The sequence below is a fragment of the Escherichia sp. MOD1-EC6819 genome (assembly GCF_002965765.1).
GTDB classification, from domain to species: Bacteria; Pseudomonadota; Gammaproteobacteria; order Enterobacterales; family Enterobacteriaceae; genus Escherichia; species Escherichia ruysiae.
Genome location: NZ_PTRG01000014.1, coordinates 57,672 through 99,555, shown reverse-complemented (window position 1 = coordinate 99,555; position 41,884 = coordinate 57,672). Strand labels below are relative to the sequence as shown.

Sequence of the window (41,884 nt, the reverse complement as noted above, 5' to 3'; positions counted from 1 at the left end):
AAGCCACCGACATTGTGGTGATGCGTATTATGTGCCGTCGTGGTTTCGAAATGGACTTCGCTGAACTGTTGCTGGAAGACTACAAAGCCTCCCTGAAATATCTCAGCGATCACCCGAAACTGCAGGGTATTGCCCAGCAGAACAGCTTTAAACATACCTGATAACGTTTAAGTGGTAACGGTGTCCCGGAACGCTCTCGTTTCGGGACAAATTCCAAAGTCTGTTCACTGGCATTAGCAATGGAAAATATTGCTCTGAATACGCTTCAGAACAAGACAGGCGCGGTTCCGACAGGAATACCGTTTTAGGGGGAAAATATGGCTACATCAGTACAGACAGGTAAAGCTAAGCAGCTAACATTACTTGGGTTCTTCGCTATTACGGCATCGATGGTAATGGCTGTTTATGAATACCCTACCTTTGCAACATCCGGTTTTTCATTAGTTTTCTTCCTGCTATTAGGCGGGATTTTATGGTTTATCCCCGTTGGACTCTGTGCTGCGGAAATGGCTACCGTGGACGGTTGGGAGGAAGGCGGCGTTTTCGCCTGGGTATCGAATACCCTGGGGTTAAAATGGGGATTTGCAGCGATCTCATTTGGCTATCTGCAAATCGCTATCGGCTTTATTCCGATGCTCTATTTCGTGTTAGGGGCACTCTCCTACATTCTTAAATGGCCAGCACTGAATGAAGACCCGGTAACAAAAACCATTGCGGCACTCATCATTCTTTGGGTTCTGGCATTAACTCAGTTTGGCGGTACTAAATATACAGCGCGAATTGCTAAAGTCGGCTTCTTTGCCGGTATCCTGTTACCCGCATTTATTTTGATTGCATTAGCGGCGATTTATCTGCACTCCGGTGCGCCAGTTGCTATCGAAATGGATGCAAAAACCTTCTTCCCGGATTTCTCTAAAGTTGGCACCCTGGTTGTGTTTGTTGCCTTTATATTGAGTTATATGGGTGTAGAAGCCTCCGCAACCCACGTCAATGAAATGAGCAATCCGGGGCGAGATTATCCGCTGGCAATGTTATTGCTGATGGTGGCGGCAATCTGTTTAAGCTCGGTTGGTGGTTTGTCCATTGCGATGGTCATTCCGGGTAATGAAATCAATCTGTCCGCTGGGGTAATGCAAACCTTTACCGTTCTGATGTCCCATGTGGCACCGGAAATTGAGTGGACGGTTCGCGTGATCTCCGCACTGCTGCTGCTGGGTGTTCTGGCAGAAATCGCCTCCTGGATTGTCGGTCCTTCTCGCGGGATGTATGTCACAGCGCAGAAAAACCTGCTACCTCCAGCGTTCGCCAAAATGAACAAAAATGGCGTGCCGGTCACTCTGGTTATTTCTCAGCTAGTGATTACCTCTATCGCCTTGATTATCCTCACCAATACCGGTGGTGGTAACAACATGTCCTTCCTGATCGCACTGGCGCTGACGGTGGTGATTTATCTGTGTGCTTATTTCATGCTGTTTATTGGCTACATTGTGTTAGTCCTTAAACATCCTGACTTAAAACGCACATTTAATATCCCTGGTGGTAAAGGCGTGAAACTGGTTGTAGCTATTGTCGGCCTGCTGACCTCAATCATGGCGTTTATTGTTTCCTTCCTGCCGCCGGATAATATCCAGGGTGACTCTACCGATATGTATGTCGAATTACTGGTCGTTAGCTTCCTGGTGGTACTTGCCCTGCCCTTTATTCTCTATGCCATCCACGATCGTAAAGGCAAAGCGAATACCGGTGTGACACTGGAGCCAATTAACAGCCAGAACGCACCGAAAGGTCACTTCTTCCTGCATCCACGTGCTCGTTCACCGCACTATATTGTGATGAACGATAAGAAACATTAACCATCTCTGAAGGGGATAAGACAAGGGAGCGATAGTTAATCGCTCCCTTTTTCGTACCTGTTATCGTATTGACTTGCCCCAGATAAGTACGAGAATGAGCAACACATCTGTTTACCGGAAACCAGCATATATGGATATCTGCTCCCGAAACGTGAAATTAACGATCAAAAAGCCAGCCACACTCGTTGCTCTGGCTCTTTTACTGTGTAGTTGTAAGACCACACCGCCAACGCCAATAACTACACCACCAGCAGGTTCAAAACCACCAGCGACAACACATCAACCAGCGCAGCCGATGCGAGGTATCTGGCTGGCTACTGTCTCTCGCCTCGACTGGCCCCCCGTTTCCTCGGTTAATATCAGTAACCCCACCAGCCGAGCCCGCGCACAACAACAGGCGATGATTGACAAGTTAGATCATCTACAACGTCTCGGCATAAATACGGTCTTTTTCCAGGTAAAGCCCGATGGTACAGCCCTTTGGCCATCGAAAATTTTACCGTGGTCCGATCTTCTGACCGGCAAGATTGGTGAAGATCCAGGTTACGATCCGCTGCAATTTATGCTCGACGAAGCCCACAAGCGTGGGATGAAAGTGCACGCATGGTTTAATCCCTACCGCGTGTCGGTTAATACAAAACCCGGAACTATCAGGGAATTGAATAGCACCCTGTCACAGCAACCAGCCAGTGTCTACGTGCAGCATCGCGACTGGATCAGAACGTCGGGCGACCGTTTTGTTCTCGACCCTGGTATCCCTGAGGTTCAGGATTGGATCACATCAATAGTTGCGGAAGTGGTTTCCCGTTATCCGATAGATGGCGTGCAGTTCGACGATTATTTCTATACTGAATCACCGGGTTCGCTGCTGAACGATAACGAGACGTACCGCAAATATGGGAGAGCTTTTGCATCAAAAGCAGACTGGCGGCGCAACAATACTCAGCAATTAATTGCAAAGGTATCGCACACCATCAAAAGCATTAAGCCAGAGGTTGAATTTGGCGTTAGCCCGGCTGGCGTCTGGCGCAACCGATCACACGATCCGCTCGGTTCCGATACACGAGGCGCAGCAGCCTATGACGAATCCTATGCAGATACCCGCCGTTGGGTAGAACATGGTTTACTGGATTATATTGCCCCACAAATTTACTGGCCTTTCTCACGTAGCGCAGCACGCTATGACGTACTGGCAAAATGGTGGGCAGATGTCGTCAAACCGACCAAAACCCGTCTATATATCGGTATTGCCTTCTATAAAGTGGGTGAACCCTCAAAGATAGAACCTGACTGGATGGTTAACGGCGGCGTGCCAGAACTAAAAAAGCAGCTTGATCTTAACGATGCTGTACCCGAAATTAGCGGCACGATTCTGTTCCGCGAAGATTACCTTAATAAGCCACAGACCCAACAAGCCGTTAGTTATCTGCAAAGTCGTTGGGGTAGTTAAACGCCCTCTTTTACTGTGTCATGCCGGTGATGTAAGCACCGGCTTGTCACCCTGCAAAATGCCGTAACCTCTTAAATAAAATTATTTCCATATAAGCAAATTGCTACAATCCTCTGATTAATTAGTATCAACATGAAAAACAATACGATATTCGTCACCACCGAAAAATAATCACGATGGGCTATACTCTTCAGAAGAACAGTAGCGTAGATTAAAACTGTCTAATTCGTTTATTTCTTTTCATTATATCCTCATATTTCAGGAGAATATGGTGCGATAAGTCTGTCCAGTATGTTGCGTTTCGTTTTTCGATCCCATCTGCCTTTCCAGTCGTATAAGGGGCTGAATTATGGAGATGTACTTTAAAAGAATGAAAGATGAGTGGACTGGATTAGTTACCCAGGCTTCCCCTCTCATTCGCGCTAAAGCCGCAGAAATTGCTGTTGCACATGCCCATTACCTGAGCAATGAGTTTTATCGTATTGTACGCACAGACCCACATGCCGAAGAGTTTTTGAGTAACGAACAGGTTGAAAGGCAACTTAAAAGTGCTCTGGAAACATGGATTATCGATGTGCTCTCTGCGCAAGCGGACGATGTTGATAGGCTTATACAAATCCAACATACCGTGGCCGAAGTACATGCCCGTATTGGCATTCCCGTAGAAATCGTTGAGATGGGTTTTCGTGTATTGAAGAAAATCCTCTATCCAGCGATATTTTCCTCTGATTATTCGCCAGCGGATAAACTTCAGGTTTATCATTTTTCGATTAACAGTATTGATATAGCCATGGAAGTTATGACCCGGGCGTTTACCTTTAGCGACAGTAGTGCGGCTAAAGAAGACGAGAATTATCGTATCTTCTCACTACTTGAAAATGCCGAAGAAGAAAAAGAACGGCAAATAGCCTCATTACTTTCATGGGAATTAGATGTTATTTATAAAGTCCTGTTGGATTCTGATTTAGGCAGCAGCTTACCGTTAAGCCAGGCTGATTTTGGCTTATGGTTTAACCATAAAGGTCGGCATTATTTTAGCGGTATTGCCGAAGTCGGTCATATCTCCCGCCTTATTCAGGATTTCGACGGGGTTTTTAATCAGACAATACTCCATGCCAAGAATCTGAGTAACAAAAGTCTGCGAGTGAAGTTTTTATTGCAGATACGAAATACCGTATCGCAAATTACAACCTTATTGCGAGAACTGTTTGAAGAAGTTTCTCGCCATGAAGTGGGAATGGATGTGTTGACTAAGCTACTTAACCGCCGTTTCCTGCCGACTATCTTCAAACGTGAAATTGCCCATGCCAATCGGGCTGGCACGCCGTTATCTGTTCTCATCATCGATGTTGATAAATTCAAAGAGATCAATGATACATGGGGACATAACACCGGCGACGAAATTCTGCGTAAAGTCTCGCAGGCGTTTTACGACAACGTCCGTAGTAGTGATTATGTTTTCCGCTACGGTGGTGATGAATTTATCATTGTACTGACGGAAGCCTCAGAAACTGACACTTTACGTACCGCAGAACGTATTCGCAGTCGGGTAGAAAAAACCAAACTGAAAGCTGCAAACGGCGAAGATATTTACCTCTCTCTGTCCATTGGTGCCGCCATGTTTAATGGACATCCGGATTATGAACGTTTAATTCAAATAGCCGACGAAGCTCTGTATATCGCCAAAAGACGAGGTAGAAACCGTGTTGAACTCTGGAAAGCCAGTCTTTAGATTCACCCGGATGCAGAGGTAATCATGAAGCTAACCGATGCAGAAAATGCCGCTGACGGCATTTTTTTCCCCGCGCTTGAGCAAAATATGATGGGCGCGGTGTTAATCAACGAAAATGATGAAGTCATGTTTTTCAACCCCGCTGCAGAGAAGCTTTGGGGATATAAACGCGAAGAGGTCATTGGCAATAACATCGATATGCTGATTCCCCATAATTTGCGCCCAGCACACCCTGAATACATCCGGCATAACCGCGAAGGAGGTAAAGCGCGTGTCGAAGGAATGAGCCGGGAATTGCAGCTGGAGAAAAAAGATGGCAGTAAAATATGGACACGATTTGCCCTGTCAAAAGTGACTGCCGAGGGGAAAATTTATTACCTGGCGCTGGTGCGAGATGCCAGCGTTGAAATGGCGCAGAAAGAACAGACCCGGCAGTTGCTCATTGCCGTGGATCATCTCGACCGACCTGTGATTGTGCTTGATCCTGAGCGTCATATCGTTCAGTGCAATCGCGCGTTTACAGAAATGTTCGGCTATTGCATCAGCGAAGCCAGCGGTATGCAGCCCGATGCGCTGCTTAACATTCCTGAATACCCGACAGATAACCGCATCCGCTTACAGCAGCTTTTGTGGAAAACCTCCCGCGATCAAGATGAATTTTTGCTATTAACGCGCACGGGTGAAAATATCTGGATTAAAGCGTCTATCAGTCCGGTCTATGACGTGCTTGCTCATCTACAAAATCTGGTAATGACCTTCTCAGATATCACCGAAGAACGGCAAATCCGCCAGCTGGAAGGCAACATCCTCGCCGCCATGTGCAGCAGCCCACCGTTTCACGAAATGGGTGAAATCATTTGCCGTAATATTGAAGCCATTCTTCATGAATCGCATGTGTCACTGTATGCATTGCGTAATGGGATGCCAGTGCATTGGGCGTCGTCCTCTCATGGGACAGAAGTAAAGAATGCACAAAGCTGGGCTGTTACCATTCGCCAGCGCGATGGCGCACCAGCGGGAGTTCTGCAAATCAAGACGGCTGCAGGGACAGAAACCAGTGCATTTGTCGAACGCGTGGCAGACATCAGCCAGCATATGGCCGCACTGGCGCTGGAACAGGAGAAAAGCCGCCAGCACATCGAACAGCTAATCCAGTTTGATCCGATGACCGGTCTGCCAAATCGCAATAATCTGCACAATTACCTCGATGACCTTGTCGATAGAGCTGTATCTCCGGTGGTTTATCTTATTGGCGTCGACCATATTCAGGATGTGATCGACAGCCTCGGCTATGCGTGGGCCGATCAGGCATTGTTAGAAGTCGTTAATCGCTTTCGCGAAAAACTCAAACCCGACCAGTATCTCTGCCGCGTTGAAGGTGCACAGTTTGTCCTCATTAGTCTGGAGGATGAAGTCAGCAACATTACCCAAATCGCTGATGAGCTACGCAACGTCGTTAGCAAACCGGTCATCATTGACAATCAGCCTTTTCCTTTAACCTTAAGTATTGGTATCAGTTACGACGTTGGCAAAAACCGTGACTACCTGCTTTCTACCGCCCACAATGCGATGGATTTCATTCGCAAAAACGGCGGTAACGGCTGGCAGTTCTTTAGCCCGACAATGAACGAGATGGTTAAAGAGCGGTTGATATTAGGCGCGGCGCTGAAAGAAGCAATCAGCAACAACCAGTTGAAGCTGGTTTACCAGCCGCAGATCTTCGCCGAAACGGGCGAACTGTATGGTATTGAAGCTCTTGCTCGCTGGTATGACCCGCAGCATGGACATGTTCCCCCTTCCCGGTTTATTCCCCTCGCAGAAGAGATTGGTGAAATTGAAAATATTGGTCGTTGGGTAATTGCTGAAGCCTGTCGCCAGTTAGCAGAATGGCGAAGCCAGAATATTCATATCCCGGCGTTATCCGTAAACTTATCTGCGCTGCATTTTCGCAGTAATCAGCTACCCAATCAGGTTTGCGATGCGATGGAAGCCTGGCAGATTGACGGCCACCAGCTGACGGTGGAAATCACTGAAAGCATGATGATGGAACACGATACGGAGATCTTTAAACGCATCCAGATCCTGCGGGATATGGGCGTAGGTTTATCTGTCGACGATTTCGGTACAGGCTTTTCCGGCCTGTCACGCTTAGTCAGCCTGCCGGTAACGGAAATTAAAATCGATAAAAGTTTTGTCGATCGTTGCCTGAGCGAAAAACGCATCCGTGCCTTATTAGAAGCCATTACCAGCATTGGGCAAAGCCTGAACTTAACCGTAGTGGCAGAAGGTGTGGAAACGAAAGAACAGTTTGAGATGTTACGCAAGATTCACTGCCCCGTGATTCAGGGCTATTTCTTCTCACGTCCTTTGCCCGCTGAGGAGATCCCTGGCTGGATGTCTACTACGCTACCGCTTCAAATCGACGCTTAGTACATCTTGCCCGCGCAGGCGGGCAAGATTTCACGTATTCATATTCCGCCATTCGCCCGATGCTATATTAAAATTTGTACTGAATGCCCGCGCCAATAATGTAATTATAGTTTTGCATCCCTGGCGAATCTTTCTCTTTTACGCTTTCACCCTTGTCTTTATAAGAAATTACTGTGTTACCAATATCATTAGAGAATCTACTCCATGATATTTCTGTGAAAATCCGCGCCTGTGAGTTAATGTTATACCCCGCATTAATAAGACCTGAATAATATTTTTGGTTGGATACTTTATCTTTAAATGTAATGTTGCGCAAATAATGCTGATCTGTTCCTTTCCCTTCTCCCCAGGCGCTATATTTAAATTGAGCAATAATATCAAAATCATGATAGACATATTTACCAGAAAGACCTAAATAAGGCGCACTGAATTTTTGTTGGTAGCCAATAACTCTTTGGTCATGAGGAATATCTCCAGTGTCGGCACCATTATCATAACTATAGTAACCTCCTTTCGCCAGCCAACTGAAACGCGTCTCCTGATAGCCTAACATAGCGCCGAGTTGGTAACTCGGATCCGTTAAAAACCAACCTGTCATATTGAGATCAAACTGATTTGCAAAATTCAACCGCGTTGCCGGGTGATGTGACCAATCGCTCCAGTGGTGCTGCCCCGGCTCCAGCCAGTCATAATCATCCATTAGCGTACCGGCAGACGCAATCGTCGTCCAGCCTTTAGCATTAAGCGTCAGCCATGAGATTGCATCCCAGGTTAGCCCCATTTTAATAATGGGGGTATTTTGAATTTTCCAGTCCAGTTGGCTAAGTTTACCGCCATCGCTATAAACAAACTCACCTGACTCACCATTCAGAAATGAAAGAGAAGCATCACCAAAAACATTGTCAGATAAGAAATTAAATTCTGAAGATGCGCTTGCATACTGACTTAGAGAAATTAAAGCAATAGCAAAAGAGACCTTTTTCATCAACATAGTTTCATCCTTATTAAACAATGTTAATTAGCTCATTAATTAAATTTAACTAATTCAAATTAATTAAATCAACTGAATCTTACAATGCCATAAATGTTTCTCACCATCAAACAGAGAACATAAATAAACAGAGTTTTACTGTTATTCTGAACGAAATAGGAGTTTACAACCTGATGCAATAATGATTGTTCGGGAACAGGCGGGAATAACGAAAAGAATGACGATGCCGTTTAAATGCGAGATTTCATTGAGATAATCAGAAAATATTGGTGTAAATGCTTGCCGGATGACAACATCATCCGGCGAGTACTTATGCTTTCAACTGGTAATCCAGCGTAATTTCCGCTTTCAGTACCTGAGAAACCGGGCATCCGGCTTTTGCTTTCTGAATAATGCCGTCAAAGGTTGAGGCATCAATACCCGGTACGGCAACTTCACTCTTCAGTGCGATTTTGGTAATCGCGAAACCAGCATCGACTTTATCCAGCGATACATCGGCAGTGGTATCAATCGATGTTGGCGTGAATCCCGCTTCCCCCAGCATTAATGAAAGCGCCATCGAGAAACAAGCGGCATGTGCAGCGCCAATCAATTCTTCAGGGTTGGTTCCTTTTTCGCCTTCAAAACGCGTGTTAAACCCATACGGCTGTTGGTTCAGCACGCCGCTCTCGGTGGATACTGTTCCCTTCCCGCGTTTGATATCGCCTTCCCAGTGTGCCTGACCTTTCTTATGGATTGTCATTGTTGCTCTCCTGTGGGCTTAAAAAGGAAATTATAGACTACGTGAGAAACAGCACGAGGATAAGCAGGATATTCCGAATAAAATCCGGCGAAAATATTACCTCCGAACTTAAATAAAATTACCACAACAGAAGGCGGGGAATATATGGTTTAAAAGATATTGCAGCAATATCAAGCAACGAATGCCAATAACAATAGTCATGAATATCATGCAGTTAAAATATAAAACACATCAACCAGGACTAATCTTAACAACGAAGCGGCAAATATTTGCCATGCTGAATGTGCTTTATAAATCTGCGATCCGTAGCAGACACCATAAATACACAGACACGGAGAATCACTATGTTTACTTATTATCAGGCAGAAAATTCAACAGCAGAACCCGCTCTGGTTAATGCCATTGAGCAAGGCCTTCGGGCAGAGCACGGTGTTGTCACTGAAGATGACATTCTCATGGAGCTGACCAAATGGGTGGAAGCTTCTGATAACGACATCCTCAGTGATATCTACCAGCAAACGATCAATTATGTGGTCAGTGGCCAGCACCCTATGCTTTAAGCTGCTATGCTTGATCGGCAACCTAATTTAGGGGTTTAGCACGTGTTTCTTCGCTACGGCGATGTTGTCCTTAAAACTAGCAACAGGATTGAGGAGTACAAATGAAATCGAACCGCCAGGCACGTCATATTCTTGGACTGGATCATAAAATTTCTAACCAGCGCAAAATAGTTACCGAAGGTGACAAATCCAGCGTGGTAAATAACCCAACCGGCAGAAAACGCCCCGCTGAAAAGTAATCCTTAACAATCAGTCCTCAATGACGATTAAACACCATTGCCTGCGCAATGGTGTTTTTGTTTTTATCTGCTTTATACTTGGGGGCGACGCCCTGGCGGTAAAGCAAAGACGATAAAAGCACCCCAGGGATGGATATTCAAAAAAGAGTGAGTGACATGGAACCAAAAACAAAAAAACAGCGTTCGCTTTATATTCCTTACGCTGGCCCTGTACTGCTGGAATTTCCGTTGTTGAATAAAGGCAGCGCCTTCAGCATGGAAGAACGCCGTAACTTCAACCTGCTGGGGTTACTGCCGGAGGTGGTCGAAACCATCGAAGAACAAGCGGAACGAGCATGGATCCAGTATCAGGGATTCAAAACCGAAATCGACAAACACATCTACCTGCGTAACATCCAGGACACTAACGAAACCCTCTTCTACCGTCTGGTAAACAATCATCTTGATGAGATGATGCCTGTTATTTATACCCCAACCGTCGGCGCAGCCTGTGAGCGTTTTTCTGAGATCTACCGCCGTTCACGCGGCGTGTTTATCTCTTACCAGAACCGGCACAATATGGACGATATTCTGCAAAACGTGCCGAACCATAATATTAAAGTGATTGTGGTGACGGATGGCGAACGTATCCTGGGTCTTGGTGACCAGGGCATCGGCGGGATGGGTATTCCGATCGGTAAACTGTCGCTCTATACCGCCTGTGGCGGCATCAGCCCGGCGTATACCCTTCCGGTGGTGCTAGACGTCGGCACCAACAACCAGCAACTGCTTAACGACCCGTTGTATATGGGCTGGCGTAATCCGCGCATCACTGACGATGAATACTATGAATTCGTTGACGAATTTATCCAGGCAGTGAAGCAACGCTGGCCGAACGTGTTGCTGCAGTTTGAAGACTTTGCACAAAAAAATGCGATGCCGTTGCTTAACCGCTATCGCCATGAAATTTGTTCTTTTAACGATGACATTCAGGGCACCGCAGCGGTAACGGTCGGCACACTGATCGCAGCCAGCCGCGCAGCAGGTGGTCAGTTAAGCGAGAAAAAGATTGTCTTCCTCGGCGCCGGTTCAGCGGGATGCGGCATTGCCGAAATGATTATCGCCCAGACCCAGCGCGAAGGATTAAGCGAAGAAGCGGCGCGACAGAAAGTGTTTATGGTCGATCGCTTTGGTCTGCTCACCGACAAGATGCCAAACCTACTGCCTTTCCAGACCAAACTGGTGCAGAAACGCGAAAATCTTAGTGACTGGGATACCGACAGCGATGTGCTGTCACTGCTGGATGTGGTGCGCAATGTAAAACCAGATATTCTGATTGGCGTCTCAGGACAGACCGGGCTGTTTACGGAAGAGATCATCCGTGAGATGCATAAACACTGTCCGCGTCCGATCGTGATGCCGCTGTCTAACCCGACGTCACGCGTGGAAGCCACACCGCAGGACATTATCGCCTGGACCGAAGGTAACGCGCTGGTCGCCACTGGCAGCCCGTTTAATCCAGTGGTATGGAAAGATAAAATCTACCCTATCGCCCAGTGTAACAACGCCTTTATTTTCCCGGGCATTGGGCTGGGTGTTATTGCTTCCGGCGCGTCACGTATCACCGATGAGATGCTGATGTCGGCAAGTGAAACGCTTGCTCAGTATTCGCCGCTGGTCCTGAACGGCGAAGGTCTGGTACTACCGGAACTAAAAGATATTCAGAAAGTCTCCCGCGCAATTGCGTTTGCGGTTGGCAAAATGGCGCAGCAGCAAGGCGTGGCGGTGAAAACGTCTGCCGAAGCTTTGCAACAAGCCATTGACGATAATTTCTGGCAAGCCGAATACCGCGACTACCGCCGTACCTCCATCTAAGCCTGCGCCCGGTAGTGAAGGCTACCGGGCAATTTTCCTCTCCCTTTTTCAGATCTCATCCATACTGGGTGGTGGCGAATAAATCTCATTTGCCTCACCTGCTATGCAGAACATCATCCGAAAAGGAGGAACTATGAAGGCTGCAGTTGTTACGAAGGATCATCATGTTGACGTTACGGATAAAACACTGCGCTCACTGAAACATGGCGAAGCCCTGCTGAAAATGGAGTGTTGTGGTGTATGTCATACCGATCTTCATGTTAAGAATGGCGATTTTGGTGACAAAACCGGCGTAATTCTGGGCCATGAAGGCATCGGTGTGGTAGCAGAAGTTGGCCCAGGTGTCACCTCATTAAAACCAGGCGATCGTGCCAGCGTAGCGTGGTTTTACGAAGGATGCGGTCATTGCGAATACTGTAACAGTGGTAACGAAACGCTCTGCCGTTCAGTTAAAAATGCCGGATACAGCGTTGATGGCGGGATGGCGGAAGAGTGCATCGTGGTCGCCGATTACGCGGTAAAAGTGCCAGATGGCCTGGATTCGGCGGCGGCCAGCAGCATTACCTGTGCGGGGGTCACCACCTACAAAGCGGTTAAACTGTCAAAAATTCGTCCCGGTCAGTGGATTGCTATCTACGGTCTTGGCGGTCTGGGTAACCTCGCCCTGCAATACGCGAAGAATGTCTTTAACGCCAAAGTGATCGCCATTGATGTCAATGATGAGCAGTTAAAACTGGCGACTGAAATGGGGGCAGATTTAGCGATTAACTCACGCACCGAAGACGCCGCCAAAATTGTGCAGGAGAAAACCGGTGGCGCTCACGCTGCGGTGGTAACAGCAGTAGCTAAAGCTGCGTTTAACTCGGCAGTTGATGCTGTCCGTGCAGGCGGTCGTGTTGTGGCTGTCGGTCTGCCGCCGGAGTCTATGAGCCTGGATATCCCACGTCTTGTGCTGGATGGTATTGAAGTGGTCGGTTCGCTGGTCGGCACGCGCCAGGATTTAACTGAAGCCTTCCAGTTTGCCGCCGAAGGCAAAGTGGTGCCGAAAGTCGCCCTGCGTCCGTTAGCGGACATCAACACCATCTTTACCGAGATGGAAGAAGGCAAAATCCGTGGCCGTATGGTGATTGATTTCCGCCGCTAAGAGACCATTGCTGCGACTGCCAGTCCTGGTGTCGCAGCCTGTTTTGCGAGACGCTTTCCGCTATTTAACTCTTCTTCTTTTCCTCCCTCATCTTTCCCCTCACAATTCGCGAAAACGTAGCGAAATTTGTTGCGCCGCACGGAACAATAGTGATAGTGTTCCTTTCGAAGGAACAAGGATGAAGAGATGATAATGAATTTCAGACACAAGGGATTGCGTGACTTGTTTCTTCTTGGCAAAACCTCCGGCGTTATACCGACGCAAGTCAAAAGATTACGCCACCGACTCGCTGTAATTGATGCAGCAAGCTGTCTTGCTGATATCGATATGCCAGGTTACCGACTACACCCGTTAAGCGGCGATCGCGATGGAATTTGGGCAATCTCTGTCTCGGGCAACTGGCGGATAACGTTTGAGTTCGTCAATGGCGATGCATACATACTGGATTACGAGGACTATCACTGATGAAAATGGCCAATCATCCCCGTCCGGGGGACATCATTCAGGAATCACTGGACGAGCTGAACGTCAGCCTGCGCGAATTTGCCAGAGCAATGGAAATTGCGCCCTCAACGGCAAGCCGATTGCTGACCGGAAAAGCGGCTTTGACGCCAGAAATGGCGATTAAACTTTCCGTGGTGATCGGCAGTTCGCCGCAAATGTGGTTGAATCTGCAAAACGCGTGGAGTCTGGCAGAGGCTGAAAAAACGGTGGATGTGTCGCGACTACGCCGTCTGGTTACGCAATAAAAAAATGGCGCCTTTTACAGCGCCATTTTCAGCTTAAAGTTCAAAAGAGATTATATCCCTTCTTCACTCTCTTTTTTTGCTTCTGCCTTCTCGATTTCACGATACCAGCGCGGATGGTGTTTCTTCGCCCAGCGACGGCTCACCTTCCCTTCGATCATCCCTTTAATCGACCCTTTCACCCAGAATGCCATATACATATGGATCAGGATGGCGTGGATCAGGATGATACCCGCTGCCGCGTGGATCAGCAGGCTATAACGGACAACCTGCATCGGGAAGTACTGCGCAAAGTACGGACGCCAGATGATCACCCCGGTCACCAGCAGCACGAAAATCATGCTCATGATTGACCAGAACATCATCTTCTGTCCGGCGTTGTACTTACCAACATCCGCCACTTTGTGCTCATTGCCTTTCAATACTTCGACAATGTTCAACAGCCACGGAATATCTTTCTTATCCGGGATGTTGTGATGCACAAAGCGGAAGAACATAAACATCAGCGCGACGAAAATCGCAATGCCGAAGAACGGGTGCAAAATGCGTCCCATCTGCGGCGTACCGAAGGTTTGCGTCAGCCATTGCAGCGTCGGGAAGAAGAACGAAATCCCGGACAGCGCCACCAGGAAGAAGCAAATCACCACGGTCCAGTGACAGGCGCGATCAATAAACTTTGTGCGCACAATCATTTTCGACTTACTCATGATGATCCTCCTCGTCATCGTCCACTTCCTTATTCGGGCCAATACCGATGTAGTGGAAAATCAACCCGGCAAAAGTGGCGATAAAGCCAGCCGCTGCCAGCGGTTTCAACGCGCCTTTCCACAAGCTCACCGAGGTATCGATCTTCGGATCTTTCGGCAGACCGTGATACAGCTCCGGCTGATCGGCGTGATGCAACACGTACATGACGTGCGTACCACCGACACCTTCCGGGTTGTAGACGCCAGCATGTTCGTAACCACGCGCTTTCAGTTTCGCCACGCGCTGTTCCGCCAGCTCCAGCATCTCCTTCTTGGTGCCGAAATGGATAGCCCCGGTCGGACAGGTTTTCACACAAGCCGGTTCCTGGCCGACGCTGACGCGATCGACGCAGAGCGTGCATTTATATACCCGGTTATCCTCTTTGTTGAGGCGCGGAATATTAAACGGACACCCGGCAATGCAGTAACCACAGCCGATGCAGTTTTCCGACTGGAAATCGACAATCCCGTTAGCGTACTGAATGATTGCACCAGCAGACGGGCACGCCTTCAGGCAGCCCGGATCTTCACAGTGCATACAGCCATCTTTACGGATCAGCCACTCCAGCTTGCCGTTCTGTTCGGTTTCGCTAAAGCGCATCACCGTCCAGGACTTGGCGCTCAGATCGGCGGGGTTATCATAAACCCCGACGCAGTGCCCCACTTCATCACGGATGTCGTTCCACTCCGAACACGCCACCTGACAGGCTTTACAGCCGATACAGGTGGAAACGTCGATAAGTTTCGCGACTTCTGCTTTGTAATCACGCACCTGAGAAGGCGGCGTGATGGAGTTAGTTGCGGACCTTTTGATAATGTCCTGCGTTTCCATAGCCATCTGTTCGCCCCCTTACGCCTTCTCGATGTTTACTAAGAACGCTTTATATTCCGGCGTTTGCGAGTTTGCATCACCGACATTTGGCGTCAGAGTGTTAGCGATATAACCTTTACGCGCGACACCCTCAAAGCCCCAGTGGATTGGAATACCCACCGTTTCAACCTGCTGACCGTTTACATTCAGCGGTTTCAGACGGCGCGTTACCACAGCCACCGCGCGGATAAAGCCACGCTTGCTGGAGACAGTGACACGGTCACCATTGGCAATGCCTTTCGCCGCCGCCAGCGTTTCGCTGATCTCCACAAACTGTTCCGGCTGGGCGATTGCGTTGAGCAATGCGTGCTTGGTCCAGGTGTGGAAGTGCTCGGTCAGACGATAGGTCGTACCCACATACGGGAACTGCTCTTTTTTACCCATCCGCAGCGCGTCTTGTTCATACAGACGAACCACCGGGTTAGACACCACGTTCGGATGCAGCGGGTTAGTTCCCAGCGGCGTTTCAATTGGCTCGTAGTGTTCCGGGAACGGACCTTCCGCCATTTTGTTAATGGCAAACAGGCGTCCCATCCCTTCCGGCTGCATGATAAACGGCCCGGTTGGCGTACCCGGCGCGGCATTGCCGAAGTCAGGAATATCGTTACCCGTCCACTTGCTGCCGTTCCACTGGATCAGCATTCGTTTCGGATCCCACGGTTTACCGTTGATATCCGCTGAAGCACGGTTGTACAGCACGCGACGGTTGAGCGGCCACGCCCAGGCCCATCCCAGCGTGTTCCCCAGACCGGACGGGTCGGAGTTATCACGGTTGGCCATCTGGTTGCCCTGCTCTGTCCAGCTACCGGTGTAGATCCAGCAAGAAGATGCGGTTGTACCGTCATCACGCAGATGCGCAAAGCTACTCAGCAACTGACCTTTCTTCGCAATCAGCACGCCATTAGCGTCATAGAGATCTTCCAGCGCATAGCCGTTGTTCTCTTTTGCCACTTCGTCAGACTGCGGCTCGTGCGGTTGCTTGTAGTTCCAGCTCATTTTCATCAGCGGTTCTACGCCTTTACCACCTTCAGCTTTGTACAGCTCGCGCAGGTGATGGTAGATACCCGCCAGAATTTCGCCGTCGTTACGCGCTTCGCCTGGTGCGTCCTGGCCTTTCCAGTGCCACTGCAACCAGCGTCCGGAGTTGGCGATAGAACCATCTTCTTCAGCAAAGCAGGTCGAAGGCAGGCGGAATACTTCAGTCTGGATAGACGCCGGATCGACATCGTTCGACTCGCCGTGGTTCTGCCAGAAAGTAGACGTTTCAGTCACCAGCGGATCGATAACCACCATGTACTTCAGCTTACTCAGGCAGCTAACCACTTTGTTTTTGTCCGGGAAGGACGCAACCGGGTTAAAGCCCTGGCAGAAATAACCGCTGACCTTGCCTTCGTCCATCATGTTGAAATACTTGATGACGTCGTAGGTCTGGTCCCACTTCGGCAGCCAGTCGTAGCCCCAGTTGTTCTCTTTCTGCGCGGCATCGCCGTAGAAAGATTTCATCAGGCTAACGAAGAACTTCGGATAGTTGCTCCAGTAGTTCACCTGATCCGCCAGCGTCGCTTTCGGCGTGTTCGCTTCCAGATAAGACTGCAAATCAACCTGTTTTTCTGACGGCAGCGTCAGATAACCCGGCAGGCTGGTAGAGAGCAGACCTAAGTCGGTCAGACCCTGAATGTTGGAGTGACCACGCAGTGCGTTCACGCCGCCGCCGGCCATACCCATGTTGCCGAGCAGCAACTGGATCATCGCCATAGTACGGATGTTCTGCGCACCGACGGTGTGCTGCGTCCAGCCCAGCGCGTACAGGAAGGTGGTTGTGCGATCCGGCGCGCTGGTGGAGGCCAGCACTTCACACACTTTCAGGAAGTCGGCTTTTGGCGTACCGCAGATGTTTTCCACGACGTCCGGCGTATAGCGGGAAACGTGCTCTTTTAGCAGGTTCCACACACAGCGCGGATGAGTCAGCGTGTCATCGCGTTTCGCATAGCCGTTTTCATCGAACTGATAGTTCCAGGACGACTTATCGTACTGGCGTTTTTCAGCGTCATAACCGCTGAACAGGCCGTCTTCGAAAGTAAAATCATCACGCACCAGCAGGCTGGCGTTGGTGTAATGCTTAACGTATTCGGCGTTGATTTTGTTGTTTTCGATCAGGTAGCGCAAAACGCCAGACAGGAACGTAATGTCCGTACCGGAACGAATAGGTGCGTAAATATCCGCCACAGAAGCGGTACGCGTAAAACGGGGATCGACAACGATCAAGGTTGCATCGTTGTTGTTTTTCGCTTCCATCGCCCAGCGGAAACCGACGGGATGCGCTTCAGCAGCGTTACCGCCCATCACCATTACGACGTTAGCGTTTTTGATATCCACCCAGTGGTTGGTCATCGCACCGCGACCAAATGTTGGAGCAAGACTTGCTACCGTTGGTCCGTGTCAGACGCGCGCCTGGTTGTCTACCGCCAGCATCCCGAGGGAGCGGGCAAATTTCTGGGTCAGCATCCCGGTTTCGTTGCTGGCACCGGAAGCACACAGCATACCGGTAGAAAGCCAACGGTTTACCGTTACGCCCTGCTCGTTCTTTTCAATAAAGTTGGCGTCACGGTCAGCTTTCATCAGCTTCGCAATACGGGAGAATGCTTCTTCCCAGCTAATGCGCTGCCATTTGTCAGAACCAGGCGCACGATATTCCGGGTAACGCAGACGGTTTTCGCTGTTGACGTAATCCAGCAAACCGGCCCCTTTCGGGCACAGCGCACCACGACTTACCGGATGATCCGGGTCACCTTCAATGTGATAAATCGCTTCTCTGGCGTTTTTCGCGCCATCACCCAGGCTATACATCAATAGCCCGCAACCTACGGAACAGTATGTGCAGGTGTTACGGATCTCTTTAGCGCGTAATAATTTGTAGTTTCGCGCCTGAGCCAGTGCTTGCTTCGGGGCAAAGCCCAATGCCGCTACTGTTGTTCCCGCCATACCGCCCGCGCAGATTTTAAAAAATTGTCTGCGACTGACGTCCATTGCTTTCCTCTTTTTTCAGGGGTATTACTGCGCGAGGAAACTAACAGTAAAATTCTGAATCTTTTTGCGCGAAATCAAAAAGAACACGTGTTTGCCACAAAATAATCCGCCTGCGCAAATTGACCTACCTCAATGGCGGTAGAAAAACACACCACTGCCTGACAGGCCGGTTAAAAAAATGCTATAAATTTCAGCTTAATTTTTAACGGCAAGAGAGACTAAACAACGCGCATGACACGACAAAAAGCAACGCTCATAGGGCTAATCGCGATCGTCCTGTGGAGCACCATGGTAGGATTGATTCGCGGTGTCAGCGAGGGGCTCGGCCCGGTCGGTGGTGCGGCGGCGATCTATTCATTAAGCGGGCTGCTGTTAATCTTCACCGTTGGATTCCCGCGTATCCGGCAGATCCCGAAAGGCTATTTACTTGCTGGCAGCGTATTGTTCGTGAGTTATGAAATCTGCCTCGCGCTTTCCTTAGGTTATGCTGCTACCCGCCATCAGGCGATAGAAGTAGGTATGGTGAACTATTTATGGCCCAGCCTGACGATACTATTCGCCATTCTTTTTAATGGTCAGAAAACAAACTGGCTGATTATTCCCGGATTGCTTTTAGCTTTGATGGGTGTCTGTTGGGTATTAGGCGGCGACAACGGGCTACAATATGATGAAATCATCAATAATATTACCACCAGTCCATTAAGTTATTTTTTGGCGTTTATTGGTGCGTTTATCTGGGCAGCTTATTGCACAGTCACGAATAAATATGCCCGTGGATTTAACGGCATTACTGTTTTCGTTCTTCTGACGGGGGCAAGTCTATGGATTTACTATTTTATAACGCCACAACCAGAGATGGTTTTTAGCTTTCCTGTCATCGTTAAACTCATATCTGCGGCATTTACTTTAGGATTTGCTTACGCCGCCTGGAATGTCGGTATTTTACATGGCAACGTAACGATTATGGCGGTTGGTTCTTATTTTACGCCTGTACTTTCTTCTGCTCTGGCTGCCGTGCTACTCAACGCACCGCTATCGTTCTCATTCTGGCAAGGCGCACTCATGGTCTGTGGCGGCTCTCTGCTCTGTTGGCTGGCGACACGTCACCGATAAGTTTCATGCTGCAACAAAGTTCGTTCAGGGTATGCGGATTGAAATATTAGTGAAGGCAATGATATATCTTTGTTACATTCAGTAACACATAACCCTTCAGATAATCCGCATTCTCACCGCGCGGCTGCGCTTTCTTATCTATTCTTTCAGTCAGTATCTCACCTGATTCTCTTAATTATAAAAGTGGGTCATCGCGCCCAACGTCCTGTCTTTCTTTTTTTCATTACCAACGTGTGCATGTGAGGAAGAATATGGCACTGCAAAATGAGAAAAGTAATCGTTATCTTTTGCGCGACTGGAAGCCAGAAAATCCGGCCTTCTGGGAAAATAAAGGAAAACATATAGCACGAAGAAATCTCTGGATATCAGTCAGTTGTTTACTTCTTGCATTCTGTGTCTGGATGTTATTTAGCGCAGTCACCGTTAATCTCAATAAAATTGGCTTTAATTTTACGACCGATCAGCTTTTTTTATTAACCGCATTACCCTCCGTTTCTGGCGCATTATTACGTGTCCCCTACTCCTTTATGGTGCCTATATTTGGTGGGCGTCGCTGGACTGTTTTTAGTACCGCGATCCTGATTATTCCCTGCGTCTGGCTCGGTATTGCCGTACAAAATCCCCATACTCCTTTTGGAATATTTATTGTTATTGCCTTGCTGTGTGGTTTCGCTGGCGCGAATTTTGCTTCCAGTATGGGCAATATCAGTTTTTTCTTCCCGAAAGCAAAACAAGGTAGCGCATTAGGGATTAATGGCGGATTAGGCAATTTAGGCGTCAGCGTGATGCAACTGGTTGCGCCACTGGTGATTTTTGTTCCGGTATTTGCCTTTCTCGGTGTTAATGGCGTACCACAGGCCGATGGCTCAGTGATGTCGCTGGCGAACGCCGCATGGATTTGGGTGCCACTGCTGGCAATTGCCACTATCGCCGCCTGGTTTGGGATGAACGATATCGCCAGTTCACGCGCGTCAATTGCCGACCAGTTGCCCGTTTTACAACGTCTGCATCTCTGGCTGTTGAGTCTGCTCTATCTCGCCACCTTCGGTTCGTTTATCGGTTTTTCCGCTGGTTTTGCCATGCTGGCGAAAACTCAGTTCCCGGATGTGAATATACTGCAACTGGCGTTCTTTGGGCCGTTTATCGGCGCGATTGCCCGGTCAGTTGGCGGTGCTATCTCCGATAAATTTGGCGGCGTGCGGGTGACGCTTATCAACTTTATTTTTATGGCGCTTTTCAGTGCCCTGTTGTTCCTCACTCTGCCTGGTACAGGTTCCGGCAATTTCATCGCATTTTTCGTCGTGTTTATGGGGTTGTTCCTGACAGCGGGTCTGGGTAGTGGCTCCACCTTCCAGATGATTGCTGTCATCTTCCGCCAGATAACCATTTATCGCGTCAAGATGAAAGGTGGCAGCGATGATGAAGCGCAGCGAGAAGCGATCACCGAAACGGCGGCGGCGCTGGGCTTTATCTCAGCCATTGGCGCAGTTGGCGGCTTTTTTATTCCGCAGGCGTTTGGCATGTCGCTGAATATGACAGGCTCTCCGGTGGGCGCGATGAAAGTGTTTTTAATCTTTTACATCATCTGTGTACTGCTGACCTGGCTGGTCTATGGTCGGCGGAAGTTTAGCCAAAAATAAGAGATCGATGCCTGATGCGACGTGTCGCACCCGTAGGTCGGATAAGGCGTTTATGCCGCATCTGACAAGGCATCAGATCCCAAATCATTCCTGGAGCAGGAGTCATGTCATGAGTAAACTTTTGGATCGCTTTCGCTACTTCAAACAAAAGGGCGAAACTTTTGCCGATGGTCACGGACAGGTGATGCATAGCAACCGCGACTGGGAGGACAGCTATCGCCAGCGTTGGCAGTTCGACAAAATCGTGCGTTCCACCCACGGCGTTAACTGTACCGGCTCCTGTAGCTGGAAAATCTACGTTAAAAATGGCCTGGTGACCTGGGAAATTCAGCAGACCGACTACCCACGCACTCGCCCTGACCTGCCCAATCATGAACCACGCGGCTGCCCGCGTGGCGCAAGTTACTCCTGGTATCTCTACAGTGCCAACCGCCTGAAATACCCGCTAATTCGTAAACGGCTGATTGAACTGTGGCGCGAAGCACTTAAACAACACAGCGATCCGGTACTGGCGTGGGCATCAATTATGAATGACCCGCAAAAGTGCCTGAGCTACAAGCAGGTACGCGGACGCGGTGGGTTTATCCGCTCCAACTGGCAGGAACTGAATCAACTGATTGCTGCCGCTAATGTCTGGACCATCAAAACTTACGGCCCTGATCGCGTTGCTGGTTTCTCGCCGATCCCGGCGATGTCGATGGTCTCTTACGCCGCCGGAACACGCTATCTGTCACTGCTAGGCGGCACCTGCTTAAGTTTCTATGACTGGTATTGCGACCTGCCGCCCGCCTCGCCGATGACCTGGGGCGAACAAACCGACGTACCGGAATCCGCCGACTGGTATAACTCCAGCTACATCATCGCATGGGGGTCTAACGTACCGCAGACGCGCACGCCAGACGCCCACTTCTTTACCGAAGTGCGCTACAAAGGCACCAAAACTATCGCCATTACCCCGGACTACTCGGAAGTAGCAAAACTGTGCGACCAGTGGCTGGCGCCAAAGCAAGGCACCGATAGCGCGCTGGCAATGGCGATGGGCCATGTGATCTTAAAAGAGTTCCACCTCGATAACCCCAGCGACTACTTTATCAACTACTGCCGCCGCTACAGCGATATGCCGATGCTGGTAATGCTGGAACCGCGCGACGATGGCAGCTACGTTCCGGGACGCATGATCCGCGCGTCTGACCTGGTGGATGGACTGGGTGAAAGCAACAATCCGCAGTGGAAAACCGTGGCGTTTAATATCGCTGGAGAACTGGTGGTGCCGAACGGTTCGATCGGTTTTCGCTGGGGAGAGAAAGGCAAATGGAATCTGGAATCCATTGCCGCAGGTTCAGAAACCGAATTGTCGTTAACCCTGCTCGGTCAACACGACGCTGTTGCTGGCGTGGCTTTTCCCTACTTTGGCGGCATTGAAAACCCGCATTTTCGCAGCGTAAAACACGATCCGATTCTGGTACGCCAGCTTCCGGTGAAAAATCTGACGCTCTCCGATGGCAGTGTCTGTCCGGTGGTCAGCGTTTATGATCTGGTGCTAGCAAATTACGGTCTTGATCGCGGGCTGGAAGACGAAAACAGCGCGAAAGATTACGCTGAAATCAAAGCCTACACGCCGGCATGGGGCGAGCAAATTACCGGCGTGCCGCGCCAGTATATTGAAACCATCGCCCGTGAATTTGCCGATACCGCCCATAAAACCCACGGACGTTCGATGATTATCCTCGGTGCTGGTGTTAACCACTGGTATCACATGGATATGAACTATCGGGGAATGATCAATATGTTGATCTTCTGCGGTTGTGTTGGGCAAAGCGGCGGGGGCTGGGCACACTATGTCGGTCAGGAAAAACTGCGTCCGCAAACCGGTTGGTTACCACTGGCCTTTGCGCTTGACTGGAACCGCCCACCGCGCCAGATGAACAGCACCTCATTTTTTTACAATCACTCAAGCCAGTGGCGCTATGAAAAAGTCACCGCTCAGGAATTGCTCTCACCGCTCGCCGATGCCAGTAAATACAGCGGTCATCTGATTGATTTCAACGTTCGCGCCGAACGCATGGGCTGGCTACCTTCTGCGCCGCAGTTGGGGCGTAATCCGCTCACGTTGAAAGCTGAAGCCGACAAGGCCGGATTATCACCCACTGAATTTACCGCTCAGGCGCTGAAATCGGGTGATTTGCGTATGGCCTGCGAGCAGCCAGATAACGGCAGCAATCATCCGCGTAACCTGTTTGTCTGGCGTTCTAACCTGCTTGGCTCCTCCGGCAAAGGCCATGAGTATATGCAGAAATATCTGCTGGGTACGGAAAGCGGTATTCAGGGGGAAGAACTTGGGCTGACGGAGGGAATTCAACCGGAAGAAGTCGAGTGGCAAACCGCCGCGATAGAGGGCAAGCTCGACCTGCTGGTGACGCTCGACTTCCGCATGTCCAGCACTTGTTTATTCTCCGATATCGTCCTGCCTACCGCGACCTGGTACGAAAAAGACGATATGAATACCTCGGATATGCATCCGTTTATTCATCCACTTTCAGCGGCGGTCGATCCGGCGTGGGAGTCACGCAGCGACTGGGAAATCTACAAAGGTATCGCCAAAGCATTCTCGCAAGTCTGCGTGGGACATCTTGGCAAAGAAACAGATATTGTACTGCAACCGTTATTGCACGACTCTCCGGCAGAACTCTCCCAACCGTGTGAAGTGCTCGACTGGCGCAAAGGCGAATGCGACCTAATCCCAGGTAAGACCGCGCCGAATATTGTGGCGGTGGAGCGCGACTACCCTGCTACCTATGAACGTTTTACCTCGCTGGGGCCGTTGATGGACAAACTTGGCAACGGCGGTAAAGGGATTTCGTGGAATACCCAGGATGAAATCGATTTCCTCGGCAAACTCAATTACACCAAACGCGATGGCCCGGCACAGGGGCGTCCGCTGATTGACACCGCCATTGATGCATCAGAGGTCATTCTGGCGCTGGCACCGGAAACCAACGGCCATGTAGCGGTAAAAGCCTGGCAGGCTCTGGGCGAGATCACCGGGCGCGAACATACTCATCTGGCGCTACACAAAGAGGATGAGAAGATTCGCTTTCGCGATATTCAGGCGCAACCACGTAAAATCATTTCCAGCCCCACCTGGTCCGGTCTGGAAAGCGATCACGTCTCCTATAACGCGGGATACACCAACGTTCACGAGTTAATTCCGTGGCGCACGCTGTCGGGACGCCAGCAGCTCTATCAGGATCATCCCTGGATGCGCGCCTTTGGTGAAAGCCTGGTGGCTTATCGCCCGCCTATCGACACCCGCAGTGTCAGTGACATGCGTCAGATCCCGCCAAACGGCTTCCCGGAAAAAGCACTTAACTTCCTGACGCCGCACCAGAAATGGGGCATTCACTCTACCTACAGTGAAAACCTGCTAATGCTGACGCTCTCGCGCGGCGGGCCGATTGTCTGGATCAGCGAAACCGATGCCCGCGAACTGACCATTGTTGATAACGACTGGGTGGAAGTGTTTAACGCCAACGGTGCGCTGACAGCTCGTGCGGTAGTCAGCCAGCGCGTGCCACCGGGCATGACCATGATGTATCACGCTCAGGAACGCATTATGAATATCCCCGGTTCAGAAGTGACCGGAATGCGCGGCGGTATTCACAACTCAGTCACCCGCGTTTGCCCGAAGCCGACGCATATGATTGGCGGTTACGCGCAACTGGCCTGGGGCTTTAACTACTACGGCACCGTCGGCTCGAACCGCGATGAGTTCATCATGATCCGTAAGATGAAAAACGTTAACTGGCTGGATGATGAAGGTCGCGATCAGGTACAGGAGGCGGAAAAATGAAAATACGTTCGCAAGTCGGCATGGTGCTTAACCTCGATAAATGTATCGGCTGCCACACCTGTTCGGTGACCTGTAAAAACGTCTGGACCGGGCGCGAAGGCATGGAGTACGCATGGTTTAACAACGTCGAAACCAAACCGGGCATTGGTTATCCGAAAAACTGGGAAGATCAGGAAGAATGGCAAGGCGGCTGGGTACGTGATGTGAATGGCAAGATCCGCCCGCGCCTGGGCAGCAAGATGGGCGTAATAACTAAAATCTTCGCCAACCCGGTGATACCGCAGATTGACGACTACTACGAACCTTTCACCTTCGACTACGAACATTTGCATAGCGCGCCGGAAGGTAAACACATTCCCACTGCCCGCCCACGTTCGCTGATTGACGGCAAACGGATGGACAAAGTGATCTGGGGGCCAAACTGGGAAGAATTGCTGGGCGGCGAGTTTGAAAAACGCGCCCGCGACCGCAACTTCGAAGCCATGCAAAAGGAGATGTACGGTCAGTTTGAAAACACTTTCATGATGTACCTGCCGCGCCTTTGCGAACACTGCCTCAACCCCAGCTGCGTGGCGACCTGCCCCAGCGGCGCTATCTACAAACGCGAAGAAGACGGCATTGTGCTGATCGATCAGGATAAATGTCGTGGCTGGCGCTTGTGCATTAGCGGTTGTCCGTACAAAAAAATCTACTTCAACTGGAAAAGCGGCAAGTCGGAAAAATGCATCTTCTGTTATCCGCGAATTGAGTCCGGTCAGCCCACGGTCTGCTCCGAAACCTGCGTGGGGCGCATTCGTTATCTTGGTGTACTGCTCTACGACGCCGACCGCATCGAGGAAGCAGCGAGCACCGAGCGCGAAGTTGATCTCTATGAACGCCAGTGCGAAGTGTTCCTCGATCCGCACGATCCATCAGTGATCGAAGAAGCCCTGAAACAAGGTATCCCGCAAAACGTGATTGAGGCAGCCCAGCGTTCACCGGTTTACAAAATGGCAATGGACTGGAAACTGGCGCTACCGTTGCACCCGGAATATCGCACCCTGCCGATGGTCTGGTACGTGCCGCCGCTGTCGCCGATTCAGTCTTACGCCGACGCGGGCGGACTGCCCAAAAGCGAAGGCGTACTTCCCGCCATCGAAAGCCTGCGTATTCCGGTGCAATACCTCGCCAATATGTTGAGTGCGGGCGATACCGGCCCTGTACTGCGGGCGCTGAAACGGATGATGGCAATGCGCCACTATATGCGTTCGCAAACCGTAGAAGGTGTAACTGATACCCGCGCGATCGACGAAGTCGGGTTGAGCGTCGCCCAGGTGGAAGATATGTATCGCTATCTCGCTATCGCCAACTATGAAGATCGGTTTGTCATTCCGACCAGTCATCGGGAAATGGCGGGCGACGCCTTCGGTGAACGCAACGGCTGCGGCTTTACTTTTGGCGACGGTTGCCACGGCTCTGATACTAAATTCAACCTGTTCAACAGTAGCCGGATCGATGCTATCGACATTACCGAAGTACGCAATAAAGCGGAGGGGGAATAATGCAAATCCTCAAAGTGATTGGCCTGTTGATGGAGTATCCGGACGAGCTGCTATGGGAGAACAAAGACGACGCGCTGGCGCTGATTCGCCACGACGCGCCGATGCTCACCGATTTCACCTGCGACCTGCTTAATGCGCCGCTGCTGGATAAACAGGCTGAATGGTGTGAAGTGTTTGACCGTGGACGTACCACTTCGCTGCTGCTATTTGAACATGTTCATGCCGAGTCACGCGATCGCGGTCAGGCAATGGTGGATCTGCTGGCGGAGTATGAAAAAGTCGGCCTGCAACTAAATTGTCGCGAGTTGCCTGATTATCTGCCTTTGTATCTGGAGTATTTAAGTGTGCTACCCGACAACCAGGCTAAAGAAGGTTTGCTCAACGTTGCGCCAATCCTCGCCCTGCTCGGCGGGCGCTTAAAACAACGTGAGGCGCCGTGGTATCCGTTGTTTGACGCCCTGCTGCATCTGGCGGGAAGTACACTCTCAAGTGACAGTGTCACAAAACAGATACGCAGCGAGGAGCGCGACGACACCCGTCAGGCACTGGATGCGGTGTGGGAAGAGGAACAGGTGAAGTTTATTGAAGATAACGCCACGGCGTGTGACAGCTCGCCGCTTAATCAATATCAGCGACGCTTTAGTCAGGATGTCGCACCGCAGTATGTGGACATCAGTGCGGGAGGTGGGAAATGATTCAGTATCTGAACGTCTTTTTTTACGATATCTACCCGTACTTGTGTGGCACGGTTTTTATCCTCGGAAGCTGGTTGCGCTACGATTACGGGCAGTACACCTGGCGTGCCTCCTCAAGCCAGATGTTGGATAAACGCGGAATGGTGCTGTGGTCGAACTTGTTCCATATCGGTATTCTGGGGATCTTCTTCGGTCATCTGTTCGGCATGTTAACGCCGCACTGGATGTACGCGTGGTTCCTTCCGGTGGCGGTAAAACAGCAGATGGCGATGATCCTCGGCGGTATTTGCGGGGTGTTGACGCTGATTGGCGGTGCGGGGCTGCTGGTGCGTCGTTTAACAAATCCGCGTATCAGGGCGACGTCTTCTGGTGCGGATATCCTGATCCTCGCCATTTTGTTAATTCAGTGCATTCTTGGGTTAACCACCATTCCCTTTTCAGCACAACATCCGGACGGCAGTGAAATGATGAAGCTGGTGGGATGGGCGCAAAGCATCGTCACTTTCCAGGGCGGCGCATCGACGCATCTTGATGGCGTAGCTTATATCTTCCGCGTTCATCTGGTGTTGGGAATGACCATCTTCCTGCTCTTCCCGTTCACCCGACTGGTGCATGTATGGAGCGCACCGTTTGAGTACTTTACCCGCAGGTATCAGATTGTGCGCTCACGGCGATAATTCTCATGCCGGCCGGATAGCCTTTCGCTCTCCGGCCGATTGCAGGCTATGATAGTTCTCCAGCCACAGGAGAACAGTAATGAAACCGCAGATTTACCACGTCGATGCTTTTACCTCTCAACCGTTTCGCGGCAATTCTGCCGGTGTTGTATTCCCTGCCGATAATCTTAGCGAAGCGCAAATGCAACTTATCGCCCGCGAGTTAGGCCATTCGGAAACGGCTTTTCTGCTGCGCAGTGACGACAGCGATGTACACATTCGCTACTTTACGCCAATGGTTGAAGTGCCAATTTGCGGTCACGCGACGGTAGCAGCGCACTATGTACGTTCAAAGGTATTGGGTTTGGGAAATTGCACCGTCTGGCAAACATCGTTGGCGGGAAAGCACCGTGTCACTATCGAAAAACAAAACGGTGATTATCGTATTTCTCTGGAGCAAGGCACGCCGGGCTTTGAACCGCCGCTGGAAGGTGGAGCTCGCGCGGCAATTATCAACGCGCTTCATCTCACTGAGGACGATATTCTGCCAGGCTTGCCAATTCAGGTGGCAACAACAGGACACTCAAAAGTGATGATCCCGTTGAAACCAGAAGTGGATATCGATGCCCTTTCGCCTGACCTTGCTGCGCTGACCGCTATCAGTAAACAGATTGGCTGCAATGGTTTCTTCCCCTTCCAGATCCGCCCAGGCAAAAATGAAACCGATGGTCGCATGTTCTCGCCTGCGATTGGTATTGTGGAAGATCCGGTGACCGGCAATGCCAATGGCCCAATGGGCGCATGGTTAGTGCATCACAACGTATTGCCCCACGATGGCAACGTGTTGCGTGTTAAAGGCCATCAGGGACGAGCTCTGGGGCGTGACGGCGTGATTGATGTGACAGTGACTATTCGGGACAACCAACCGGAGAAAGTCACCATTTCTGGCACAGCGGTGATTTTGTTTCATGCCGAATGGGCCATTGATCTCTGAAACCGTTGCCGGTCCCAATTGCCTGATGCGCTTCGCTTATCAGACCTACAAGCGTGAATCTGTTGGCTAATTTAGGCCGGATAAGGCGTTTACGCCGCATCCGGCACAAACTATTTCCCTGCCTCCGGATGTGTGTCGAACGCTGCCATCACCAGTGCCAGTTCATCCACGGTAAACCCATGTTTCGCATCATCCACGCCCAGCCCAAATTGTTCCTGCATCACGGCATATAACGACGCCACATCCGATAGATTCCGCTGATCCACCGCGTGCCCATTTTCATAATGGGTGAAATGGAAATTGGTCAGCGTCAGCTTGCCACCGTCCGGCAAATGGCGGCACATCAACAGATGATGGCGAAAATGCGACTGCGGCCAGTGCGCCGACCAGAAATTGCCCATCACATAATCACTTTGTTGCTGCTCGCAGAGATCAAAACGGTACATCGACTGCCAGTGCTGATGATGATTAAACTGCAAAACCCAGTTATCACCCTCCTGCAACAACCGATACTCTCCGTGTGGCGTGGTTTGTGCGATATCCGGCACTAAACGGATTGGCGCGGTCAGCGTCTGACCACCAAAACCGACGTCGGCAATCCATTGTTCACCCTCCAGTTCTACTAACAACAGACGGTGCGTGCGCGGCGGCAACGATGGTGGGTTAGATAACACCACGCGACCTAACAAACTGCGAACGTTAAATCCCAGCTCACGTAACACTCGCGCAAACACACCATTCTGCTCAAAACAGTAACCGCCACGTCGCGCAGTCACCAGCTTCTCTTCAAGCGATTGATCATCAAGCTGGATTTCTCTCGGCAGCAAAACGTCGAGATTTTCAAATGGAATAGTGCAATTGTGTTTCAGGTGTAATGCTCGTAGCGTATCGATATTGACCGCAGCAGCACCCGTCCAGCGAATACGGGCAAAATAGTGATTCAGAATGGGCGTCATCAGGCGTTTCCCTTAGTGGTTTTCTCAATTTATAACCTGGAATGGACGCCACACCGGCTATTTTGTGCGATCGCGGACAAGCATCACGTTCGCAAATCGCCAATCCCGTTAATTTCGTTACTTATTGCGTTACGAGCTACGCTTTTAAAACCACTTTCTTAGCGAGGCGATACCGTGAGCCAATTTATTCCCGTTGAGTTGCATCATGCCAGCCGTCTGTTAAACCACGGCCCTACCGTCCTGATCACCAGTTTCGATGAGCAATCCCAGCGACGTAACATTATGGCTGCGGCCTGGTCGATGCCCGTGGAGTTCGAACCACCACGCGTGGCAATTGTGGTCGATAAATCGACATGGTCACGGGAGTTGATTGAACGTAGTGGCATGTTTGGCATTGTGATCCCAGGCGTCGCAGCAACAAACTGGACGTGGGCAGTGGGCAGCATTTCTGGGCGTGATGAAGATAAGTTTAACTGTTATGGCATTCCGGTTGTGAAAGGTCCGGTGCTTGGCTTGCCGGTGGTCGAAAAGAAATGTCTGGCATGGATGGAGTGCCGCTTGCTTCCCGCGACTTCTGCGCAAGAAAAATACGACACGCTGTTTGGCGAAGTGGTATCAGCAGCGGCAGACGCTCGTGTTTTTGTCGAAGGCCGCTGGCAATTTGATGACGATAAACTCAATACGCTACATCATTTAGGCGCTGGCACCTTTGTTACCAGCGGCAAGCGTGTTACGGCTGGTTAAGCAATTACATGCTGTAACCGGGTTTCTTTATCAAAGTCTCCATTTGGGGCGCGATTTCGGCGTCCCAGACAGCTTGCCACGATTCCGGTTGTATCTGGTGTAGGGCAATGCTTATCGAACTTTCTTTACTGTTCAGATGGCGAATAATTACGTCGGTAATCTCCGCCGCCAGTGCCGTTTTTTGTTGTTCATCCAGTTCACGGGGAAAACATTTAATGTCTATGTGTGGCATTGTTGTGCTCCTTTTTAAAGACTGCCAGCAAAATTAGCACAAGCCGAAAACGTCATGTGTTATTTGATGCGAAATGATGTGCGATATATACGCCGTCACTTTAATAACGTACATATACTATTAGCTTCCGCGCCAATACGCACCCGTCCTGTAACATACAGAATCTATTCTTTATTTCTTATCATATTAAGAAAATTCACGACATCCAGCTTGCTGATTTATTAATGCCAGTTATAGTTATTCTTGCCCTCAATCATAATTTTCACTCGTAATATCCTTTCTTTTATAAAGTCCTTCTGGAGACACTTGCGATGCAGCTTAACCATATTGCTAAAAGTCTGCTAGTCATGGGATTATTCATAACAAGTTCACTTCCTCTCATCGCAGCAGAAGCGCCCAAAGAGGCTTCCGCTGCCACCCAACAAGCGAATAACGCACTTTATAGTCAATTGCCGTTTTCCGATAACAGCGATTTTGCTGATGCTCATAAAGGTTTTATTGCTCCTTTACCTCAGGAAGTGATTAAGGGTGAACAAGGGAATGTTATCTGGAACCCACAGCAATATTCTTTTATCAAAGAAGGCGATAAAGCACCTGATACTGTCAATCCAAGTTTATGGCGTCAGGCGCAACTGATAAATATCAGCGGCTTATTTGAAGTGACTGAAGGCGTCTATCAGATTCGCAATCTCGATTTATCAAATATGACCATCATTGAAGGTAAAGAAGGTATTACCGTTGTTGATCCACTGGTTTCAGCAGAAACAGCTAAAGTTGGCATGGATCTTTATTATAAAAATCGCGGTCAAAAACCAGTGGTGGCGGTTATCTACACGCACAGTCATGTCGATCACTACGGCGGCGTTCGCGGTGTGGTTGATGAAGCTGACGTTAAGTCAGGAAAAACAAAAATTTATGCGCCAGCCGGATTTTTAGAAGAAGCTGTTTCAGAAAATATTATGGCTGGCAATGTAATGAGCCGTCGAGCCAGTTATATGTACGGTAATTTGTTGAAACCTGATGCTAAAGGTCAGGTCGGCGCTGGGCTGGGAACAACGACCTCAGCCGGAACGGTTACATTGATTGCCCCTACCAACTACATCACCAAAACCGGACAAAAAGAGACTATCGACGGGCTGACCTATGATTTTTTGATGGCGCCCGGTTCCGAAGCACCTTCCGAAATGCTGTGGTTTATTGAAGAAAAGAAACTGATCGAAACCGCAGAAGATGTCACGCACACCCTCCACAACACCTATTCGCTGCGTGGTGCCAAAATTCGTCAACCTCTCCCGTGGTCTAAATACATCAACGAAGCCCTCAATCTGTGGGGCGATAAAGCGGAGATTATTCTTGCCCAGCATCACTGGCCAACCTGGGGTAACGATAACGTTGTCAAACTGCTAAAAAGCCAACGCGATTTGTACCGTTATATCAACGATCAAACGCTACGCATGGCGAATCAGGGGCTGACTCGTGATGAAATTGCCGCAAACTTCAAATTGCCCTCTTCACTTGCTAACACCTGGGCGAATCGCGGTTATTACGGTTCAGTGAGCCATGATGTGAAAGCAACTTATGTGCTTTATCTTGGCTGGTTTGATGGTAACCCCGCGACTCTTGATGAACTGCCACCAGAAGAAGCCGCTAAAAAATTCGTGGAGTATATGGGCGGTGCTGATGCCATTTTACAAAAAGCCAAACAGGATTATGACCAGGGAAATTTCCGCTGGGTTGCCCAGGTTGTCAGTAAGGTGGTGTTTGCCGATCCAAACAACCAGGCTGCAAGGAATCTGGAAGCCGATGCGCTTGAACAGTTAGGCTACCAGGCCGAATCCGGGCCGTGGCGTAATTTTTATCTCACTGGCGCACAGGAATTACGCAATGGTGTGCAAAAACTGCCTACGCCAAATACAGCCAGTCCTGACACCGTTCGTGCCATGACGCCGGAAATGTTCTTTGATTATCTTGCTGTGCATATAAATGGCGAGAAAGCGGCAGACGCTAAAGCAGTATTGAATTTTGATTTCGGTGAAGATGGCGGCACTTATAAAGTGGAACTGGAAAACGGTGTGCTCAATCACACGGCTGATACGCAAGCCTCTGACGCCGATGCGACTATCACCCTCTCCCGCGATGTCCTGAATAAAATCATCCTGAAGGAAGAGACATTAAAAGAAGCCACGGATAAAGGCGAAGTAAAAATCACTGGAAATGAGGAAAAACTCAACGAACTGTTAGGTTATATGGACAACTTTGAATTCTGGTTCAATATTGTAACGCCATAATTTTCGTGTAAGTCGGGCAGGTTCCCTGCCCTTTTTGGGTTATAAACAAACATGTATTCTGACAAAAGAAAACACCCTCATTATTCATGGAAAAACCGCCAGGATATGGTTATTCGCGGTATGGCGATTAGCCTGCCGTGGTTTGCGTTGATTAACATCAGTTTTTCATCGTTGGTTTTGCTTCGAGGGGTATTGTTTAATGAAGGCACGACTCCATGGTTTAATGAGAAAAATCTTGTACATACGATTGATATTTCATCATTAGGTATTCTGCTAATCAGTGGTCTTTTATTAGTTAGCCCACGCAACAAAGTACAGTATATTCAGCAGTTATTGGTTATTCTAAGCCTACTATGGTCATGGTGTTGTTTTTATTTTATTGCACACTGGACGCTGCCTTTTGCATATCCACTGTGCGTATTACTAATGCTTAGTGCCGTTGTTGCGCTATATTTCCACACCCCATCACTCCTCGCATTTGTCATTCCATTATGGTTTACCATCCCGTTAGCCAGTCTTGTGCTCAATCAGTATGTGAATATTCATTTCGCTGTTATCTGGAGCATTTTTTCACTGGCTCTCTATGGCGGACGTTTTATTTTGTTGCGTTGGTTTGAAGAAGCATGGCAACAAAATAAGTACAACAACCAGTTGATTCATCGCCTCGATGCATTAGCTCATCGCGATCCCTTAACTGGAGTGGCAAACCGACGAGCGTTTGATAGTATTTTACGCGATGCCGTCGAACAAAAGACGTCGTTCGTTTTAATTATGCTGGATGTCGATTTTTTTAAACGCTACAACGACACTTACGGGCACCCTGCTGGCGATCGTTGTCTGATACAAGTTGCCAACGCACTGCAACGTGCAATTCGCCAGCCCGAAGATGTAGTTACGCGCTATGGCGGTGAAGAGTTTGCCATTATTCTTTTCAATGCGGGCTTGCAGGAAGCCGAAGCGATAGCAGCCAGAGTTAAGCAAGAACTTAAACTGGCGGCTATCCCGCATCAGGCATCTGCTGTTAGTGCATTTGTTACGGTTAGTCAGGGGATTGCCTGTTCTGCTCCTGCAAAAACGGCTGAACAAATAGTTGCTGATGCCGATGCCGCGTTATATCGGGCGAAAGAAAATGGGCGAAATCGGTGGGCTAAATAACTCTATCCGCTGACATCAACAAACTTATAGGGAATATCAGCCAAAGTCAGCATCAGTTCACTCATGGTGGAACCCCATACACCTTAATCATATTTCCCCCACACAGCGTTAAAGCTTAAGTGTAGGTCAGTAAACAGGGCGGCCAGGACTAAGATTTGTCATTTTTTCAGCAATCCTTTTAATCCCCACTCAACTTGTAAGGGGATATTTTGCATCGTTTATCGATAACAGGTAGGATGCTGCGCCGATAGTTTTATACCCATAAAGAATAATGGTAATAACTGTCATCGCCAGGATGAATAAACATTGTTCATGGCGGCTTATAAGACTTTTTCAACGAAGCAATCAGGGAGAGCAATGAGTAAACACGACACCGACACTTCAGATCAACACGCCGCGAAACGCCGCTGGCTTAATGCCCATGAAGAGGGTTATCACAAAGCGATGGGTAATCGCCAGGTGCAGATGATCGCCATTGGCGGCGCGATTGGGACTGGTTTGTTTTTAGGCGCGGGTGCCCGACTGCAAATGGCCGGCCCGGCACTGGCACTGGTCTATTTAATCTGCGGCCTGTTTTCGTTTTTTATTTTGCGTGCGTTGGGTGAGTTGGTATTACATCGCCCTTCCAGTGGTAGTTTTGTCTCTTATGCCCGTGAGTTTTTGGGTGAGAAAGCCGCTTATGTTGCCGGCTGGATGTACTTCATCAACTGGGCGATGACCGGGATTGTCGATATCACCGCCGTCGCACTGTATATGCATTACTGGGGCGCGTTTGGCGGCGTGCCGCAATGGGTATTTGCACTCGCTGCGCTGACCATCGTTGGCACCATGAATATGATTGGTGTGAAATGGTTCGCAGAGATGGAGTTCTGGTTTGCGCTGATTAAAGTGCTCGCCATTGTGACCTTTTTGGTCGTGGGTACAGTGTTCCTCGGTAGCGGTCAGCCGCTGGATGGCAACACCACTGGCTTTCATTTAATTACCGATAATGGCGGCTTCTTCCCGCACGGTTTGCTGCCTGCGCTGGTGTTAATTCAGGGCGTGGTATTTGCTTTTGCCTCCATCGAAATGGTCGGAACTGCCGCCGGAGAATGTAAAGATCCGCAGACTATGGTGCCAAAAGCAATTAACAGCGTGATTTGGCGTATTGGCCTGTTTTATGTCGGTTCCGTGGTGTTGCTAGTTATGTTATTGCCGTGGAGTGCCTATCAGGCCGGTCAAAGTCCCTTTGTGACCTTCTTCTCTAAACTCGGTGTGCCGTACATTGGCAGCATCATGAATATTGTGGTATTGACCGCGGCCCTCTCCAGCCTGAACTCTGGCCTGTACTGCACCGGGCGTATTTTGCGCTCGATGGCGATGGGCGGATCTGCGCCGGGTTTTATGGCGAAAATGAGTCGCCAGCATGTGCCGTATGCCGGGATTCTGGCGACGCTGGTTGTGTATGTCGTTGGCGTATTCCTCAATTATCTGGTGCCGTCGCGCGTATTTGAGATTGTCCTGAACTTCGCGTCATTGGGAATTATCGCCTCGTGGGCGTTTATCATTGTTTGTCAGATGCGCCTGCGTAAAGCCATCAAAGAAGGTAAAGCGGCAGATGTCAGTTTTAAACTGCCTGGCGCGCCCTTCACTTCCTGGCTGACATTACTGTTTTTACTGAGTGTTCTGGTGCTGATGGCGTTCGATTACCCGAACGGGACTTATACCATCGCGGCGCTGCCGATTATCGGTATTCTGCTGGTTATAGGCTGGTTTGGTGTGCGCAAACGCGTTGCTGAAATTCACAGCACTGCGCCAGTCGTCAAGGAAGATGAAGAACAACAGGAAATTGTGTTTAAGCCTGAAACGGCGAGTTAATTGCAAAATTGCCCGGCTACGTGCCGGGCAAATTCAAATTACTGACGAAGGTGCCGGATGCGGCGTGATAAAAGTCAGGCAAGTCACTCCATTTTCACCCTCGCCATATCTATTACAGCGCAATACGAATCACATCGTCCGGCTGAGTGGCTTCTTGCTGTTTAGTCGATTTTTGCTTCACGCTGACATACAGCGTTTTGCCATCGGCAGAAAGCGCCAGGCTGTTAGGATGGGTCGGCGTGTCGAACGTTTTCACTACTTTGTAGTTTTTCGCGTCAATCACACTGACTTTACCCGCCTGCCGATGCGTCACGTAGGCTTCATTACGCGCCGGGTTAAACAGCACAGCCAGTGATTCCGGTGCCGCTACCTTCGCCAGAATATTGCCGTTACGAGTATCGACCACTAACACTTCCGCCGCTTTGGAATCAGTGATAAACGCTCGCTGGTTGGCAGTATCGAGACTGATGTTGATAAAGAAATGCTCTTTGCCATCATCCAGCAGCTTTTTACGGCTCAGGATTTTATTGTCGGCGGTATCGATGGTAATCAATTCGCCGTCAGCGTTAGTGGTGTAAAGACGTTTGCCTTTGCTATCCAGCGCCAGACCGGTACTCATTTTACCGGTGTTCTGGATGGCGGTTTTCAGTTTGATATTCTCGCCATCAACCACCCAAATCACACTCTCTTTCCCAATACCGCTGATGTAAACAGTGTTCGTGGCATCGTCAGCAACCAGCTCACGTGGCTGCAGCGGACGCACCTCTTCTGTACGTTTGCGATCGTCCAGCACCAGACGCCCTTTCACTTCGCCAGTTTTGGCATCTATCGCCGTGACCGCGCTGTTTACGGTGTTACCAAACCACAACGTTTGAGTCGCGTTGTTGATAGTGGCACCAAACGGCTTGAGATCGTTATGGATCGCCTGAGTGACCTCCAGAGTGACCGGATCAAGACGATAAACCACACCGCCTTTGTCCAGTTTGCGGCTTTGCGAAGTGGCGAGCCACAACGCGTTTTCTTGCTGGCTATAAGCCATTTCGTAGGCACCTTTACCTACCGCTTTACGCAGCATTTCTTCTGCGGCCTGCGTACTGAATGATGAAGCAACAAGCAATGAACCTAACAGTAATGAACCACGCAGGCGCGATGAAAACAGATGACGTAAATGCATGACGACTCCCTTTGATGAACCGATTTATAGCAGCTTCACAATGCTTCGTTGAGCATAATCTTCGTTACGCCCTTGTTATAAATGGGAATGGTAATCATTATTTTCTCAAATGTGGAGCATTTCTTGTTGTTACGACTACAATTTTCTCAATTAATTAACGTATTGTGCCGTTTCGTTTTCTATAAATTTACAAATTCATTACCATGACGGTGTTTTCCCATTCTTAACCTGGCTTTTTTCATGAAGATTTTTTCCGTCCGACAGACCGTTTTACCCGCACTGATTCTCCTTTCTCCTTCCACTTTTGCCGCTAATGAACAAACCATGATTGTTAGCGCCGCGCCGCAGGTAGTTTCTGAACTGGACACGCCCGCTGCGGTAAGCGTGGTCGATGGCGAGGAGATGCGTCTGGCAACGCCGCGCATCAATTTGTCTGAATCACTGACCAGTGTGCCTGGTTTGCAGGTACAAAACCGGCAGAACTATGCGCAGGATCTACAACTGTCTATTCGCGGATTTGGCTCCCGTTCCACTTACGGTATTCGCGGTATTCGCCTGTATGTTGATGGTATTCCCGCTACCATGCCCGACGGACAAGGGCAAACATCCAATATCGATTTAAGCAGTGTGCAAAATGTGGAAGTGCTGCGAGGCCCCTTCTCTGCCCTGTATGGCAATGCGTCCGGCGGCGTAATGAACGTCACTACCCAAATCGGCGAACAGCCGCCAACCATTGAAGCCAGTAGTTACTACGGCAGTTTTGGTAGCTGGCGCTATGGCCTGAAAGCAACGGGCGCAATGGGCGACGGCACACAGCCTGGCGATGTCGATTACACCGTTTCGACCACGCGTTTTACAACTCACGGCTATCGTGACCATAGCGGCGCACAGAAAAATTTAGCCAATGCCAGACTGGGCGTACACATTGATGACGCCAGTAAGTTAAACCTGATTTTCAACAGTGTGGATATCAAAGCCGATGACCCTGGTGGGTTGACCGAAGCTGAATGGAAAGCGAATCCGCAACAAGCGCCTCGTGCAGAACAGTACGACACGCGAAAAACCATCAAGCAAACTCAGGCAGGGTTGCGTTATGAGCGCAGCCTGAGTTCGCGGGATGATATGAGCGTGATGATGTACGCAGGTGAACGGGAAACGACCCAGTATCAATCGATTCCGATGGCCCCCCAACTTACCCCATCTCATGCGGGCGGCGTAATTACTCTGCAACGTCATTACCAGGGTATAGACAGCCGCTGGACACATCGTGGAGAGCTGGGAGTTCCGGTCTCTTTCACTACTGGCCTGAACTATGAAAACATGAGTGAAAACCGCAAGGGTTACAATAACTTCCGCCTTAATAACGGCGTGCCGGAGTACGGGCAAAAAGGTGATCTGCGCCGCGACGAGCGCAATCTGATGTGGAACGTCGATCCCTATTTACAAACCCAGTGGCAACTAACTGACAAACTATCGTTGGATGCTGGTGTGCGCTACAGCTCCGTGTGGTTTGACTCTGACGATCATTACGTTACCCCGGGTAACGGTGATGACAGCGGTGATGCCAGTTATCACAAATGGCTCCCTGCGGGATCGTTGAAATACGCCATAACCGATGCCTGGAACGTCTATCTGGCAGCCGGGCGCGGTTTTGAAACGCCAACCATTAACGAGCTTTCTTACCGTGCTGACGGGCAAAGTGGCATGAACTTTGGTTTAAAACCGTCCACCAACGACACAATCGAAATCGGCAGTAAAACGCGTATCGGCGATGGCTTGTTTACCGCTGCGTTATTCCAGACTGATACCGATGATGAAATCGTTGTTGATAGCAGTAGCGGCGGGCGTACCACGTATAAAAATGCCGGGAAGACGCGCCGTCAGGGGGCTGAACTGGCCTGGGATCAGCGTTTTGCCGGAGATTTCCGTGTGAAAGCGTCGTGGACGCGGCTTGACGCAACTTATCGCAGCAATGTTTGTAACGCTCAGGACTGTAATGGTAACCGAATGCCCGGGATCGCCCGCAATATGGGCTTTGCGTCATTAGGTTATGTACCAGAAGAAGGCTGGTATGCAGGCACAGAAGCACGTTATATGGGCGATATCATGGCGGATGACGAAAATACGGCAAAAGCGCCCTCTTACACTCTCGTCGGTTTGTTCACCGGTTACAAATATAATTATCGCAATATGACAATAGATTTATTTGGTCGTGTCGATAATTTATTCGATAAAGAATATGTCGGCTCGGTGATTGTTAATGAATCGAATGGTCGATATTACGAGCCTGCGCCTGGGCGGAATTATGGTGTAGGCGTAAATCTCGCATGGCGATTTGAATAATATTCATTAGTGGCGGCAAGAATGCCGCCACCTGAAATGTTAATCATCATCCGCAACACGGATCACGACTTTGCCGAAGTTTTTACCATTCAGCAGACCGATGAATGTCTGCGGGGCGTTCTCTAAACCATCGGTAATTTGTTCACGATAGTGAATTTTCCCCGCCTTCACCCATTGCCCCATCTCTTGCTGGAACTCATGGATGCGATGACCATAATCCTGGCTAATAATAAACCCTTGCAGGCGAATACGTTTTTTCAGCACCGTAGCCATAAGTAGCGGTAAACGATCCGGCCCGGAAGGCAGGTCGGTGGCGTTATAGCCGCTCACTAAACCGCAAACGGGAATACGCGCGGATGTATTGAGTAAAGGCAGCACCGCATCAAACACCTTACCACCAACGTTTTCATAATAGATATCAACGCCTTTCGGACACGCGTTCACGAGTTGTTCGGCAAAATCATCTGCATGATGATCAAGGCAAACATCAAAACCGAGAACGTCTGTGGCATGGCGACATTTTTCCGCGCCACCGGCAACACCCACCACGCGGCAACCTTTTAGTTTGCCGATTTGCCCCACTGTCGCACCGACCGGCCCCGTTGCTGCAGCAACCACTAGCGTTTCTCCCTCTTTAGGTTGACCGATATCCAGCAGCCCCATATAAGCCGTAAAGCCTGGCATCCCCAGCACACCTAGTGACCACGAAGGATTTTCCGGATGATCGCCAAGTTTCACCAGATCATCGCCACTGGATATGTCGTAATCCTGCCAACCGCTGTAACCCAGCACCCAGTCGTCAGGCTGGTAATCCGGATGATTAGATTCCACCACCCGACTCACCGTGCCGCCGACCATCACGCCACCAATATCAACCGGTGGTGAATAAGATGGCTCATCGCTCATGCGCCCGCGCATATACGGATCGAGCGACAGGTAGACCGTGCGCAGTAACACCTGTCCTTCACCCGGCGTGGCGACATCATCTTCTTCAAGACGGAAATTCTCCGGAACCGGCGCGCCGTGTGGACGCGACGCCAGAACCCAACGGCGATTACGTTGCTTTTGTTGACCCATAATGCTCTCCTGTGCTTTTGGCATGAATCCATCAATAGTAGCAGGCTCACTGGATTGGTTTAGTTTGCAGCCGTCACATCACTACTGCGACACGCAATAATTTCATCGAGGAATCCGTTGCTTCGGGCTGTTTTCGATAGTATTGATAACGTCATCATCATTATTTTATCGAGGCTTAAGATGTCCATCCGTTCTGCCCGCAAAGCCGATTGTGCTGCAATTGCGGAAATTTATAACCACGCTGTACTGCATACGGCAGCTATCTGGAACGACCAGACTGTGGATACAGATAACCGCATTGCCTGGTTTGAAGCACGAACTTTATCGGGTTATCCGGTGCTGGTGAGCGAAGAAGATGGCGTAGTTACAGGATATGCCTCGTTTGGTGACTGGCGTAGTTTCGACGGTTTTCGCCATACCGTGGAACATTCGGTTTATGTCCATCCGGATCATCAGGGCAAAGGTCTTGGGCGAAAATTGTTACGCGCGTTGATTGATGAAGCGCGGAACTGCGGTAAGCATGTGATGGTTGCCGGCATAGAATCACAAAATCAGGCGTCGTTGCATCTGCACCAGTCGCTGGGATTTGTCGTCACAGCGCAAATGCCCCAAGTTGGTACTAAATTTGGTCGCTGGTTGGATCTCACCTTTATGCAATTGCAGCTTGACGATCGTAGCGAACCGGACTCACTTGGATGAATCAGTCGCTTACCCTTGCCTTTTTGATCACTGCCGGGATTGGTCTTGTGGTGCAAAACACATTGATGGTACGCATCACCCAGACATCCTCCACCATTCTCATCGCCATGCTGCTGAATTCACTGGTGGGGATTGTGCTGTTCGTGTCTATTTTATGGTTTAAGCAAGGAACAGCAGGCTTTGGCGAACTGGTGTCCAGCGTGCGCTGGTGGACTCTAATCCCTGGTTTGTTGGGATCGTTTTTTGTTTTCGCCAGTATCAGCGGATATCAGAATGTTGGCGCGGCAACGACCATTGCGGTACTGGTCGCCAGTCAACTTATTGGTGGTCTGGTGCTGGATATTTTCCGCAGTCATGGCGTACCACTTCGGGCGCTGATTGGCCCAATTTGCGGGGCAGTTTTGTTGGTAGTTGGCGCCTGGCTGGTGGCCAGACGCACGTTTTAATCAGAGGATGGTGCCGCCTTTGGTTAATTGTTCGTGGCG

The 41,884-nt window shown here is 49.8% G+C and carries 34 protein-coding genes and 1 pseudogene (1 of these 35 running past the window's edge); 25 read left to right on the top strand and 10 right to left on the bottom strand.

Annotated elements, in window-relative coordinates:
* The 5 genes and pseudogenes from A7Z06_RS21760 to dosP form a co-directional block, all read left to right on the top strand.
* Nucleotides 1-161, top strand: a pseudogene (locus A7Z06_RS21760) (glutamate decarboxylase); the annotation flags it as partial.
* A gap of 156 nt (nucleotides 162-317) precedes the next feature.
* The gene (gadC, locus tag A7Z06_RS18950; protein ID WP_000246004.1) at nucleotides 318-1,853 is read left to right on the top strand and encodes an acid resistance gamma-aminobutyrate antiporter GadC; all 1,536 of its coding nucleotides are present in this window, start codon (nucleotides 318-320) and stop codon (nucleotides 1,851-1,853) included.
* Nucleotides 1,854-1,983: 130 nt separating this feature from the next.
* Nucleotides 1,984-3,303, top strand: a complete 1,320-nt coding sequence (locus tag A7Z06_RS18945) for a family 10 glycosylhydrolase (RefSeq protein ID WP_000350415.1) — start codon at nucleotides 1,984-1,986, stop codon at nucleotides 3,301-3,303.
* A 349-nt stretch (nucleotides 3,304-3,652) separates the two neighbouring features.
* The gene (locus A7Z06_RS18940) at nucleotides 3,653-5,035 is read left to right on the top strand and encodes a diguanylate cyclase (RefSeq protein WP_000426303.1); all 1,383 of its coding nucleotides are present in this window, start codon (nucleotides 3,653-3,655) and stop codon (nucleotides 5,033-5,035) included.
* A 24-nt stretch (nucleotides 5,036-5,059) separates the two neighbouring features.
* Nucleotides 5,060-7,465 (top strand): oxygen-sensing cyclic-di-GMP phosphodiesterase DosP, encoded by a 2,406-nt coding sequence (gene dosP, locus A7Z06_RS18935; protein WP_000778561.1) that lies wholly within the window; start codon nucleotides 5,060-5,062, stop codon nucleotides 7,463-7,465.
* A gap of 67 nt (nucleotides 7,466-7,532) precedes the next feature.
* Here the strand turns inward: dosP and A7Z06_RS18930 are convergent, their stop codons facing one another.
* Nucleotides 7,533-8,456 (bottom strand): omptin family outer membrane protease, encoded by a 924-nt coding sequence (locus A7Z06_RS18930; RefSeq protein ID WP_000928773.1) that lies wholly within the window; start codon nucleotides 8,454-8,456, stop codon nucleotides 7,533-7,535.
* A 310-nt stretch (nucleotides 8,457-8,766) separates the two neighbouring features.
* The gene (gene osmC, locus A7Z06_RS18925; RefSeq protein ID WP_000152304.1) at nucleotides 8,767-9,198 is read right to left on the bottom strand and encodes a peroxiredoxin OsmC; all 432 of its coding nucleotides are present in this window, start codon (nucleotides 9,196-9,198) and stop codon (nucleotides 8,767-8,769) included.
* A 344-nt stretch (nucleotides 9,199-9,542) separates the two neighbouring features.
* Here osmC and bdm point away from each other — a divergent pair, with 344 nt between their 5' ends.
* From bdm to A7Z06_RS18890, 6 genes are all read left to right on the top strand, one after another.
* Nucleotides 9,543-9,758, top strand: coding sequence for a biofilm-dependent modulation protein (gene bdm / locus A7Z06_RS18915; RefSeq protein ID WP_000495764.1), 216 nt, complete (start codon nucleotides 9,543-9,545; stop codon nucleotides 9,756-9,758).
* 101 nt (nucleotides 9,759-9,859) lie between these two features.
* On the top strand, nucleotides 9,860-9,997 hold the full coding sequence (gene sra, locus A7Z06_RS18910; RefSeq protein WP_000841554.1) for a stationary-phase-induced ribosome-associated protein: 138 nt from the start codon (nucleotides 9,860-9,862) through the stop codon (nucleotides 9,995-9,997).
* Nucleotides 9,998-10,153: 156 nt separating this feature from the next.
* Nucleotides 10,154-11,851, top strand: a complete 1,698-nt coding sequence (gene maeA / locus A7Z06_RS18905; RefSeq protein WP_000433478.1) for a malate dehydrogenase — start codon at nucleotides 10,154-10,156, stop codon at nucleotides 11,849-11,851.
* A gap of 133 nt (nucleotides 11,852-11,984) precedes the next feature.
* A complete protein-coding gene (gene adhP, locus A7Z06_RS18900) occupies nucleotides 11,985-12,995 on the top strand; it encodes an alcohol dehydrogenase AdhP (RefSeq protein ID WP_000642407.1) in 1,011 nt (336 codons plus the stop codon).
* A gap of 186 nt (nucleotides 12,996-13,181) precedes the next feature.
* Nucleotides 13,182-13,460, top strand: a complete 279-nt coding sequence (locus A7Z06_RS18895; protein WP_000605676.1) for a type II toxin-antitoxin system RelE/ParE family toxin — start codon at nucleotides 13,182-13,184, stop codon at nucleotides 13,458-13,460.
* The gene (locus A7Z06_RS18890) at nucleotides 13,460-13,744 is read left to right on the top strand and encodes a HigA family addiction module antitoxin (RefSeq protein WP_000781370.1); all 285 of its coding nucleotides are present in this window, start codon (nucleotides 13,460-13,462) and stop codon (nucleotides 13,742-13,744) included. Before A7Z06_RS18895 ends, A7Z06_RS18890 begins: the two co-directional genes overlap by 1 nt.
* Before the next feature lie 50 nt (nucleotides 13,745-13,794).
* Here A7Z06_RS18890 and fdnI read toward each other — a convergent pair whose 3' ends face one another.
* Genes fdnI through fdnG form a run of 3 tightly spaced genes read right to left on the bottom strand, consistent with a single transcriptional unit; the run spans nucleotide 13,795 to nucleotide 18,385 of the window.
* A complete protein-coding gene (gene fdnI / locus A7Z06_RS18885; protein ID WP_000045638.1) occupies nucleotides 13,795-14,448 on the bottom strand; it encodes a formate dehydrogenase-N subunit gamma in 654 nt (217 codons plus the stop codon).
* A complete protein-coding gene (fdnH, locus tag A7Z06_RS18880) occupies nucleotides 14,441-15,325 on the bottom strand; it encodes a formate dehydrogenase N subunit beta (protein ID WP_001240582.1) in 885 nt (294 codons plus the stop codon). The genes fdnI and fdnH overlap by 8 nt, the downstream gene beginning before the upstream one ends.
* A gap of 12 nt (nucleotides 15,326-15,337) precedes the next feature.
* Nucleotides 15,338-18,385 (bottom strand): formate dehydrogenase-N subunit alpha, encoded by a 3,048-nt coding sequence (gene fdnG, locus A7Z06_RS18875; RefSeq protein ID WP_094184988.1) that lies wholly within the window; start codon nucleotides 18,383-18,385, stop codon nucleotides 15,338-15,340.
* Nucleotides 18,386-18,616: 231 nt separating this feature from the next.
* On the opposite strand from fdnG, the gene yddG reads away from it, so the two are divergent.
* The 7 genes from yddG (at nucleotide 18,617) to A7Z06_RS18835 (ending at nucleotide 28,874) form a co-directional block, all read left to right on the top strand.
* On the top strand, nucleotides 18,617-19,498 hold the full coding sequence (gene yddG / locus A7Z06_RS18865) for an aromatic amino acid efflux DMT transporter YddG (RefSeq protein ID WP_010347315.1): 882 nt from the start codon (nucleotides 18,617-18,619) through the stop codon (nucleotides 19,496-19,498).
* Nucleotides 19,499-19,749: 251 nt separating this feature from the next.
* On the top strand, nucleotides 19,750-21,138 hold the full coding sequence (gene narU, locus A7Z06_RS18860; protein ID WP_001207929.1) for a nitrate/nitrite transporter NarU: 1,389 nt from the start codon (nucleotides 19,750-19,752) through the stop codon (nucleotides 21,136-21,138).
* A gap of 109 nt (nucleotides 21,139-21,247) precedes the next feature.
* Nucleotides 21,248-24,988 (top strand): nitrate reductase Z subunit alpha, encoded by a 3,741-nt coding sequence (gene narZ, locus A7Z06_RS18855; protein WP_105279538.1) that lies wholly within the window; start codon nucleotides 21,248-21,250, stop codon nucleotides 24,986-24,988.
* Entirely contained in the window at nucleotides 24,985-26,529 is a 1,545-nt protein-coding gene (gene narH, locus A7Z06_RS18850) for a nitrate reductase subunit beta (protein ID WP_000702538.1), read from the top strand. The genes narZ and narH overlap by 4 nt, the downstream gene beginning before the upstream one ends.
* On the top strand, nucleotides 26,529-27,224 hold the full coding sequence (gene narW / locus A7Z06_RS18845) for a nitrate reductase molybdenum cofactor assembly chaperone (protein WP_001166380.1): 696 nt from the start codon (nucleotides 26,529-26,531) through the stop codon (nucleotides 27,222-27,224). Before narH ends, narW begins: the two co-directional genes overlap by 1 nt.
* Nucleotides 27,221-27,901, top strand: coding sequence for a respiratory nitrate reductase subunit gamma (gene narI, locus A7Z06_RS18840; protein WP_000617141.1), 681 nt, complete (start codon nucleotides 27,221-27,223; stop codon nucleotides 27,899-27,901). Before narW ends, narI begins: the two co-directional genes overlap by 4 nt.
* Before the next feature lie 79 nt (nucleotides 27,902-27,980).
* On the top strand, nucleotides 27,981-28,874 hold the full coding sequence (locus A7Z06_RS18835; RefSeq protein ID WP_000804307.1) for a PhzF family isomerase: 894 nt from the start codon (nucleotides 27,981-27,983) through the stop codon (nucleotides 28,872-28,874).
* 110 nt (nucleotides 28,875-28,984) lie between these two features.
* On the opposite strand, the gene nhoA is transcribed toward A7Z06_RS18835, so the two are convergent.
* A complete protein-coding gene (gene nhoA, locus A7Z06_RS18830; RefSeq protein WP_000187935.1) occupies nucleotides 28,985-29,830 on the bottom strand; it encodes an N-hydroxyarylamine O-acetyltransferase in 846 nt (281 codons plus the stop codon).
* 174 nt (nucleotides 29,831-30,004) lie between these two features.
* On the opposite strand from nhoA, the gene A7Z06_RS18825 reads away from it, so the two are divergent.
* Nucleotides 30,005-30,574: a flavin reductase family protein gene (locus A7Z06_RS18825; RefSeq protein WP_000077277.1), complete on the top strand. Its 570-nt coding sequence runs from the start codon at nucleotides 30,005-30,007 to the stop codon at nucleotides 30,572-30,574.
* A 4-nt stretch (nucleotides 30,575-30,578) separates the two neighbouring features.
* Here A7Z06_RS18825 and pptA read toward each other — a convergent pair whose 3' ends face one another.
* Nucleotides 30,579-30,806: a tautomerase PptA gene (gene pptA, locus A7Z06_RS18820; RefSeq protein ID WP_001120152.1), complete on the bottom strand. Its 228-nt coding sequence runs from the start codon at nucleotides 30,804-30,806 to the stop codon at nucleotides 30,579-30,581.
* Nucleotides 30,807-31,117: 311 nt separating this feature from the next.
* On the opposite strand from pptA, the gene A7Z06_RS18815 reads away from it, so the two are divergent.
* The 3 genes from A7Z06_RS18815 (at nucleotide 31,118) to ansP (ending at nucleotide 36,106) form a co-directional block, all read left to right on the top strand.
* Nucleotides 31,118-33,094 (top strand): alkyl/aryl-sulfatase, encoded by a 1,977-nt coding sequence (locus tag A7Z06_RS18815; protein WP_105279537.1) that lies wholly within the window; start codon nucleotides 31,118-31,120, stop codon nucleotides 33,092-33,094.
* 105 nt (nucleotides 33,095-33,199) lie between these two features.
* Nucleotides 33,200-34,249 (top strand): GGDEF domain-containing protein, encoded by a 1,050-nt coding sequence (locus A7Z06_RS18810; RefSeq protein ID WP_000236736.1) that lies wholly within the window; start codon nucleotides 33,200-33,202, stop codon nucleotides 34,247-34,249.
* 357 nt (nucleotides 34,250-34,606) lie between these two features.
* On the top strand, nucleotides 34,607-36,106 hold the full coding sequence (ansP, locus tag A7Z06_RS18805) for an L-asparagine permease (RefSeq protein ID WP_032225162.1): 1,500 nt from the start codon (nucleotides 34,607-34,609) through the stop codon (nucleotides 36,104-36,106).
* Nucleotides 36,107-36,218: 112 nt separating this feature from the next.
* Here ansP and yncE read toward each other — a convergent pair whose 3' ends face one another.
* Nucleotides 36,219-37,280 carry a 7-bladed beta-propeller protein YncE gene (yncE, locus tag A7Z06_RS18800; protein ID WP_000550658.1) on the bottom strand — a complete coding sequence of 354 codons (1,062 nt, stop codon included), beginning with the start codon at nucleotides 37,278-37,280 and terminating at the stop codon, nucleotides 36,219-36,221.
* Between the two features lie 240 nt (nucleotides 37,281-37,520).
* On the opposite strand from yncE, the gene pqqU reads away from it, so the two are divergent.
* Nucleotides 37,521-39,623 carry a TonB-dependent receptor PqqU gene (pqqU, locus tag A7Z06_RS18795; RefSeq protein ID WP_105279536.1) on the top strand — a complete coding sequence of 701 codons (2,103 nt, stop codon included), beginning with the start codon at nucleotides 37,521-37,523 and terminating at the stop codon, nucleotides 39,621-39,623.
* A 39-nt stretch (nucleotides 39,624-39,662) separates the two neighbouring features.
* On the opposite strand, the gene curA is transcribed toward pqqU, so the two are convergent.
* The gene (gene curA, locus A7Z06_RS18790; RefSeq protein WP_000531446.1) at nucleotides 39,663-40,700 is read right to left on the bottom strand and encodes an NADPH-dependent curcumin/dihydrocurcumin reductase; all 1,038 of its coding nucleotides are present in this window, start codon (nucleotides 40,698-40,700) and stop codon (nucleotides 39,663-39,665) included.
* Nucleotides 40,701-40,880: 180 nt separating this feature from the next.
* On the opposite strand from curA, the gene A7Z06_RS18785 reads away from it, so the two are divergent.
* Together A7Z06_RS18785 and A7Z06_RS18780 are read left to right on the top strand one after the other, a co-directional pair.
* Nucleotides 40,881-41,399: a GNAT family N-acetyltransferase gene (locus tag A7Z06_RS18785; protein WP_010347329.1), complete on the top strand. Its 519-nt coding sequence runs from the start codon at nucleotides 40,881-40,883 to the stop codon at nucleotides 41,397-41,399.
* The gene (locus A7Z06_RS18780; RefSeq protein ID WP_001076560.1) at nucleotides 41,396-41,845 is read left to right on the top strand and encodes a DMT family transporter; all 450 of its coding nucleotides are present in this window, start codon (nucleotides 41,396-41,398) and stop codon (nucleotides 41,843-41,845) included. Before A7Z06_RS18785 ends, A7Z06_RS18780 begins: the two co-directional genes overlap by 4 nt.
* On the opposite strand, the gene ydcY is transcribed toward A7Z06_RS18780, so the two are convergent.
* A protein-coding gene (gene ydcY, locus A7Z06_RS18775; protein ID WP_000018633.1) for a DUF2526 family protein YdcY crosses the window boundary here: on the bottom strand, nucleotides 41,846-41,884 show its 3' portion. It continues 195 nt past the right edge of the window; the window shows 39 of its 234 coding nt (coding positions 196-234); its start codon lies beyond the right edge, outside the window — the gene reads right to left on this strand; its stop codon occupies nucleotides 41,846-41,848. It abuts the gene before it with no gap.

What these genes read in the sequence shown, in the direction of transcription:
- gadC (WP_000246004.1), top strand. Translation starts at nt 318, where the DNA reads ATGGCTACATCAGTACAGACAGGTAAAGCTAAGCAGCTAACATTACTT.
- A7Z06_RS18945 (WP_000350415.1), top strand. Translation starts at nt 1,984, where the DNA reads ATGGATATCTGCTCCCGAAACGTGAAATTAACGATCAAAAAGCCAGCC.
- A7Z06_RS18940 (WP_000426303.1), top strand. Translation starts at nt 3,653, where the DNA reads ATGGAGATGTACTTTAAAAGAATGAAAGATGAGTGGACTGGATTAGTT.
- dosP (WP_000778561.1), top strand. Translation starts at nt 5,060, where the DNA reads ATGAAGCTAACCGATGCAGAAAATGCCGCTGACGGCATTTTTTTCCCC.
- A7Z06_RS18930 (WP_000928773.1), bottom strand. Translation starts at nt 8,456, where the DNA reads ATGTTGATGAAAAAGGTCTCTTTTGCTATTGCTTTAATTTCTCTAAGT.
- osmC (WP_000152304.1), bottom strand. Translation starts at nt 9,198, where the DNA reads ATGACAATCCATAAGAAAGGTCAGGCACACTGGGAAGGCGATATCAAA.
- bdm (WP_000495764.1), top strand. Translation starts at nt 9,543, where the DNA reads ATGTTTACTTATTATCAGGCAGAAAATTCAACAGCAGAACCCGCTCTG.
- sra (WP_000841554.1), top strand. Translation starts at nt 9,860, where the DNA reads ATGAAATCGAACCGCCAGGCACGTCATATTCTTGGACTGGATCATAAA.
- maeA (WP_000433478.1), top strand. Translation starts at nt 10,154, where the DNA reads ATGGAACCAAAAACAAAAAAACAGCGTTCGCTTTATATTCCTTACGCT.
- adhP (WP_000642407.1), top strand. Translation starts at nt 11,985, where the DNA reads ATGAAGGCTGCAGTTGTTACGAAGGATCATCATGTTGACGTTACGGAT.
- A7Z06_RS18895 (WP_000605676.1), top strand. Translation starts at nt 13,182, where the DNA reads ATGATAATGAATTTCAGACACAAGGGATTGCGTGACTTGTTTCTTCTT.
- A7Z06_RS18890 (WP_000781370.1), top strand. Translation starts at nt 13,460, where the DNA reads ATGAAAATGGCCAATCATCCCCGTCCGGGGGACATCATTCAGGAATCA.
- fdnI (WP_000045638.1), bottom strand. Translation starts at nt 14,448, where the DNA reads ATGAGTAAGTCGAAAATGATTGTGCGCACAAAGTTTATTGATCGCGCC.
- fdnH (WP_001240582.1), bottom strand. Translation starts at nt 15,325, where the DNA reads ATGGCTATGGAAACGCAGGACATTATCAAAAGGTCCGCAACTAACTCC.
- yddG (WP_010347315.1), top strand. Translation starts at nt 18,617, where the DNA reads ATGACACGACAAAAAGCAACGCTCATAGGGCTAATCGCGATCGTCCTG.
- narU (WP_001207929.1), top strand. Translation starts at nt 19,750, where the DNA reads ATGGCACTGCAAAATGAGAAAAGTAATCGTTATCTTTTGCGCGACTGG.
- narZ (WP_105279538.1), top strand. Translation starts at nt 21,248, where the DNA reads ATGAGTAAACTTTTGGATCGCTTTCGCTACTTCAAACAAAAGGGCGAA.
- narH (WP_000702538.1), top strand. Translation starts at nt 24,985, where the DNA reads ATGAAAATACGTTCGCAAGTCGGCATGGTGCTTAACCTCGATAAATGT.
- narW (WP_001166380.1), top strand. Translation starts at nt 26,529, where the DNA reads ATGCAAATCCTCAAAGTGATTGGCCTGTTGATGGAGTATCCGGACGAG.
- narI (WP_000617141.1), top strand. Translation starts at nt 27,221, where the DNA reads ATGATTCAGTATCTGAACGTCTTTTTTTACGATATCTACCCGTACTTG.
- A7Z06_RS18835 (WP_000804307.1), top strand. Translation starts at nt 27,981, where the DNA reads ATGAAACCGCAGATTTACCACGTCGATGCTTTTACCTCTCAACCGTTT.
- nhoA (WP_000187935.1), bottom strand. Translation starts at nt 29,830, where the DNA reads ATGACGCCCATTCTGAATCACTATTTTGCCCGTATTCGCTGGACGGGT.
- pptA (WP_001120152.1), bottom strand. Translation starts at nt 30,806, where the DNA reads ATGCCACACATAGACATTAAATGTTTTCCCCGTGAACTGGATGAACAA.
- A7Z06_RS18815 (WP_105279537.1), top strand. Translation starts at nt 31,118, where the DNA reads ATGCAGCTTAACCATATTGCTAAAAGTCTGCTAGTCATGGGATTATTC.
- A7Z06_RS18810 (WP_000236736.1), top strand. Translation starts at nt 33,200, where the DNA reads ATGGTTATTCGCGGTATGGCGATTAGCCTGCCGTGGTTTGCGTTGATT.
- ansP (WP_032225162.1), top strand. Translation starts at nt 34,607, where the DNA reads ATGAGTAAACACGACACCGACACTTCAGATCAACACGCCGCGAAACGC.
- yncE (WP_000550658.1), bottom strand. Translation starts at nt 37,280, where the DNA reads ATGCATTTACGTCATCTGTTTTCATCGCGCCTGCGTGGTTCATTACTG.
- pqqU (WP_105279536.1), top strand. Translation starts at nt 37,521, where the DNA reads ATGAAGATTTTTTCCGTCCGACAGACCGTTTTACCCGCACTGATTCTC.
- curA (WP_000531446.1), bottom strand. Translation starts at nt 40,700, where the DNA reads ATGGGTCAACAAAAGCAACGTAATCGCCGTTGGGTTCTGGCGTCGCGT.
- A7Z06_RS18785 (WP_010347329.1), top strand. Translation starts at nt 40,881, where the DNA reads ATGTCCATCCGTTCTGCCCGCAAAGCCGATTGTGCTGCAATTGCGGAA.
- A7Z06_RS18780 (WP_001076560.1), top strand. Translation starts at nt 41,396, where the DNA reads ATGAATCAGTCGCTTACCCTTGCCTTTTTGATCACTGCCGGGATTGGT.